General features: G+C 66.9%; 52 protein-coding genes, 1 tRNA gene and 1 pseudogene (2 of these 54 running past the window's edge). 22 read left to right on the top strand and 32 right to left on the bottom strand.

Going from position 1 to position 56372, the window contains the following annotated elements; all coding sequences use genetic code 11:
• The 5 genes from ACTIF2_RS07020 to ACTIF2_RS07000 all read right to left on the bottom strand — a co-directional run.
• Positions 1-1575, bottom strand: partial view of a TonB-dependent siderophore receptor gene (locus ACTIF2_RS07020; protein WP_439496326.1) — the 5' portion only. 903 nt of this gene lie to the left of the window's left edge; the window shows 1575 of its 2478 coding nt (coding positions 1-1575); its start codon is at positions 1573-1575; its stop codon lies beyond the left edge, outside the window.
• A 118-nt stretch (positions 1576-1693) separates the two neighbouring features.
• Positions 1694-2662, bottom strand: a complete 969-nt coding sequence (locus ACTIF2_RS07015) for a FecR family protein (protein ID WP_439496325.1) — start codon at positions 2660-2662, stop codon at positions 1694-1696.
• 228 nt (positions 2663-2890) lie between these two features.
• On the bottom strand, positions 2891-3394 hold the full coding sequence (locus ACTIF2_RS07010) for an RNA polymerase sigma factor (RefSeq protein ID WP_439496324.1): 504 nt from the start codon (positions 3392-3394) through the stop codon (positions 2891-2893).
• 223 nt (positions 3395-3617) lie between these two features.
• Positions 3618-4580 carry a Bug family tripartite tricarboxylate transporter substrate binding protein gene (locus tag ACTIF2_RS07005; protein WP_439496323.1) on the bottom strand — a complete coding sequence of 321 codons (963 nt, stop codon included), beginning with the start codon at positions 4578-4580 and terminating at the stop codon, positions 3618-3620.
• A gap of 220 nt (positions 4581-4800) precedes the next feature.
• The gene (locus ACTIF2_RS07000) at positions 4801-5283 is read right to left on the bottom strand and encodes a MarR family winged helix-turn-helix transcriptional regulator (RefSeq protein WP_439496322.1); all 483 of its coding nucleotides are present in this window, start codon (positions 5281-5283) and stop codon (positions 4801-4803) included.
• 484 nt (positions 5284-5767) lie between these two features.
• On the opposite strand from ACTIF2_RS07000, the gene ACTIF2_RS06995 reads away from it, so the two are divergent.
• Positions 5768-6556 carry a class II aldolase/adducin family protein gene (locus ACTIF2_RS06995; protein ID WP_439496321.1) on the top strand — a complete coding sequence of 263 codons (789 nt, stop codon included), beginning with the start codon at positions 5768-5770 and terminating at the stop codon, positions 6554-6556.
• A gap of 85 nt (positions 6557-6641) precedes the next feature.
• On the top strand, positions 6642-8591 hold the full coding sequence (locus ACTIF2_RS06990; RefSeq protein WP_439496320.1) for an FAD-binding monooxygenase: 1950 nt from the start codon (positions 6642-6644) through the stop codon (positions 8589-8591).
• A gap of 107 nt (positions 8592-8698) precedes the next feature.
• On the opposite strand, the gene ACTIF2_RS06985 is transcribed toward ACTIF2_RS06990, so the two are convergent.
• Positions 8699-8783: transfer RNA gene (locus tag ACTIF2_RS06985), tRNA-Leu, on the bottom strand.
• Positions 8784-9051: 268 nt separating this feature from the next.
• On the opposite strand from ACTIF2_RS06985, the gene ACTIF2_RS06980 reads away from it, so the two are divergent.
• Both ACTIF2_RS06980 and ACTIF2_RS06975 read left to right on the top strand, forming a co-directional pair.
• Positions 9052-9633, top strand: a complete 582-nt coding sequence (locus ACTIF2_RS06980) for a YqaA family protein (RefSeq protein ID WP_439496319.1) — start codon at positions 9052-9054, stop codon at positions 9631-9633.
• Between the two features lie 14 nt (positions 9634-9647).
• Positions 9648-10175, top strand: a complete 528-nt coding sequence (locus ACTIF2_RS06975; protein ID WP_439496318.1) for a disulfide bond formation protein B — start codon at positions 9648-9650, stop codon at positions 10173-10175.
• Between the two features lie 83 nt (positions 10176-10258).
• Here ACTIF2_RS06975 and ACTIF2_RS06970 read toward each other — a convergent pair whose 3' ends face one another.
• The 3 genes from ACTIF2_RS06970 to ACTIF2_RS06960 all read right to left on the bottom strand — a co-directional run bounded on the left by ACTIF2_RS06970 (position 10259) and on the right by ACTIF2_RS06960 (position 12772).
• Complete coding sequence (locus ACTIF2_RS06970) at positions 10259-11695, bottom strand: NAD(P)/FAD-dependent oxidoreductase (protein ID WP_439496317.1); 1437 nt, start codon at positions 11693-11695, stop codon at positions 10259-10261.
• Positions 11696-11744: 49 nt separating this feature from the next.
• Positions 11745-12089, bottom strand: a complete 345-nt coding sequence (locus tag ACTIF2_RS06965; protein WP_439496316.1) for a RidA family protein — start codon at positions 12087-12089, stop codon at positions 11745-11747.
• Positions 12090-12157: 68 nt separating this feature from the next.
• A complete protein-coding gene (locus ACTIF2_RS06960) occupies positions 12158-12772 on the bottom strand; it encodes a helix-turn-helix domain-containing protein (RefSeq protein WP_439496315.1) in 615 nt (204 codons plus the stop codon).
• Between the two features lie 405 nt (positions 12773-13177).
• Between ACTIF2_RS06960 and ACTIF2_RS06955 the strand changes: the two genes are divergently transcribed.
• From ACTIF2_RS06955 to ACTIF2_RS06940, 4 genes are all read left to right on the top strand, one after another.
• On the top strand, positions 13178-14680 hold the full coding sequence (locus ACTIF2_RS06955; RefSeq protein ID WP_439496314.1) for an ABC transporter substrate-binding protein: 1503 nt from the start codon (positions 13178-13180) through the stop codon (positions 14678-14680).
• Positions 14681-14726: 46 nt separating this feature from the next.
• Positions 14727-15644, top strand: coding sequence for an ABC transporter permease (locus ACTIF2_RS06950; RefSeq protein ID WP_439496313.1), 918 nt, complete (start codon positions 14727-14729; stop codon positions 15642-15644).
• A complete protein-coding gene (locus tag ACTIF2_RS06945; protein WP_439496312.1) occupies positions 15641-16534 on the top strand; it encodes an ABC transporter permease in 894 nt (297 codons plus the stop codon). Before ACTIF2_RS06950 ends, ACTIF2_RS06945 begins: the two co-directional genes overlap by 4 nt.
• A gap of 95 nt (positions 16535-16629) precedes the next feature.
• The gene (locus ACTIF2_RS06940; protein WP_439496311.1) at positions 16630-17571 is read left to right on the top strand and encodes an alpha/beta hydrolase; all 942 of its coding nucleotides are present in this window, start codon (positions 16630-16632) and stop codon (positions 17569-17571) included.
• A 116-nt stretch (positions 17572-17687) separates the two neighbouring features.
• On the opposite strand, the gene ACTIF2_RS06935 is transcribed toward ACTIF2_RS06940, so the two are convergent.
• The 21 genes and pseudogenes from ACTIF2_RS06935 to ACTIF2_RS06835 all read right to left on the bottom strand — a co-directional run bounded on the left by ACTIF2_RS06935 (position 17688) and on the right by ACTIF2_RS06835 (position 39742).
• The gene (locus tag ACTIF2_RS06935; RefSeq protein ID WP_439496310.1) at positions 17688-18245 is read right to left on the bottom strand and encodes an HNH endonuclease; all 558 of its coding nucleotides are present in this window, start codon (positions 18243-18245) and stop codon (positions 17688-17690) included.
• A gap of 239 nt (positions 18246-18484) precedes the next feature.
• Entirely contained in the window at positions 18485-19381 is an 897-nt protein-coding gene (locus tag ACTIF2_RS06930) for a 3-hydroxybutyryl-CoA dehydrogenase (protein WP_439496309.1), read from the bottom strand.
• A gap of 98 nt (positions 19382-19479) precedes the next feature.
• On the bottom strand, positions 19480-20427 hold the full coding sequence (locus ACTIF2_RS06925; RefSeq protein WP_439496308.1) for an electron transfer flavoprotein subunit alpha/FixB family protein: 948 nt from the start codon (positions 20425-20427) through the stop codon (positions 19480-19482).
• 4 nt (positions 20428-20431) lie between these two features.
• Positions 20432-21181 (bottom strand): electron transfer flavoprotein subunit beta/FixA family protein, encoded by a 750-nt coding sequence (locus tag ACTIF2_RS06920; RefSeq protein WP_439496307.1) that lies wholly within the window; start codon positions 21179-21181, stop codon positions 20432-20434.
• A 144-nt stretch (positions 21182-21325) separates the two neighbouring features.
• The gene (locus ACTIF2_RS06915) at positions 21326-22021 is read right to left on the bottom strand and encodes a rhomboid family intramembrane serine protease (RefSeq protein ID WP_439496306.1); all 696 of its coding nucleotides are present in this window, start codon (positions 22019-22021) and stop codon (positions 21326-21328) included.
• Positions 22022-22032: 11 nt separating this feature from the next.
• Complete coding sequence (locus ACTIF2_RS06910; protein WP_439496305.1) at positions 22033-22614, bottom strand: cob(I)yrinic acid a,c-diamide adenosyltransferase; 582 nt, start codon at positions 22612-22614, stop codon at positions 22033-22035.
• Between the two features lie 80 nt (positions 22615-22694).
• Positions 22695-23285: an acyloxyacyl hydrolase gene (locus tag ACTIF2_RS06905; RefSeq protein ID WP_439496304.1), complete on the bottom strand. Its 591-nt coding sequence runs from the start codon at positions 23283-23285 to the stop codon at positions 22695-22697.
• 141 nt (positions 23286-23426) lie between these two features.
• Entirely contained in the window at positions 23427-23615 is a 189-nt protein-coding gene (locus ACTIF2_RS06900) for a twin transmembrane helix small protein (RefSeq protein WP_439496303.1), read from the bottom strand.
• 57 nt (positions 23616-23672) lie between these two features.
• Entirely contained in the window at positions 23673-24545 is an 873-nt protein-coding gene (locus ACTIF2_RS06895) for an ABC transporter permease (protein ID WP_439496302.1), read from the bottom strand.
• Between the two features lie 171 nt (positions 24546-24716).
• Positions 24717-25763 carry an extracellular solute-binding protein gene (locus ACTIF2_RS06890; RefSeq protein ID WP_439496301.1) on the bottom strand — a complete coding sequence of 349 codons (1047 nt, stop codon included), beginning with the start codon at positions 25761-25763 and terminating at the stop codon, positions 24717-24719.
• 36 nt (positions 25764-25799) lie between these two features.
• Positions 25800-26858 carry an ABC transporter ATP-binding protein gene (locus tag ACTIF2_RS06885; protein WP_439496300.1) on the bottom strand — a complete coding sequence of 353 codons (1059 nt, stop codon included), beginning with the start codon at positions 26856-26858 and terminating at the stop codon, positions 25800-25802.
• Between the two features lie 2 nt (positions 26859-26860).
• A complete protein-coding gene (locus ACTIF2_RS06880) occupies positions 26861-27679 on the bottom strand; it encodes an ABC transporter permease (protein ID WP_439496299.1) in 819 nt (272 codons plus the stop codon).
• Between the two features lie 197 nt (positions 27680-27876).
• Positions 27877-28947: pseudogene (locus ACTIF2_RS06875) on the bottom strand (metal-dependent hydrolase family protein).
• 308 nt (positions 28948-29255) lie between these two features.
• Positions 29256-30536 carry a glycosyltransferase family protein gene (locus ACTIF2_RS06870; protein WP_439496298.1) on the bottom strand — a complete coding sequence of 427 codons (1281 nt, stop codon included), beginning with the start codon at positions 30534-30536 and terminating at the stop codon, positions 29256-29258.
• Between the two features lie 146 nt (positions 30537-30682).
• Positions 30683-31456, bottom strand: a complete 774-nt coding sequence (locus ACTIF2_RS06865; RefSeq protein ID WP_439496297.1) for a polysaccharide deacetylase family protein — start codon at positions 31454-31456, stop codon at positions 30683-30685.
• Entirely contained in the window at positions 31453-32592 is a 1140-nt protein-coding gene (locus ACTIF2_RS06860) for a glycosyltransferase (RefSeq protein ID WP_439496296.1), read from the bottom strand. Before ACTIF2_RS06860 ends, ACTIF2_RS06865 begins: the two co-directional genes overlap by 4 nt.
• A gap of 37 nt (positions 32593-32629) precedes the next feature.
• Positions 32630-33805 (bottom strand): ABC transporter permease, encoded by a 1176-nt coding sequence (locus tag ACTIF2_RS06855; RefSeq protein WP_439496295.1) that lies wholly within the window; start codon positions 33803-33805, stop codon positions 32630-32632.
• Positions 33802-34800: an ABC transporter permease gene (locus ACTIF2_RS06850; RefSeq protein ID WP_439496501.1), complete on the bottom strand. Its 999-nt coding sequence runs from the start codon at positions 34798-34800 to the stop codon at positions 33802-33804. The genes ACTIF2_RS06855 and ACTIF2_RS06850 overlap by 4 nt, the downstream gene beginning before the upstream one ends.
• A 6-nt stretch (positions 34801-34806) precedes the next feature.
• Positions 34807-36762, bottom strand: coding sequence for an ABC transporter substrate-binding protein (locus ACTIF2_RS06845; RefSeq protein ID WP_439496294.1), 1956 nt, complete (start codon positions 36760-36762; stop codon positions 34807-34809).
• Complete coding sequence (locus ACTIF2_RS06840; RefSeq protein WP_439496293.1) at positions 36759-38657, bottom strand: ABC transporter ATP-binding protein; 1899 nt, start codon at positions 38655-38657, stop codon at positions 36759-36761. Before ACTIF2_RS06840 ends, ACTIF2_RS06845 begins: the two co-directional genes overlap by 4 nt.
• Positions 38658-38758: 101 nt before the next feature.
• The gene (locus ACTIF2_RS06835; protein WP_439496292.1) at positions 38759-39742 is read right to left on the bottom strand and encodes a polysaccharide lyase; all 984 of its coding nucleotides are present in this window, start codon (positions 39740-39742) and stop codon (positions 38759-38761) included.
• A 159-nt stretch (positions 39743-39901) separates the two neighbouring features.
• Here ACTIF2_RS06835 and ACTIF2_RS06830 point away from each other — a divergent pair, with 159 nt between their 5' ends.
• The 3 genes from ACTIF2_RS06830 to ACTIF2_RS06820 are packed head-to-tail and all read left to right on the top strand — an operon-like array spanning position 39902 to position 44962.
• Positions 39902-42640: an ABC transporter transmembrane domain-containing protein gene (locus ACTIF2_RS06830; protein WP_439496291.1), complete on the top strand. Its 2739-nt coding sequence runs from the start codon at positions 39902-39904 to the stop codon at positions 42638-42640.
• A complete protein-coding gene (locus ACTIF2_RS06825) occupies positions 42637-43086 on the top strand; it encodes a cyclic nucleotide-binding domain-containing protein (RefSeq protein WP_439496290.1) in 450 nt (149 codons plus the stop codon). Before ACTIF2_RS06830 ends, ACTIF2_RS06825 begins: the two co-directional genes overlap by 4 nt.
• Before the next feature lie 13 nt (positions 43087-43099).
• Positions 43100-44962, top strand: a complete 1863-nt coding sequence (locus ACTIF2_RS06820; RefSeq protein WP_439496289.1) for an adenylate/guanylate cyclase domain-containing protein — start codon at positions 43100-43102, stop codon at positions 44960-44962.
• Positions 44963-44965: 3 nt separating this feature from the next.
• Here ACTIF2_RS06820 and ACTIF2_RS06815 read toward each other — a convergent pair whose 3' ends face one another.
• On the bottom strand, positions 44966-45568 hold the full coding sequence (locus ACTIF2_RS06815) for a hypothetical protein (RefSeq protein ID WP_439496288.1): 603 nt from the start codon (positions 45566-45568) through the stop codon (positions 44966-44968).
• Positions 45569-45595: 27 nt separating this feature from the next.
• Between ACTIF2_RS06815 and ACTIF2_RS06810 the strand changes: the two genes are divergently transcribed.
• From ACTIF2_RS06810 to ACTIF2_RS06770, 9 genes are all read left to right on the top strand, one after another.
• The gene (locus tag ACTIF2_RS06810) at positions 45596-46258 is read left to right on the top strand and encodes a class I SAM-dependent methyltransferase (protein WP_439496287.1); all 663 of its coding nucleotides are present in this window, start codon (positions 45596-45598) and stop codon (positions 46256-46258) included.
• Positions 46255-47514 (top strand): glycosyltransferase family 4 protein, encoded by a 1260-nt coding sequence (locus ACTIF2_RS06805; protein WP_439496286.1) that lies wholly within the window; start codon positions 46255-46257, stop codon positions 47512-47514. The genes ACTIF2_RS06810 and ACTIF2_RS06805 overlap by 4 nt, the downstream gene beginning before the upstream one ends.
• Positions 47511-48659: a glycosyltransferase family protein gene (locus ACTIF2_RS06800; protein ID WP_439496285.1), complete on the top strand. Its 1149-nt coding sequence runs from the start codon at positions 47511-47513 to the stop codon at positions 48657-48659. The genes ACTIF2_RS06805 and ACTIF2_RS06800 overlap by 4 nt, the downstream gene beginning before the upstream one ends.
• 183 nt (positions 48660-48842) lie before the next feature.
• Positions 48843-49826: a cobaltochelatase subunit CobS gene (gene cobS, locus ACTIF2_RS06795; protein ID WP_439496284.1), complete on the top strand. Its 984-nt coding sequence runs from the start codon at positions 48843-48845 to the stop codon at positions 49824-49826.
• 66 nt (positions 49827-49892) lie between these two features.
• Positions 49893-50243 carry a GFA family protein gene (locus tag ACTIF2_RS06790; RefSeq protein WP_439496283.1) on the top strand — a complete coding sequence of 117 codons (351 nt, stop codon included), beginning with the start codon at positions 49893-49895 and terminating at the stop codon, positions 50241-50243.
• A gap of 12 nt (positions 50244-50255) precedes the next feature.
• Entirely contained in the window at positions 50256-50720 is a 465-nt protein-coding gene (locus ACTIF2_RS06785; RefSeq protein WP_439496282.1) for a GNAT family N-acetyltransferase, read from the top strand.
• Complete coding sequence (locus ACTIF2_RS06780) at positions 50717-51112, top strand: hypothetical protein (protein ID WP_439496281.1); 396 nt, start codon at positions 50717-50719, stop codon at positions 51110-51112. The genes ACTIF2_RS06785 and ACTIF2_RS06780 overlap by 4 nt, the downstream gene beginning before the upstream one ends.
• Positions 51109-53007: a cobaltochelatase subunit CobT gene (gene cobT / locus ACTIF2_RS06775; protein WP_439496280.1), complete on the top strand. Its 1899-nt coding sequence runs from the start codon at positions 51109-51111 to the stop codon at positions 53005-53007. The genes ACTIF2_RS06780 and cobT overlap by 4 nt, the downstream gene beginning before the upstream one ends.
• A complete protein-coding gene (locus ACTIF2_RS06770; RefSeq protein WP_439496279.1) occupies positions 53004-54011 on the top strand; it encodes an esterase-like activity of phytase family protein in 1008 nt (335 codons plus the stop codon). Before cobT ends, ACTIF2_RS06770 begins: the two co-directional genes overlap by 4 nt.
• 173 nt (positions 54012-54184) lie before the next feature.
• Here the strand turns inward: ACTIF2_RS06770 and rpmB are convergent, their stop codons facing one another.
• A complete protein-coding gene (gene rpmB / locus ACTIF2_RS06765) occupies positions 54185-54472 on the bottom strand; it encodes a 50S ribosomal protein L28 (RefSeq protein ID WP_439496278.1) in 288 nt (95 codons plus the stop codon).
• Between the two features lie 266 nt (positions 54473-54738).
• On the opposite strand from rpmB, the gene ACTIF2_RS06760 reads away from it, so the two are divergent.
• Together ACTIF2_RS06760 and ACTIF2_RS06755 are read left to right on the top strand one after the other, a co-directional pair.
• Positions 54739-55566, top strand: coding sequence for a DUF3108 domain-containing protein (locus ACTIF2_RS06760; RefSeq protein ID WP_439496277.1), 828 nt, complete (start codon positions 54739-54741; stop codon positions 55564-55566).
• A gap of 354 nt (positions 55567-55920) precedes the next feature.
• Positions 55921-56372, top strand: the beginning of a protein-coding gene (locus ACTIF2_RS06755; RefSeq protein ID WP_439496500.1) for a helicase-related protein. It continues 2938 nt past the right edge of the window; only the first 452 of its 3390 coding nucleotides appear in the window; the start codon lies at positions 55921-55923; its stop codon lies off the right edge, out of view.

Here is a 56372-nt window from a genome sequence, read left to right as displayed (position 1 = left end):
GACATTGGGCTGCGCCGGCAGGACAATCGGACGGCCATAGACCGGATTGAAAATGTCGAGCACAGCCGCGCTTCCGCTCCGTCGGCGCTCGTCCCGCTCATAGGCAGAATAGTCGAAGCCGGTCAGCACCGTATGGCGGAAGCCCCAGGTATCGAACTTGGCTTCGATCCGGTTGTCGGTGAGGAAGGATTCCGATTCCTGTTCGCGCAAGGCGGCGTTGCGCCGGTAGAGACGGTTGTTGAGCAGGGCGCCGCTTTGGGTGGCGCCGGTGGTCTTGTAGTCCGACTCGGTGCTGATATAGCGCGTCGTCGACTGGACGCGCAGGCTCTCGTTGAAGGCGTGATCGAAGATATAGCCGATCGAGGTGTTCCTGATGTGCTCCTCGTTCCAGCCGGGCTCGCCGAGGAAGAAGTGCCGCGGCAGGCGCCCGCCGACCGGGTTGAGGCGCAGCGTTCCCGAGATCGGCAGGCTCTGCTCGGAGCCGCCACGCTTGAAATCGAGATGGTTGGCGAGAACGGTCAGCGAGGTGTTGTCGCTCGGCTTCCAGGTGAAGGCCGGCGCGATATAGGTGCGGTCGTCGGGCGAGAAATCGACCGGGGTGTCCGCCTTTCGCAGCAGGCCGGTCAGCCGGTAGGCGAACTGGCCGCTGTCGCCGATCGGGCCGGTGAGGTCGAAGGCGGCGCTGCGCCACTGGTCGGTGCCGCCCTGGAGCTGGATCTCGTTCATCCGGGTGAATTGCGGCCGCTTGGTCAGCAGGTTGACGATGCCGCCCGGCGCGCCCTGGCCGTAGAGCGCCGAGACCGGGCCCTTGATGACGTCGATGCGCTCGAGCCCGTAGGTCTCGACATTCTGGTCGTAGGAGTTGAAGCCGGCGCGCAGCCCGTCCTGATAGAGGCCGAGGAAATTGATGGTGCGGTAGCCGCGGATATAGATGTTGGGCGCCCCCTGGCCGCCGGGATAGTCGATGACCTTGATGCCGGGCGTATAGGCAATGGCGGTGTTCAGGTCCTGCACGCCGCGGGCGTCGAGCTCGTCGCGCGTGATCACGCTGATCGCGGCCGGTACCTCGGCGAGCGGCGTGTTGGACTTGGTGCCGGCGGTCGAGCGCGTCGCGACGAAGCCGGTGGTGCCATAGGTCGGTCCCTGCACCTCGATCGTGTCGAGCGTGATCGCGTTGTCGAGCGCGCTGAAGGAGGCCGGGCCCGAGCCCGTGACGGTCACGGTATTGGCGCTGGCGAAATGCGGCGTCAGTCCGGTTCCGGCGAGCAGGCGGGACAGCGCCTCCGCGGCGGTGAAGCGTCCGTTGACGCCCGGCGAGGTGGCAGCCTTCGTCACGGAGCCGCGATTGAGCACCTGGAGCGAGGAGACACGCGAGAAGGCGGCCAGTGCGCCATCGAGCGACTGGCTCGGGATGGCGAAGTCATAGCGCGCGGCGTTCGTGGCGGGGGCTTGGGAGCGCGCCGAATGCCCGGCGAGCGGAACCATCATCGTCGAGACCAGCAGCACGCGGCCAAGCCTGTGCATCGTCCCGCCGCGCTCGGTCCTGCTCCGCGCGCCAGCAACCCGTCCAATCATGATCCACCCCTCGTCGTCCCACTGCGCCCGGGCGCGGGCAACCGGCGCTGGGGCGTCATCGATCAGGACGATGGGGCGAGGAGAAACCCTGGGCCGCGGCCGAAATAATTTCGGACTGTCAGCGCAGCATCACCAGATAGGGCGACAGGCGCGTGGCGCTGACGCCCAGCACCGTCTCCAGCGCCTCGATCGCGCTGGCCGAACGGTCGATGTCGAAGCTGCCGGAGACGCGCAGGTCGCGGATCCACGGGTTGACGATCACGATCCGGCCGGCGCGATGGCGGTTCAGGATGGCCACGACATCGGCGAGGCGTTGCTGACGGAAGACGACCTGGCCGCGCCGCCAGGCGAGATCGCCGTCGAGATCGGCTTTCGTGACCGGGGCGATGCCGGCCGAATCGAAGGCGACGCGCTGGCCGGCCGTGAGGCGGGCGGTCTCGCCATGCCGGCTCGCGACATCGACGATGCCGCTCTCGACGGTGACGAAGACCTCGGCGCCGGCGCTCGCGACGCCGAAGCCGGTGCCGATATCGCGCACCTCTCCCGCCTCGGTCTGGATCACCAGCGGGCGCGGATCGCGAGCGACCTCGAAGAAGGCCTCGCCGCGCAACAGCGTGATCCGGCGCTGCGTCTCGGAGATCTCGACCTTGAGCGCCGTATCGCTGCTCAGTTCGACCGTCGTGCCGTCGGCGAGCCGGCGCGAGGCGCGCTCGCCCGCAACGGTCAGCAGGTCGGCGTTCCAGCGTGCCAGCTGCACCGGTCCCTGGACATAGGCGAACAGAGCCAGCGCCGCGGCCAGGCCAGCGGCCAGCCAGCGCATCGTCCGCCGTCCGCCACCAGCGGGGGAGGATCGCAAATCCTGTCTGGCCTGCGCCGCGCGATGTGAGGCCTTGGCAGGGTCCTGCAGGGCGCCGAGCAGGGTCTCGATCTCGCCGATGACGCGGGCATGGCGTGGATCGGCCGCGAGCCAGCGGGCGAAGGCTGCCCTTTCCGCCGCCGTCGCGTCCTCGGCCTGCATGCGGAAGAACCAGCGGTTCGCCTCGGCGAACAGTTCGTCGTCCCGGTTGAGGTCGCGGCTCTCGTCCATGCCAGTCCATATGCGGACGGCGCGCGCCGCCGCAACCCAGTCGCAGCTTCTAGAGCAGGATGCGAAAAAGTGGGAACCGGTTTTTCGCATCAATCCTGCTCTCACTTATTGATGAGAGACGGGTTCAGATTTCAGATGGAACCGCAAAGCGATTCCATCTGAAATCATCCGCCTCTAGTGAGAAGGACGACGTGCCGGTCGATTTCCCCGGTGGGGTTTCGTCAGGCCTCAGAGCGCGCCGCAGCGCTGCGCATGATCGCGGCAGCGGGAGAGGGCCTCGCGCAAATGGTATTCGACGGTGCGCGGCGAGATCGCGAGCCTCTCGGCGATCTCGCGATAGGACAGGGTCTCGACATGGTAGAGCAGGAAGACCGCGCGGGTCTTCTCGGGCAGGCTGTCGATGGCATCGCGCAGGACATGGTCGCGCTGGCGGGCGAGAAGCGCCTCCTCCGGCGTCGCGGCCGTGCAGATCGCATCCTGTCCGGATGGCTCGACCTCGACCTTGCGGCCCCGGATGAGCCGGCGCAGATGGTCGCGCGCGAGATTCGCGGCGACGGTGAAGAGGAAGCCCCGCGGATCGGCGATGCTCCGGCCTTCCTTCATCCCCGCTACGCGCAGGAACGCTTCCTGCGAGATGTCGGCGGCGTCAGTCGCATTGCCGAGCCGGCGGCGCAGGAACTGGCCCACCTCGCGCTCATGCCGCTCGAACAAGACTTTAAGGTCGATACTCATTCGCGATCCGTCGGTGCCCACACGCATTTCGCTGCGTCAGCGGGAGCCGGTCCGCGACCGTGGTACTACAGCCGGATACCAATATCTACGTAAATTCAATAGTTTAGAAGAAATCAAAGAAGCGCCAACACACCCCTTCCCTTACCGGCGTCGGGTGTGCGGCATCGCCGGGCCGCGCCCGAAATGGCGCGGCCATGATGGGAGGGCAGGTCTGACCGCCCGGTCAGCCCGGCTTGATGCCGGCCTCTTCGACCACGCGGGTGACGCGCTGGTGCTCAGCCTCGATGAAGGCCTTGAAGCTTGCGGCATCCTCGGTGACGGGCTCGGCGCCGAGCGCGGTCAGCTTGTCGACGATCTCGCGATCCCTGGACGCCGCCTGCACCGTCGCGTTGACGCGCTGGACCGTCGCGGCCGGCAAGCCCTTCGGCCCCCAAAGACCGTACCAAAGCGTGAAGTTGAGATCCGGCAGGCCGAGCTCGCCGGCCGTCGGCAGGTTCGGCAGGAGCGGGCTGCGCTGCGCGCCCATGATGGCGAAGGCACGCACCTTGCCGTCCGTGACAAAGGGAAGGGCGGAGCCGAGCGGCGCCACCATCAGGGAGACCTGGCCGGCGACCACGTCGGTGATGGCCGGAGCGGTGCCGCGGTAATTGACCAGGCCCGCCGTCGTGCCGGTGCGGCGCTTGAAGCTCTCGGTGGCGAGATGGCCCATGCTGCCCAGCGCCGAATTGGCGAAGGTGTATTTGTCGGGCTCCGCCTTCATGTTCGCGATCAGCGCCGGCATGGTCTCGGGCGTCCTGGCCGTCGCGCCGATCAGCACGATCGGTGAGCTTGCGAAGCGCGAGATCGGCGTGAAATCGGCCAGCGGATCGTAGGACACGCTGCGCATGACATGCCGGGCCATGATGTGGATATCGGCATTGGTCAGATAGGTCGCGCCGTCGGGCGCCGCCCTGGCGACCTCAGCGGCACCCAGCGTGTTGCTGGCCCCGGCCTTGTTCTCGATCACCCAGGATTCGTCGAGCGCCGGGGCAATGCGCTGGGCGTAGAGACGGCCGATGACGTCGATCGCGCCGCCCGGCGCCGCGGGGACGATGAGCTTGACGATCTTGCGCTGCGCGAAGGCGCGCGACGGCGCCAGCGCGCCGGCAGTGAGGCCCAGAATGGCGCTGCGTCTCGTGATGGTCACCAGGTTCTCCTCCAGATTGGGCCGCTTGAGCGGCTCTCGATTGTCTTTTTTTCGCGGCCGCTGATGCAGCCGTCACATAGCCGGCGCAAACAAGAACGCATACTTATTATCAGTATGCATTGCATTTCGAGGCTGTCAAATCATGACGGGCGGGAGCCGGCTTCATTCCTCGGCAAACGACAGGGCATTCATCAGGCCGGCGGCTGCCGCCGCGCGAGGGTCACGCCGCGTCTGACGAGCGCGCGACCGCAAGCTTCAGCGGAGCGCGAGAGGCCTCGTTGTTGAGTTCGACGAGCTGCGAGAGCATGCGCATGAAAATCTCGCGGTCCTCCGGCGCGAGCGGACCGAGTATGCGCTCCTGGGCGCGGCGCGCCAAAGGCTCGACCTCTTTCAGAGCCGTCGCTCCCTTTGGCGACAGGCGCAGGATCTTGACCCGCTTATCCTGCTTGTCGCCAGATCGGACGATCAGGCCTTTGGTCTCCATGCGCTCCAGCACATTGCCCAGCGTCGAGCGGTCGAACGCGACGAGGGCAGAAAGACGCGTGGCATCGATGCCGGGATTGTCCCGGACCGCGACCAGCGCCGCATATTGCACGGGGGTCATGTCCAGGGGCGCGCATTCCTCGAGGAAGATCGACACGGCGATCTGCTGGGCCCGCCGAATAAGGTGCCCCGGCTTCTGATAAACATCTTCCATCGACATGGTCGGATCGCCTTCTTGCGGCCCCGCTGGTCCAACGCATTGTGGCTGGAAAGGAATTGGGCGGCATACGCTTGGAGAATTACTGCTGGTATACTTTTATCATCCGGCCTCACGGCTCGCGCGCCAGATGGATTGTATGCTTTCATTCTGTAGACTGTCAAACCTGCGCCGGGCTGCGCGCATTATAGCTTCGGACTCGATGGCGGCCTGATCTGCCCCCGCCGCGGCTCAACGGCCCGGTTGACAGCGCGGAATTACTTCGTATCCTTTTAATCAGTATACGGACGATCTGGAGCGAGGTCGACCAAAAGGGAGGACGGCATGGCGGTTTTCCGCGCCGGAGGTTTGCCAGCCGCGTCATCTCCGGCCTGGCAAGGTAGCCAGCCCATCCGCTCCCGCGGGTGACGATTTTCAGTTGCCCTGCGGCGGTCGTGGCCGCTGCGTGGCGGCGTCGGAACCAGGCGCTCTTGAGAGGGACCAGAACATGTGCACGTCAGGTCAGGGCAACCACTCGCACCCGATCGCCGTCGATCTGGCCGATACGGCCGAGCCTTCCGCGGCGCCCTCCAGGGAGCTGATCGAGGAACTCGTCGCGGCCAACCACATCCTGTTCGACCAGGGCGTCGTCGATGCATTCGGTCATATCAGCGTGCGCCACGAGACGCGGCCGGACCGTTTCCTGCTCGCCCGCAACATGGCGCCCAGCCGGGTCGCGGCGGAGGATATCGTCGAGTTCACGCTCGAGGGCGAGGCCGTGAACGCGGGCGGCCGCAAGGTCTATCTCGAGCGTTTCATCCACGCCGAGATTTTCCGCAAACGTCCCGACGTGATGGCCGTGGTTCACAGCCACTCCCATTCCATCGTGCCTCTCAGCATCGTCAAGGGCATGAAGCTCAGGGCGGTCTTTCACATGGCCGGGTTCGTGGGCCAAGGCGCGCCGGTCTTCGAGATCCGCGAGGCCGGAGGCGACGCGACCGATCTCCTGATCAGCAACAATCATCTCGGCCGGGCCCTGGCGGAGCATTTCGACGGGCATGACATCGTGCTGATGCGCGGCCATGGCTCGACCGTCGTCGGCGCCTCGATCAAGCAGGCGGTCTACCGGGCGGTCTATGCCGAGCTCAACGCCCGCTACCAGCTGCAGGCGATGCAGCTCGGCGAGGTGACCTATCTCACCGAAGGCGAAAGCCGGGCTTGCGTCGCCCATATCGAGGCGCAGGTGCAGCGGCCCTGGGACATGTGGCTGGAACAGGCGCGGGCGCGCCGGGCCTGAGCCGGGCGCGACAGGATCGGCGCCGTTCCGGCTGTCAGCCCCGCCCGAGCGTATCGAGCTTCCCTCCTCGTCGACGGGGACTTTCATGCAATTCCATCTCAACGGCTTCCGCACCGGCGATCCGGGCGTTTCCGAGCAACCCGCCCACGGCGATGGCGCTCCCGGCTTCGGGGCCTTGCCCGAGGAGGTCGATGTCCTGATCGTCGGCTGTGGCCCGGCCGGCCTGACCTTGGCCGCACAGCTGGCAGGCTTCCCGGAGATCAGGACGCGGATCATCGACCAGAAGGCCGGGCCGCTGCAGTTGGGCCAGGCCGACGGCATCGCCTGCCGCACGCTCGAGATGTTCCACGCCTTCGGCTTTGCCGAGCGGGTGCTGAAGGAGAGCTACTGGGTCAACGAGACCTCGTTCTGGAAGCCTGACGAGGCCCGGCCGGAGAATATCATCCGCCACGGCAGGATTCAGGATGTCGAGGACGGCCTGTCGGAATTCCCGCATGTGATCCTGAATCAGGCGCGGGTGCATGACTTCTTCCTGGACGTCATGCGCAATTCGCCGAGCCGACTGGAGCCGACCTATTCCCGCCGCCTGCTCGACCTGCAGATCGAGCCCGACTGCGCCGATGGCGGGGCTTCATCCCATCCGGTCGCGGTGCGGCTGGAATGTCTCGATCCTTCGCATGAGGGGCAGGTCGAGACGGTGAAGGCGCGCTATGTGATCGGCTGCGACGGTGCGCGCAGCAATGTGCGCAAAGCCATCGGCCGTGACCTGCGGGGCGATTCGGCCAACCAGGCCTGGGGCGTCATGGACGTCCTGGCCGTGACGGATTTTCCCGATATCCGCCTGAAGGCGCTGGTCCAGTCCGCCGGCGAAGGCAGTATCCTGATCATCCCGCGCGAAGGCGGCTACCTGATCCGGATCTATGTCGAGCTCGACAAGCTCAACGACAATGAGCGGGTCGCGAGCCGCGAGCTCGGCGTGGAGCATCTGATCGCTGCAGCGCAGCGGATCCTGCACCCTTACAAGCTCGAGGTGCGGGACGTCGCCTGGTGGTCGGTCTATGAGATCGGCCAGCGTCTTTGCGACACGTTCGACGACGTGCCTGAGGGCAGCGAGGGCCAGCGGCATCCCCGCGTCTTCATCGCCGGCGATGCCTGCCACACGCATAGTCCAAAGGCGGGGCAGGGCATGAACGTCTCGATGCAGGACAGCTTCAACCTGGGCTGGAAGCTGGCAGCGGTTCTGCAGGGGCGCTGCGCCCCGGAGCTCCTGCACAGTTACTCGTCCGAGCGCCAGGCGATCGCCAGGGAGCTGATCGATTTCGATCGCGAGTGGGCCAAGATGCTCAGCGCGCCGTTGAAATCCTCCGCAGACGGGGAGGGCGTCGATCCGAAGGAGGTCCAGGCCTATTTTGTCAGGCATGGACGCTACACCGCCGGAACGGCGACCCGTTACACGCCGTCGCGCCTCACCGGCGAGCCGACCCATCAGCATCTCGCCAAGGGCCTGCCAATCGGCACGCGCTTCCATTCCGCGCCGGTGATCCGGCTGGCGGACGCAAAGCCGGTCCATCTTGGCCATGTCGTGCAGGCCGACGGACGCTGGCGCCTCCTCGCCTTTGCCGACAGGGCAAATCCCGCCGAACCGTCCTCGCGCCTGCGCGCTTTGTGCGACTTTCTGGCGGACTCACGCCTATCGCCTGTGAGGCGACACACGCGCCCAGGGGACGATGTCGATTCGGTGATCGATGTCCGGGCGGTGCTTCAGCAAGGCCATCGCGGGCTCGCCCTGGAGGCCATGCCCAGCTTGCTGTTGCCACGCAAGGGTCGCTTGGGCCTCGTGGACTACGAAAAGATGTTCTGTCCCGACTTGAATGGCGGCGATGTTTTCGACATGCGCGGCATCGATCGGGAGCGGGGCTGCATCGTGATCGTACGGCCCGATCAATATGTCGCGCACGTGCTTCCGCTCGATGACCACACGGCGCTCGCGGCCTTCTTCGAGGGCTTCATGGAGGGGCAAGCCGTTTCCGTCTGAACCGGTGCCACTGCGGGGGCCGAAACAGAGGCGGCGATCCACGCCGTAGCGATGGCCTCAACGGCCGCGCAACACGCGGAGATCGAGGCCTGGAGTTTTCAGAAAGTTGGTGCCCCTGGCCGGAATCGAACCAGCACTCCTTGCGGAACTCGATTTTGAGTCGAGCGCGTCTACCAATTCCGCCACAGGGGCCCCGACATGACGCGCCGATCGCGGACCGGCACGCATGCCCTTCGCGGGCGGGCGGACTATAGCGATGGCGCGCGCCGGGTCAACGGATCGTGAGGAGACGCCTTGCGTCGCCCGCAGCCATGGACGGTTCCTGCGAAGGGGGCTAGACAGCGCTGCCGGAGCATGACCGATCGGGCCTCGCAACCTCGCGCGGGAACGTCATGGCCGCTGACGAGGACAGGACAACCGCCGCATCTTAGCCCAGCGGGCGGCGCCACCGGTGCACAGCATGTTTCGACGCCTCTACGACTGGACCATGGCGCTTTCGGCCAGCCCGCGCGCGCCCTATGCGCTCGGCGCGGTCTCCTTCGCCGAAAGCTCGTTCTTCCCGATTCCGCCCGACGTCATGCTGGTGCCGATGGCGCTGGCGCGGCCGAACCGGGCCTGGTTCTATGCCGCGATCTGCACGCTGACCTCGGTCGTCGGCGGCCTGCTCGGCTATGCGATCGGCGCGCTGCTCTATGATTCGGTCGGCCGCTGGATCATCCAGTTCTACGGCCATGGCGACGGGGTCGAGGCCTTTCGCGCGGCCTATGCCCAGTACGGGCACTGGATCATCCTGCTCAAGGGCGTGACCCCGATCCCCTACAAGCTGGTGACCATCACCTCCGGCTTCGCCGGCTATGACCTGTTCTGGTTCGTGTTGCTCTCGCTGATCACGCGCGGCGCGCGCTTCTATCTGGTCGCCGGACTGCTGCGCCAGTTCGGCGGCCCGATCCGCCGGATCCTCGACGAGCATTTCGCCGCGGCGATGATCGTCGTCCTCGTCGGCATCGTCGGCGGGTTCTTCGCGTTCAAGTACCTGTTCTGAGACGGAGCGCCGCGATGCCCGCCAGCGAATCTCTCATCGCAAGGCTGCTGCAGCCATCCCGGCTGATCGTCGTGCTCGGCCTCGCCTCAGTGGCGCTCATCGCCGGCGCCTGGTGGTCGCAGCTCGTCTGGCATCTCGTGCCCTGCAAGCTCTGCCTGGAGCAGCGCCAGCCGCATTACGCCGCGATCGGGCTGGCGGTGGTGGCCGGTTTCGTGGCGCGGACGCGCAGCCTGCAAATCGCGGCGCTGGTCGGCTTCGCGCTGCTCTTCGCCTGGAGCACGGGGCTCGGCGCCTATCATTCCGGCGTGGAATGGGGCTGGTTCCTCGGCCCCAATGATTGCGGCGGCGGCGCGCCGCCTGTGGCGGGCGATGTCGGAAGCCTCCTGAACCAGCTCCAGACCACCCGCATCGTCTCCTGCACGGAGGCTGCCTGGCGCTTCCTCGGACTGTCGCTCGCCGGCTGGAATGCGCTGATCTCGCTGGGGCTGCTGCTGCTCGCGCTGCTGGGGTTGAAACTCGTGTTGAGGCGGTCCGAAGCTTAGCGGGGGCGCCTTAAACCAAGCCATTCATCGATAGCCTGATGTAGCGCGGCGTGATTTTTGCCCTGCCGCAGTATCGGTGTGGGTCAGCGCGTTCCGATCCTCAGGCCGAACAGTTTCGGGATAGCCGCGGCGGCGCGCATAGCTGCGGAGGGTGCCTCGCCACGCTCCTCCGCTTCTTCACAGCCGATGATGCCCCAGCGTACGAAGCGGCCGCCGACGACGCGGAAAGGTTCCGGTGGCAGGGCGGAAAGCTCGCGGCGGCAGAACGGCAGGTTCGCCCATTCGTCCTGCTCGCCGAGCACCAGGGACGCGAGCGACTGGCCGCCGATATAGGTCGGGTTGACCCCGTGCCCGGAATAGCCGCAGCCATAATGCACGCGCGTGCCGGGCAGGGTCCGGAAGAAGGGCAAGCGGTCGGAGGAGACATCGATGCCGCCGCCCCAGACCTTGGCGACCCCGACATCGCCGAGGCCGGGCAGGAGCCGCCGCAAGCCGCGCTCCGCCCGGGCGGCCGATGCTGCATCTTGCGTCAGACTGGGATCGACCGCGTTGCCGTTATAGCTGATCGGGCCCGAGCCCGAGCCCATCAGCACGCGGCCATCGATCGTCGTGCGGAAATAATGCACGAACATCCGCATGTCGGCGAGGCCCTCCTCGCCGGTCCAGCCGATCTCGCGCAGCTTCTCCGGCGCCGGCTCGGTCATCAGCGCATAGCTCGAGAAGACGCTGACATAGGGGCTGATCTCGCGGCGGCTGGCGAGGCCGGTATTGGTCGCGAGCACGACCTCGCGTGCGAGGATCTGGCCATCGGGCGTGCGAAGCCGGTTGGGCGAGCCGGTGTCGAGCCCGATCAGGGGCGTGTTCTCATAGATCGCGACCCCCGCCTCGATCGCCGCCCTGCGCAGCGCCCGCGCCAGCCTGGCCGGGTGCACATTGGCGCCCTCCGGCATGTAGACGCCGCCGCGAAACACGGGCGATCTGCAATAAACTGCGACCTCGGCTGACGACAGCTCGCGGGCGGTGTCGGGGACGCCGAGGCGTCGCGCCGTCGCGACGCAGGCCTCGACCTTGGCATCCTGCGCCGGCGAGGCCGAGACCCGGACATTGCCGCTCTCACGCCACCAGACATCCCGGCCGGGTGCGGTGGCGAAACGGCGGATGGCGTCCTGCGCCCTGGTGCCGGCGCGGGCGACGGCGAGCGCAGCATCGGCGCCGAGGGAGGCTTCCATGCCGCCGAGCGAGGCCCAGTAGCCATGGACCTTGCCACCGTTCTTGCCGCTCGCGCCCGAACCGCAGAGCGAGGCCTCGATCAGCGCGACGCTCAGCCGGGGCGCGCGCTCCCGGAGCGCCAGTGCAGTCCATAATCCGGTGAACCCACCGCCGACGATGGCGATATCGGCTGTGATCTCGCCTGCGAGCGACGGCGAGGGCGGCGCGTCACCCTCCGCTGCGAGCGCGTCGGCGAACCACCAGGACGGATCGCCGGGGAGAACGCTGGGAACAGCCGGATCTGCTGGCATGTCGCGACCGATCTTCGAGGTCAGGGGAAGGAGGAGGCGGGGCGGTGGCTCAGACGAGCGCCTGGACCTGCATCTCGACCAGGATGTCGTCCGCCGCGAGACGCGACTCGACCGTGGCGCGCGCCGGCGGCTGCTCGGGATCGACCCAGGCTTCCCAGACCGCGTTCATTTCGTTGAACGTGCCGACATCCTTCAGCCAGATATTGGCGGTCACCAGCCGGGTCCGGTCGGTCCCAGCCATTGCCAGGTAGGAATCGATCTGGGCCAGGATATCGGCCGTCTGCTCGCGCACGTCTCCGCTGCGGTCCTTGGCGGTCAATCCGGAGAGGAAGGCGAATCCATTCGCGACCAGGACCTTGCTCAGGCGGCCGGTGACTTCGTGACGGGTGATCATGGTGCCTCTGCTCGTCGTCAGGATGGAAAGGGAGCGGCGTCCGGCGGAGGCCGGCCGGCGCCTATGGCCTACAAGTGCGCTTCTCTGATGCGGATGATCCAGATCAGCTTGGTCTCCTCGCCGCTGCGGTTGACCAGCTGGTGCGGGATGCTGCTCTCGAACTGGAAGCTGTCGCCCTCGCCGATCTCCGTCACCGCGTTGCCGACGGTCAGCTCCACCCGACCCGAAAGCACGTAGCCGGCCTTGTCGCCCGGTCCGGTCAGCACATCGTCGCTGGTCGCGCCCGGCGGCAGGTTGAGGATCATGAAGCGGAGCTGGTTGTTGTCCTTCGGCGAGAGCAGCTCCTTGGTCAGGAGGCCGGGGCCGACGACGAAGCGCGGGCGGTTGTGCCGACGGCGGACGAAGGCCGGTTCGCCCTCCGTCGCCCCGGGCTCCCGTTCGAGGAAAGCCCAGAGAGTGACCCCGAGCGCGCCCCTCAGCTTCTGCAGCGTGCTGATCGAGGGGTTGGAATTGCCGCGCTCGATCTGGCTGATGATCCCGGCGGACAGCCCGGCCTTGGCCGCCAGCTCCAGGATCGTCAGATTCCTGTCATTGCGAAGCGCCCGCAGCCGCTGCCCGATCTGGGCGGCGTCGTCGTCTTGGGCGGGCGCCGGATCGGCCGTCACGTCGAGTGTCTTCTGCATGCAGAGCAAATCCATTTAAGTGAAAACGGACCATAATGAAATCCGTTCAAAAGCGCAATCGGCTGCCTGCCGGAGCGCGTTGGGATTCTCTTTTAGGCGCAAAATCAAATATTTATAGCAAGATCAGCGCCGCTGCGCCTCGTGGGCGTGGCTCGACGCCTTGACATGCAATTCAGTATAGTGAAACGATGTTCACGAAAGCCCTAGAGAGCGCGGGTCGGGAGGCTCGGTTGCAGCAATCTCGAGGATGTCTTCAGGAAGAGCGGCGCCGGCCGCTGCCGGGGCGGCCGGGCCGTTCCGGCTCGCCGCGCCTTTCCTGCGCCCCGCGAAGCGGCTGTGGGCCCATCCGGCCGCAGGCGCGGCCGGAGAAACGTCGATCACTTGCAACGATACAAGGGGACCGCGATGACCATTTCACGCGTTGCTGCGCTGCTGCTCGGCCTGACCGCCGCCGCTCCCGCCTTTGCGGGAAAGTCGAACGACACGCTCACCGTCTCGTGGGACCGCGAGCAGACCACCCTCGATGTCTATTATTTCACGGACCATTCCGGCCTCACGCTGATCAACAACGTCTGGGACGGCCTGGTCGATCGCGATCCCGAAACTGGGAAATATGTCGGCAACCTCGCCACGGGCTGGACATGGGAGAACCCGACCAGCCTCGTCTTCGAGCTGCGCAAGGGCGTCAAGTTCCACAATGACGAAGATTTCGACGCCGACGACGTCGTCTACACGATCGACTACGTCAAGGATCCGAACAACAAGATCCTGCTGGTGCAGATGGTCTCCTGGATCGACTCCGTCGAGAAGGTCGATCAATACACCGTCCGCATCAAGCTGAAGCGTCCGTTCCCGGCGGCGCTGGAATATCTCTCGCTCGGCGTGCCGATCTATCCGGATCAGTATTACAGGCAGGTGGGCACCGCCGGGATGGGCAAGAACCCCGTCGGCACCGGCCCCTACAAGATCACCTCCTTCACGCCCGGCCGCGAATACGTGATGGAGCGCAACGTGGCCTATTTCTCCGGTGGGCCGAAATCCAAGGCGCGCATCAAGCGGGTCGCGGTCCGGACCCAGAAGGACCTCAACCTGATGATGGGCGAGCTGATGACGAAGCGCGCCGATTTCCTCTGGCGGCTGACGCCGGACCAGGCCGATCAGCTCGAGACGGTCCCCACCGTCCGGATCTCGCGCTCGCCGACGCTCCGGGTCGCCTTCCTGACCTTCAACGCCCTCGATCAGCAGTCGCCGCTCTCGCGTCCCGAGGTCCGGCGCGCCGTCGCCCACGCGATCAACCGGGACGCGATCGCGAAGAACCTCATCCGCGGTGAGGCCGCCACGCTCAAGACGATCTGCGCGACCAAGCAGCTCGCCTGTCCCGAGCCGGGGGTCGACTACGCCTATGATCCGGCCAAGGCCAAGGAGCTTCTGGCGAAAGCCGGGCTGCCGGACGGGTTCGAGACCTCGATCGGCTCGACGTCCGACCGGTTCATCACCGAGGCGGTCATCGGCGACCTCCAGCGCGTCGGCATCCGCGCCAACATGAACTTCAACGTCTGGGCCGCCTTCCGCGACAAATGGGTCAAGCGCGAGATGCCGCTCTTCCACGCCTCGACCGGCTTCTGGGGCATCAGCGACGCCTCGATCGCCTTCGGGACCTATTTCGGCGAGGCGCCGCAGGATCTCTCGCGCGACCCGGCGGTGACGGAGGCGATCCGCAAGGCCGACGGCACACAGTCGCTCGAGGAGCGGACGAAATTCTACAAGGAAGCCCAGGATCGCATCCTGGATCAGGTCTACTGGCTCCCGCTCGTCGAGATCGTGAACAACTACGCGTTCTCGAAGGAGCTCGATTTCACGCCGTCGCCGGACGAGATCAACCGGTTCTACCGCGCGTCCTGGAAGTGAACGCCACAAACCCGTCGGCCGACCACAGTCCTGAGTGAGGTTCACATTGGCAAGTTTCGCGCTGAAACGGATTCTCGTCGCCGTCCTGGTCGCCTTCACGGTCTCGGTCGTGTCGTTCGGGGTGCTGCGCCTCTCGACCGATCTCGCCCAGGCCCTCGCCGGCGAGGGCGCGAGTTCCGAACAGGTCGAGCAGATTCGGATCACCTACGGGTTGGATCGGCCGCTCGTGCTGCAATACGCCGACTGGCTCGGGAACATCCTCCGCGGCGATCTCGGTGAGTCGTATTACTTCAAGCAGCCGGTCTCCGCGCTGATCCTGGAGCGCGTCCCCGTCACCTTCACCGTCGCGACCCTGTCGATCGGGCTCGCGCTGCTGCTCGCGGTTCCGCTCGGCATCTGCGCCGCCCTGAAGCGGAACAGCTGGCTGGACAGGCTCTGCCTGACGACGGCGGTGATCGGCCAGGCCGTGCCGAGCTTCTGGCTCGCCCTGATGCTGATCTACATCTTCGGGCTGCACTGGCAGGTGCTGCCCTTGTCCGGCAGCGAGGAGTGGCAGGGCTATATCCTGCCGGTCGTGGTGCTCGCCTATTACGCCATGCCGGCGATCATGCGCCTGACACGGGCCGGGATGATCGAGGTCCTGCAGGCGGACTACATCCGGACGGCGCGCGCCAAGGGCTTGAGCGTCAGGGCCATCGTCACCACCCATGCGCTGCGCAACGCGCTGATGCCGGTCGTGGCGCTCACCGCGGTGCAGTTCGGGTTCCTGCTCGGAGGCTCGACCGTGGTCGAGACGGTCTTCGCGCTCCATGGCGTCGGCTATCTGAGCTGGGAATCGATCCAGCGCGCCGATTTCCCCGTCGTCCAGTCGATCGTGCTGATGTTCTCGATGATCTTCGTCGTCCTCACCCTGGCGTCCGACCTGCTGAACGCCGCCATCGATCCTCGGGTGCGCCTGCAATGACGGATCTGTCTCTCGCGGGGCAGTCCCCGGCATCGGCTCTGCGCTCGCGCGCCAGGCGCTGGCTGCGCAACAGCGGCGCGAGCATCGGCGGCGCGATCGTCCTCCTCGCCATCCTTTGCGCCGTTGCCGCACCGCTCCTGGCTCCGTACGATCCCTATCTCCAGGACCTGCCGATGCGGCTGAAGCCGCCGGTCTGGGCCGGTGAGGGCAGCTGGGCGCATATGCTCGGCACCGACCAGCTCGGCCGCGACTATCTGAGCCGGCTCATCTATGGCAGCCGGATCTCGCTGCTGATCGGCTTCGGCACCGTCCTGATCTCGGGCTCGATCGGCATCCTGCTGGGCATGCTCGCCGGCTATTATGGCGGCCGCCTCGACATGGTGATCTCCTTCTTCATCACCGTGCGTCTCGCCATGCCGATCGTGCTCGTCGCGCTCGCCGTGGTCGGGCTCATCGGAAGCTCGCTCACCGTCGTTGTCGCCGTGCTCGGCCTGCTGCTGTGGGATCGCTTCGCGGTGGTGGCGCGAGCGACCGTCATGCAGCTGCGCGACAGCGAGTACATCGTCGCGGCGCGCTCATATGGCGGCTCGGACGTCAGGATCCTGCTCTGGCACGTGCTGCCCAACATCCTGGGGCCGATCCTGGTCGTCTTCACGCTCGAGATCGCCCACGCGATCCTGCTCGAGGCGGCGCTCTCCTTCCTCGGCCTCGGCGTCCAGCCGCCGCTTCCGTCCTGGGGGCTGATGATCGCCGAAGGCCGGAACTACGTCTTCTTCACGCCCTGGGTGATCACCATCCCCGGCGTCGCGCTCGTGCTCCTGGTGCTGGGCATCAACCTGCTTGGCGACGGGCTGCGCGACCTGAGCTCTCCACGAGACGCTTCCGACTGATCGTCGTCCACACTCTGCCGGAAGAGGGTTTCGTAGGCCTGAGCAGTTTTCCGAGTGGCCGATACCGCGCCACGAACACTGGAGAAGAGGGTAAGATGCTTGAACACGCAATGACCGAGTACAAGAAGCGGGTGAGCGACGTTCGTGGCGGGTCGAAGCCCCGGCCGCGCGACCCGAACGAGCGCCGCGCGCAATTCGAGGCCTATGCCGACATCTTCAAAGAGCCCTATCCGGCCAGCCTGACCGTGACGAACTGGTTCATCGCTGCGCCCGGGCGGGAGATCCCGATCCGGATCTACAGCCAGAAGACCGACGAGGAGCAGCCGACGGTCGTCTATTTCCACGGTGGCGGCTACATGTCGGGCAGCCTCTACACCCACGACACCGTCGTCGCGAACCTGGCGGCCGGCACCGGCGCCCAGATCGTCGCCGTGCATTACCGCCGGGCGCCGGAAAACCCCTATCCGGCCGCGGTCGATGACGGCTTCTTCACCTTGCAATGGCTCGAGAAATACGCCGACCGCTACAAGATCGACCTCGATAGGCTCGCGATCGCGGGCGACAGCGCCGGCGGCGGCTTGACCGCGGCCATCTCGATGATGAGCCGCGACCGGCAGGGCCCGAAGCTGGCGATGCAGGTGCTGCTGTATCCGGGCCCGATGAACACGGATCTGGAGACCGACAGCTATGTGCGGATCAATCATGATCCGCAATTCAACAAGAACGACCTCGAATTCTATCTGAAGGCCTATCTGTCAGATAAGCTCGACACCAAGGATCCCTATGCCGTCCCGCTCCAGGCGACGAACTATGCGAATCTCCCGCCGGCCTTCATCCATGTCGCGGAACTCGATCCGCTCTATGACGAGGGACTGCTCTATGGGGAGCGGATGAACGCGGACGGAGCGAAAGCCGAGATGCGTGTTGCGAAGAATCTGGAACACAGCTTCCTGCGTGCCGTCACCGTGTCACCCGAAGCCAGAGAAGAAGCCGCCTATCTCTATGCCGCGATCAAGCGCGGCTTGCGGATCGGCTGAGCGAGCGGGGGCGGGCATGGTTTGCGACGCTGCTCGCCCCATTGCTCAATGCGGCCGGCTCCTTGCGCTATCGCGCCGCTATTACCGACCCGAGATAACAGCTTCGGCCAAACAGCCTACGGCTCCAGCTCGGAATCCCAATAGAGATAGTCGAGCCAGCTCTCGTGCAGATAGTTCGGCGGGAAGAGCTTGCCGTTGCGGTGCAGGTCGTTGACCGTCGGCGCGAAGGGTTTTTGCATCGGCAGCATGCCGACAGCGGCCGGCATCTTGTCGCCCTTGCGCAGGTTGCAGGGCGAGCAGGCCGCGACCACGTTGTCCCAGGTCGTCAGGCCGCCCTTGGAGCGGGGGACGACGTGGTCGAAGGTCAGGTCCTCGCGCGTGGCGCAATACTGGCAGGAGAACCGGTCCCGCAGGAAAACGTTGAACCGGGTGAAGGCCGGCGTCCGCGACGGCTTGATATAGGTCTTCAGCGAGACGACCGAGGGCAGCTTCATGTTGAAGCTCGGGCTGCGGACGATCGTGTCGTATTCCGAGACGATGTTGACCCGGTCCATGAAGACCGCCTTGATCGCGTCCTGCCAGCTCCACAACGAGAGAGGGTAGTAGCTCAGCGGGCGGAAATCCGCGTTGAGCACCAAGGCCGGACAACCGTCCGGCGACGCCATCGGATGCATCACATGCGCCGTCAAACCCGTCGCACCTCCGCTGTTCGAAGCAGGACGAATCCCGCTCACAGCTCAATGTACGCGCGAGACGACAGGATTGTGAAGATGGTGCGGCGCGACGATGTCGTGAGCGCCGCGCTACGATTCTGATTTTGGTGGACGATTGACGCTAACGGCCGGGGCAGTCCGGCCCATCGCTCCAATCCTCGCCGCGGGAGGAGAGGAGGGCTGCGGAAGGGCCTGCTCTCTCAGCGCGTCGGAACCGGCTTCTCGCCGCGATAATCGTAGAAGCCGCGCTTGGTCTTGCGGCCGAGCCAGCCGGCCTCGACATATTTCACCAGAAGCGGGCAGGGCCGGTATTTCGAATCGGCCAGGCCGTCATGAAGCACCTGCATCACCGACAGACAGGTGTCGAGGCCGATGAAATCGGCGAGCTGGAGCGGCCCCATCGGGTGGTTGGCGCCGAGCTTCATGGCGGTGTCGATCGCCTCGACCGAACCGACGCCCTCATAGAGCGTGTAGACCGCCTCGTTGATCATCGGCAGCAGGATGCGGTTGACGATGAAGGCCGGGAAATCCTCCGAGACCGTCACGGTCTTGTGGAGCTTACCGATGAAGCTGCGCGCCGCCTCGAAGGTGTGGTCGTCGGTGGCAATGCCGCGAATCAGCTCGACGAGCTGCATCAGCGGCACCGGATTCATGAAATGGATGCCGATGAAGCGTTCCGGCCGGTCGGTCGCGGCGGCGAGCCGCGTGATCGAGATCGACGAGGTGTTGGAGGCGAGCATCGTCTCCGGCTTGATATGCGCGCAGACGGCGGTGAAGATCTTGCGCTTGGTCTCCTCGCTCTCGGTCGCAGCCTCGATGATGAGGTCGCATTCGCCGAGCCCCTCGAGGGTCGGGGTCGAGGCGATCTTGGCCATGGCGTCGCGGCGCAGCGAATCGTCCATGGCGCCCTTGGCGACCTGGCGCGCCATGTTGCCGTCGATCGTCGCGAGCGCAGACTTGATCCGGTCCTCAGCTACGTCGTGCAGCTTGACGTCGAAGCCCGCGACGGCCGCGACATGGGCGATGCCGTTGCCCATCTGCCCCGCGCCGATGATGCCGATCGTCTTGATCGCCTGGTCCGCCATGTCCTGATCCATCTCTCGTCTCATCGCTCCCGTCGCGAAAGCGATGCGGGCCGCCTGAAGGCGGCGGCCCGGATGCTGTCCCGTACCGCTGGTTTCCAGCGGCGTATCGTTTACCGGCCGGCCTTCTCGAGCTCTTTCTCGAGTTCGGGCAGGATGGTGAAGAGATCGCCGACCAGGCCGTAATCGGCGACCTGGAAGATCGGCGCCTCCTCGTCCTTGTTGATGGCGACGATCACCTTGGAGTCCTTCATGCCGGCGAGATGCTGGATCGCGCCCGAGATGCCGACCGCGATGTAGAGCTCCGGCGCCACGACCTTGCCGGTCTGGCCGACCTGCCAGTCGTTGGGGGCGTAGCCGGCGTCGACCGCGGCGCGCGAGGCGCCCATGGCGGCGCCGAGCCTGTCGGCGACGGGCTCGATCACCTTGGTGAAATTCTCCGAGGAGGCGAGCGCGCGGCCGCCCGAGATGATGATCTTGGCCGAGGCCAGCTCCGGACGGTCGGATTTCGCGACCTCTTCGCCCTTGAAGCTCGAGGAGCCGGTATTCTCGCCGCCGCTGACGGCTTCGACCGGTGCAGCGGCGCTGCCGTCGGCGGTCGCCTGGAAGGAGGCGCCGCGAATGGTGAGGACCTTCTTGGCCTCGGCCGATTGCACGGTCTGGATGGCGTTGCCGGCATAGATCGGCCGCTCGAACGTGTCGGGCGAGACGATCTTCGTGACTTCCGAGACCTGCATCACGTCGAGCAGGGCGGCGACGCGCGGCATCACGTTCTTGCCGGTCGTGGTGCCGGGCGCAACGAGCGCGTCATAGGGGCCGGCGAGCGCGACGATCAGGGCCGCGAGCGGCTCGGCCAGGCGATGCTCGTAGGCGGCATCGTCGGCGAGCAGCACCTTCTCGACGCCGTCGAGCTTGGCGGCGGCATCGGCGACCGCCTTGGCGCCCAGGCCGGCGACCAGGACATGCACCGGAGCGCCGAGTTCCCTGGCGGCGGTCAGGGCCTTGCGGGTCGCCTCGTTGAGGCTCTTGTTGTCGTGCTTGGCGAGGAGCAGGGTCGTCATGGTCTTAGAGAACTCCTGCTTCGTTCTTGAGCTTGGACACCAGTTCGGCGACGGACGAGACCTTGACGCCGGCGGAGCGTCCGGGCGGCTCGGTCGTCTTCAGGACTTTCAGGCGCGGCGCGATATCGACGCCCAGCGTCTCGGCCGTGGTCTCGTCCAGCGGCTTCTTCTTGGCCTTCATGATGTTGGGCAGCGAGGCATAGCGCGGCTCGTTGAGGCGCAGGTCGGTGGTGACGATCGCCGGCAGCTTCAGCGAGACCGTCTGCAGGCCGCCATCGACCTCACGGGTGACGTCGATCGCGCCGTCGCCGACCACGACCTTGGAGGCAAAGGTGCCTTGCGGCCAGTCGAGCAGGGCGGCCAGCATCTGGCCGGTCTGGTTCGAATCATCGTCGATCGCCTGCTTGCCGAGGATGACGAGCTCGGGGCTCTCCTGCTCGACGATCTTCTTGAGGAGCTTGGCGACGGCGAGCGGCTCGACGGTGCCTTCGGCCTTGACCAGGATGCCGCGGTCGGCGCCCATGGCGAGACCGGTGCGGATCGTCTCGGCCGCCTGCTGCGGGCCGACCGAGACGACGATGACCTCGGTTGCCTTGCCGGCCTCCTTCAGGCGCAGCGCCTCCTCGACGGCGATCTCGTCGAACGGGTTCATCGACATCTTCACATTGGCAAGCTCGACGCCCGAGCCGTCACCCTTCACGCGGATCTTCACATTGAAATCGACAACCCGCTTGACGGGCACAAGGATCTTCATCGTCACTTCACCGTTCGGGAGAGGTCCGATCGAGGCCGCGCCGCGTCACGCGGCAGGAGGACGGCATCGCGGCTCTCGGCTGGAATGCGGACGGACCGTAGCGATGGCCGTTTGCGCTTGTCAACGCCGCCAAAGTCGCGGCGCTCACCCTGTCACGGGACGCCCGAACAGTCTGACGCCGCGGTGGATGAAGATCGGCGTCAGCGCGGCGCCGGCGCCGAGTCCGCCGAGATGCGCCCACCAGCCGACATTGCCCTGCGGGTCGGCGAAGGCCGAGATGAACTGGAACAGGATCCAGGCGCCGAGCGCATACATGGCCGGGATATGGAGCGGAATCCATTTGAAGGCGAGGCCCCAGATCCGCACCTGCGGATAGAGCATCAGATAGGAGGCGATGACGCCCGAGATCGCGCCCGAGGCGCCGATCAGGGGTTGCTCCGATTCGGGGTTCATCAGCGCATGGGCGAGGGAGCCGGCAAGCCCGCACAGGAAGAAGAACAGCAGGAAGCGGAGATGGCCCATCGCGTCCTCGACATTGTCGCCGAAGACCCAGAGGAAGAGCATGTTGCCGATCAGATGCGCGAAGCTCGCATGCAGCAGGATGTTGCTGAACAGCGTCAGCCAAGCCGGGACCTGCAGCAGGTCGGCCGGCAGCTGCGCCGTCCCGAACAGCACCGAGGGGATCATGCCGAAGCCGGCCATGATGCCGACCTCGCCCGAAGGCGGGCGCCAGGCCAGTAGCCCGAGATAGACGCCGAAACAGGCGCAGATCAGGGCATAGGTCACATAGGGCGCGCGCATGAAACGCAAGGGAACGCCATCATGCAGCGGCACGAACATGCTGGCTGCTCCTAACGGTTCTGGCCCGGAACCCAGAGCACATCGCCCCCGGCCCTGGCGTTGAGATGGCGGGACGCGACGAAAAGGAAATCCGAGAGCCGGTTGATGTATCTGAGCGCAGGCTCCGAGACGCGCTCGCCGTCGCTCTGCGCGAGCTCGACCATCAGGCGCTCGGCGCGGCGGCTGACGGTGCGGGCGAGGTGCAGATGGGTGGCCGCCGCCGTGCCGCCGGGCAGGACGAAGGAGCGCAGCGGCGCGAGCTCCGCGTTCAGCTGGTCGATCTCGGTCTCGAGCCGGTCGACCTGGGACTGGACGATGCGTAGCGGCTCATAGGCCGGCGGCTCGCCGGTATCGGGCGTCGAGAGATCGGCTCCGAGATCGAACAGGTCGTTGGCGATGCGCTCCAGCATGGCGTCGACGACGGCATCCTCGCTCGCCGCGTGCAGCCGGGCCAGCCCGACGCAGGCATTGGTCTCGTCGACGGTGCCATAGGCGGCGACGCGCAGATCGTATTTCGGCCGGCGCGGCCCGGTGGCCAGCCCGGTCATGCCGGTGTCGCCGGTGCGGGTATAGATGCGGTTGAGCTTGACCATGAGGGCGTTATAGCGCGTCGCAGCGGCAACGGAAGGCCGCCACGCGCAGGTCCGGACGGCCCGCCGGACGTTCCCTTGCGTCAGAAGCTGTAGCCGAGCCGCGCGCCGAAATTGGCCGGTCCGCGCGGCTTGTCGCCATCCGAGCAGCCGACGGCGCTGAAATGCTCGAGCGTCGCCGTGATGCTCCAGCGGTCGTTGAGCCGGTAGCCGAGCGCGGCGGCCTCGCGGGTGCCGGTGTTGCAGCCGACGGTGAGGCGGTTCTCGGGGACGACCAGGCCGGTCTTGCCGTCGTTCAGCGCCGCGCCGAGGCTGGCCTCGACGAAGACGTTCCTGGCGATGTCGACGGTCCAGGTCGCGCCCGCATAGGCATAGCGCGTGCCGTTGAAATTGGCGCTGGAGCCAATATGGAAGCGCGGCACGAAGGCCGAGGCGATGCGGTCGTTGAGGGTGAGCACGCGCGGCGTCAGCAACTCGCCGCTGAAATTGAGCAGGCCGCTCTCCCTGCCGCCCGGATTTGCGGCGGCGGCGCCGACACGCGCTTCCCAGGAGGCGGTCGGGGCTGCGGTGGCTGGCGCGTAGCTGGAGACGCCGGAGGGCAAGGCTTGGGACTGCGCCAAAACGGGCGAGGCAGCCAGGAGACCGGCGAAGGTCAGCAACGCGACGCGTACCATGAGTGACGTGTTCTTCTTGTCGGCGGAACGGACGTTAGTGAAGCGCATAGACTCGTGTCGAGATTGCGGCAAACGCGACATCCGCGCGCGGCAAATTCTGCCGAGCGTGTGTTTTATCAACAGCTTACGCTTGAGGAGTCGTCAGCCGCCGCGCCACCAGAGGACGCCGATGATGACCAGGATCGCGACGAATTGCAGGACGACGCGCAGCCGCATCAGGTTCTGCGAGGTGTTGGCGCTGCCGCCGCGCAGCATGTTGATCAGGCCGAGCACCAGCACCAGGGCGACGGCGCCGACCGCGACGGGGACGAGAGAGCCGGAAAGTGTCATTCGCGAGATGTAGAGCGCCGCCGGTCGCTTGGCCAGCGAAAGCGCGGCGCTGCGACATCAGCGGTAGCGCCGCTGCACGATCAGATGCGCCGCGACGGTGAGCAGGATCGTCGCCGTCATCAGGATGAAGGAGATCGCGCCGCCGAAGGGCCAGTTGTTCTGCTGGGCGAACTGGCCGTAGACCAGCGGCCCCATCATCTGGAATTTCGGGCCGCCGAGCAGGACCGGCGTGGCATAAGCGTTCATCGCCAGGATGAAGGTCAGGATCGTGCCGGCGAGGATGCCCGGCAGGGCCAGTGGCCAGAGAACGCGGCGAAACATCGCGGCCGGCCCGGCGCCGAGGCTGAAGGCAGCCTCCTCGACATTGCGGTCGATGCCCTCGATCACGCTCTGCAGGGTCAGCACCATGAAGGGCAGGTTGACCGCGATGATGCCGATCAGCACGGCGTTCTCGGTGAACATGATCTCGATCGGCTGGTCGATCAGGCCGAGCCCCATCAGCGAGGCGTTGAAGGCGCCCTTGTTGCCGAAGGCGGTCATCCAGCCGGCGGCGCGCACCGCGTTGCCGACGAAGAGCGGCAGCACGACCAGCATGATCAAGAGGTTCTTGAAGCGGCTCTGGGTGCGGGCCAGCACATAGGCGAGCGGAAAGCCCATGATCAGGCAGATCGCCGTGCAGATCACCGCGACGCGCACGGTGCGCAGCAGCACGTTGAGATAATAGGAATCGGTGAAGAACTTGACGTAGTTCTCGATCGTCAGCCCGTCGACCATGAACTGGCCCGGAATGAACTGGTTCAGCGAATAGCGGAACAGGATCGCGATCGGGCCGATCAGCCCGATCGCGACGAAGATCGTCGCGGGCACGACGAGCGCGCCCGCAAGATGGGTGCGCCCGCCGGCGACGGCTTCCGGGGCGGTGGTGCTCATGGGAGCCCCCTGCGACTCAAGCCAGCGTCGGTGAAATGGTTCGGGCATTCGCCAGCGCGAGCTGGCTGGGGCGGCTTTCGAGAACCGGAGCGCAGCGGACGGATGTCCGTGAGCACCGGAAGCGCAGAAAGCCGCACCAGACGGCCGCGGTGGTAGAATGCACGGGCCATTTCAGCCCTTGAAGACCTTGTCCCACCATTCCTTCATCGCCGAATCGTTCTTGGCGAGGAAGGCGTAGTCGAGATCCTTCAGGCGCTTCTCCTCGTCGGAGGTGAAGCCGATGCGCTTCTGCAGATCGGGCGCGACGCTGAGGCCGGTGACCGTGCCGTTATAGCCCATGTCGACGGCGAAGGCCTCCTGCGGCGCCTTCTCCAGCATGGCGTTCATATAGGCGTAGGCGTTCTCCTTGTTCGGCGCGTTCTTCTGGATGACGAAGCCGGAGACATAGGCCGGGATGCCCTCGACCGGCGAGACGGCCTCGCAAGGGATGCCGGCATTCTGCCACTGCACCACGCGCGCCTTCCAGATCGCGCTGATGCCGACCTCCTCGTTCTTCATCGCCTGGGCGAAGGCCTCGTTGGTCGGATAAACCCGGGCGCCGGTCTTCTTGACGGCGAGCAGGACGTCCTTGGCCTTGTCGAGGTCGTTCATGCTGGCGCCGTTGGTGGCGGCCATCGAGGCGGCGATCATGATCGACTGGTACTGGATGTCGATGAAGCCGATCTTGTTGCCCCATTTCGGGTCGAGCCAGTCCTTGAAACCGGTCGGCGCGGGGCTGATCAGCTTGGGATTGTAGATGACGACGTTGCCCGAATAGATGTGCCCGACGCCATAGGGATATTTCATCGTCGGCAGCAGGTTCTTGGCGTTCGGGATCTTGGAGTAGTCGAGCTGCTCGACGACGCCGGCCTCGTTCATCTCGAACATGTTGGCGGCGGACAGGCCCTGGATGTCGACCGTGCCGCGCGGCAAGCGCCGCTCGGCCACCATCTTGGCGCGCCGCGGCGCATCGCCGGCCTGGTCCTGGACGACCTCGAGGCCCTTGCCCTTCAGGATCGGGTCCTCGATGTTCTTGGTCAGCAGGCGGGCATAATCGCCGCCCCAGGTGCCGACCACGACCTTGCCGCCGGACTGGGCGAAGGCCGGCCCGCCCAAGGCGGCCGCACCCGTCGCAGCGCCCAATCCCTTCAGCACGTCGCGCCGATCGATCGTCTTCATTGCAGTGACTCCCCTGTTGGACGCCTGTTCGAGCCGTCAGGACTCGCGCGGATAGACGAGCCCGGCGTCTTCGGCCCAGCCTATCGTGATGGTGTCGCCCGGCTTCGGCTCGATGCCGCCCTGCCGGTTCGGAAGCTGCAGCAGCATGCGGTCATGCTCCGACAGCCGGACATCGATATCGAGCAGCGCGCCGAGATAGGAGACGTGCTCGACGCGGGCCTCGAACCGGTTGGCGCTGGCCGCGGCCTCGCCTGCGACCGCGATGCGCTCGGGCCGCAGGGCGAGCGTCGCGGGGCCGGCGCCGGCAGCGGCGACGGCTGCGATCGCGAGGCCGCCACGGCTGCGGAAGCGGCCGGGTTGCGTGATCTCGCCATCGAGGAAAGCGCTGCGGCCGATGAAGCCGGCAACGAAGCGGTCGGCCGGCCTCTCATAGAGCTCGCGCTGGCTGCCGATCTGGCGGACCTTGCCCTTCTCCATCACCACCAGCCGGTCGGCCATGGTGAGGGCCTCCTCCTGGTCGTGAGTGACCATGATCGTGGTCAGGCCGAGCTTGCGCTGCAGGTCGCGGATCTCGACGCGGACCTCCTGCCGGAGCTTGGCGTCGAGATTGGAGAGCGGCTCGTCGAGCAGGAGCACGTCGGGCTGCATGGCGAGCGCCCGCGCCAGCGCGACGCGCTGCTGCTGGCCGCCGGAGAGCTGGCGCGGGTAGCGCTCGTCGAAGCCGGTGAGCTGCACCAGCCGCAGGGCCTCGGCGACGCGCGTGCCGCGGTCGGCGGCCGCAACCTTGCGCATCTCCAGGCTGAAGGCGACGTTCTCCGCCACGGTCATATGCGGGAAGAGCGCATAGCTCTGGAACACCAGCCCGCAATTGCGCTTCCAGGGCGGCAGCGTCGTGACGTCGCGCTCGCCGATGGTAATGCGCCCCGCGCTCGGCGGCACGAAGCCGGCGACCATGCGCAGCGTCGTGGTCTTGCCGCAGCCCGAGGGGCCGAGCAGCACCAGGAACTCGCCCTCGGCGATGTCGATGGTGACGTCGTCCACCGCGGCGAAATCGCCGTAGATCTTCTGGAGATGGTCGATCGAAAGCCGCGCCATAGTCAGACCACCCGGCTCAGCTTGACGTAACGGTCGGTGATGATCATGGCCACGCCGATCAGGACGATCTGGATCACGGAGGCCGCAGCGACCGTCGGATCGATCTTCCATTCGAGATATTGCAGGATCGCGATCGGCAAGGTCGTGCGGCCCGGTCCGACCAGGAACAGGCTCATCTCGAGATTGCCGAAGGAGGTGACGAAGCCGAAGAGGGCAGCGGCGACGAGGCCGGGCCGGATGCTCGGCAGCGTGACGCGCCGGAAGGTCTGCCACGGCCCGGCGCCGAGATTCTGCGCGGCCTCCTCGATGGTCCGGTCGAAGCCGACGAGGCTCGCGGTCACCAGCCGGACCACCCAGGGCACGACGACGAGCGTGTGGGCCGCGACGAGCCCCGAGACCGAGCCCAGGAGCGGCCAGCCGGTGGCGAGCTCGGTCTCGATCTGGAAGACGTAGAGCGAGGTGCCGAGCACGATGCCGGGCATGACCAGCGGCAGCAGCAGCAAGGTGTTGAGCGCGGGGCCGAGCGGGATGCGGTGGCGCACCAGCGCCAGGCTCGCGGGCACGCCGAGGAGAAGCCCGATCAGCGTCGCCAGCACGCCGACCTGGAGGCTGAGCAGGAAACCGTCGACGAAGGGCTTGTTGTTCGCCGCCGCGGCGAACCATTTCAGCGAGTAGCCCTCCGGCGGGAAGGACGGGATCTCCTGCCGGAAGAAGGCGAGCCAAATAACGAAGATCAGCGGCAGCAGGATGAAGCCGAGCGACAGGCCGGCGGCGCCGTTCAGCGCGAGACGGCCGAGGCTGGGGCGCGTGGCGGCGCTCAAACGGCCGCTCCAGAGGCGCGAGCCCGGTCCGGCAGGCAGGGCCGGCCGGTGGTCGATCTCGCTGGTCTCTGCGCTCGTAGGGCCGTCACGCCAGTCCCCTCGTTTCTTCGTTGCGCGGCAAGCTGCGGTCCAACTTACAAACAGTCAAGACTGTTTCTGTCTGCTTTCGGGCCGGTGCGTTCCCCGCCGCGCCGGCCTCAATGCAGCGTGTTCTTGTGGAAGGCGCCGCCCTTCATGATCGCCGCCAGCGAGGCGCCCTGGTTCTGGAACAGCCCCAGGTCCTTGAGCGGATCACCATCGACCAGGATGATGTCGGCGAAGGCGCCTGCACGCAGCGTGCCAAGCTTGCCCTCCATGCGCAGCAATTGCGCGCCGACCGTCGTCGCCGAGCGGATGATCTCGATCGGCGAGAGGACCTCGCGGCGCAGCAGGAATTCGCGCGACTGCTCGACCTGGAGCTGGCCGAGCAGGTCGCTGCCATAGGCGACCGGCACGCCGGCGCGCTTGCAGATCTCGAGCGAGCGCAGGCCGCCATCGATGACGAGGTCGTTCTTGGCCAGCATGTCGCCGGTCATGCCGAATTCGGCGGCGCGCTCCTTCATCGCCTAATAGGCGACGAGATTGGCGGTCAGGAACATGTTGTTCTCGGCCATCAGCTTGGCGGAAGCATCGTCGATCAGGTTGCCGTGCTCGATGGCGCGCACGCCGCATTGCGCGGCCCGGGTGATGGCTTCCGGCGTATAGGCATGGGCGCAGACATAGCGGCCGAAGGCCTTCGCCTCCTCGACCGCGGCCTGGACCTCGTCGACGCTGAACTGCATCGAATCGAGCGGGTCATAGGGCGAGGCGACGCCGCCGGACATCATGATCTTGATGTGGTCGGCCCCTAACCGCATCTGCTCGCGCACGGATTTCTTCACGGAGGAAACGCCGTCCGAGACGTTCATCGTATAGGCCATGGCGTTGCAGCAATGGCAGCGCGCGCCGAAATCGGTGCGCCGGCGCGGATCGCTATGACCGCCGGTCGGGCCGATGGCGGCGCCGGCGATGAACAGGCGCGGGGCGGAGATGTCGCCCTTCTCGACCGCTTCCTTGATGCCCCAGTCGGCGCCGCCGGTATCGCGCACCGAGGTGAAGCCGCGGTCGATCATGCCCTTCATCAGCCTGACCGCACGCGCCGTCATCAGGGTCAGCGGCATGCTTTCCAGGGCGCGGATATAGACCTCGGAGAGGAAGACATGGACATGGCTGTCGATCAGGCCGGGCATCAGGGTGCGCCCGCCGCAATCGATCGCATCGGCCTTGGCGGCCTTGATCGGCTTGTCGGAAACCTCGCGGATCGTCTCTCCCTCGACCAGCAGTTCGTAGCCGCGGCGCAGCTCGCCATGGTCGGGTTCGAGCATGGCGAAGTTCTTGAAGAGCAGCTGTGCCATCGAGAAGGATCTCCCATGAGAAGGCGCCGAAGCCGCGCCTCCTGTCTCCGATGGCTGATATATTGCGAGCTTTCGTCTTGCTTGTCAGCCCTCTTTCTCAGCCTCTTTTGGGGCCGGTTCCTGCATGTTCTGCAGGCGGGCGCTCAGCTCACGGCGGCGGCGTTCTGCGCCAGGGCCCGTCCGCGGATCGGCATGGAGAGGTCGTCGGCCAGCGCACGGCTGATGGCGGGCAGGCCGTCGAGCAGGCTGGGTACGAAGGCCTGTGACGGCGGCATGCGCTTGGGCAGGGCATGGAGCGCGGCCGCCATCAGTTTCGGATCGCGCGGGCCCTGGCCGGTCTCGACGGGATCGTGCAGCACATCGACCAGCCGCAGGCCGTCGGCGCGCTCGGCGCGGATGCTCTGCTCCAGGCGCGGCCGGACGCGCGGGACGATCAGCGCCGGTTTGTCGAAGGACAGGATCTCGCAGAAGGTGTTGTAGCCGCCCATCGCGACGACGCAGTGGGCGCGGTTCATCAAGAGCTCGAGCCGCGGCTCGAAGCCGAGGCTTTCGAGCTTGGGCACGCGGGCGATGCGCTCGGCGAAGTCCTTGCGTTTCTCGCGCGACATGAAGGGGCCGAAGACGATCAGCGCCGGCAATTCGATGGTGGGATCGGTCTCATAGGCCGAGATCACCCAGTCGATCAGGCCCATGCCGTCGCCGCCGCCGCCGGGCGTGACCAGGATGAACGGTCCCTTGGTGATGCGCGGATGGCGGTTCGGCGGCATGGGCGAGGGCACCGCCCGCTTGAGATAGCCGGTATAGCGAACCTTGTCGGCGAAGAGATGCTGGTCCGGCAGGCCGAGCAGCGGCTGGTAGACGCTCTCCAGACCGTAGACGAAGATGTCGTCATAGACGGCCAATGCGTCGAGCGCGCCGCTATGGCGCCATTCCTCGAGCAGCTTGCCGGGCTCGTCGAGCACGTCGCGCAGTCCGAGCACGATCCGCGCGCCGCGCCGGCGCAGGAGCTCGAGCGACGGCAGCAATTCGCCGCGCAGGCCGACGGGCTCCTTGTCGACGATGACGACATCCGGATCGAAGGAAAGCACGACCTGCTTGATCAGGTCGGTCCGGAGCCGGATCGTGTCACTGAGGTCGAGGTTCAGGTGATGAGGCGAATAGCGGCCGTCGCTCTGCTTCTCGACGCCGGGAATACGCACATAATCGACGCCGTCACCGAACTGGAAGCTCGAGATCACCGACGAGCCCGAGACGATGATCACTGATATATGAGGGTAGCTTGCCACCAGCGAGTTGGCGATCGCGCGACAGCGCCGGATATGGCCGAGGCCGAAGGTGTCATGGCTGTAGATCAGCACGCGCGGCGCATGGGGACTGCGCGGCGCGCGCTCGGCACCGTTGAGATCGATGACATTGAACGGCATGGACGCGGCGCCCTCCGCAAAAAGGCCAGACGACCTCAAGCGAGGGCGAACGCACCTGGAACTGGCCGGGATATAGCGCCACACGCGCGTCCATCCAAGTCCGGCCTCGCCAGATGACGGACGCTCACCCGGCGTCGCAGCCTCATTTAGGCAGCGATCGTGCCTGAAAACAACTGGCGCGGATCGGCGAGGCGGATCGCCGGATGAGAGGCCAGGCGGGCGAGAAGTGCATCGAGGAGGGCCCAGGCCGCCTCGTCGTGATCGCGGTGATGCAGAAGCAGGCCGATCCTGTCGTCCGGCTCGCCCTTCTCGCGCCTGGCCACGAGAAGGGCCGTGAGCTCGTTCACGATCGCGGGAGCCGACCGGCCGATCCGCCCGCCATGCCAGTCGATGATGTCGATCTCGCTGTTGACGAGCGCTGGTCCGCCCCGCTCGCCCAGCGTGAAGCCGCGGAAGCAGGACAGGCCGGTGAAGCCGAGATCCGGCAGGGCGGCAGTGACCTCGCGGTCGATCCGGTTCCAGGGCGGCACGAAGACCGGCAGGAGAGCGGGCCCGAACAGGTCGTCGAGCCGCCGCCTTGCCGTGGCGATCTCGTCGAGCATCGCGGCCAGCGGGCGGTGGCGGCCGAACTCGGCCTTCTTCTCGCCCTCCGGCGCATGGTTGCGGTGCCGGCTGCCATGCTGGCAGGGCAGCAGAAGCGGGGCGCGCGTGAGGCGGGGCACCAGAGCCGGCTCGGCCAGATGCGGGATCACGGCGAGCAGCACCGGCGCGTCGAACCGGTCGGCGAGGGCGGCGAGCCTGTCGAGCTGCGGGCCGGGCGCGATGGCGTCGTCGTCGCGCAGCCAGAGCCGCAGGTGGCGGCCCTCAATGCGCCAGCGATCCAGCTCGGCCAGCAGCGGGTCCCAGGTCGCATCGTTCATGAGGCGCTCGCGCCCTGCTGCCCGGCCTTGCGCCTGGCGCGCGCAGCCAGCGCAAGAGCAAGGCCCGTGTCGATGATCTCGCTCGCTTGCTCGAGCATGCGCTCGCCGGTGACGAAGGTCCTTGCGGCTGCCCCCATGCGCTCGCGCAGGGCCGGCTCGACCAGCAGCCGCGCAAGCGCATCGCCCAGCGCGCCGATATCGGCCTCCGGCGCCAGCAGCGCGGTCTCGCCGCAGCGGACGGTGGACGAGACGCCGCCGCTGTCGAAGGCGATGACGGGGAGGCCGGCTGCCTGGGCCTCGAGATAGACGAGGCCATAGGCCTCGCCGATGCCGGGCCAGACGAAGATGTCACTGGTGGCGAGCCCGGCCGCGACGGCCTCCCGATCGAGCGCGCCGCGCCAGGAGACGCGTCCCTCCGGCAGGTTCGCGAACATGGCCTCGACCTCCGGGCGCGCCGGCCCGTCGCCAATGACGCTCAGGCTCCAGGGCAGGGCGGCAAGCCGCTCCAGCGCAGTGGCGAGCGCGCGGTAGCTGTCGCGCTTCACGCCCGGCCGCATCATCGCGACGGTCACCAGCCGCGGCGCCCCGGCCGCAGGACGGCGCGCCGGTGCCGGGAGCCCGGGGGCGATGAAGGGCGGCAGTTCGAGAAAGCGGGTGCGGTCCGTGCACCAGGCCTCGACCCCCTCCCGGTCGCGCGCGGTGAAGCAGAAATGCAGGTCGGCGGCGCAGAAGCCGCTGCGGGCCAGCGCGACATGCCGGGCCCATTCGCCTTCGGCGCGCCGGCCGGAATCGCTCGCCTCGGCGACGACATAGGGAATGCCGAAATGCCGGGTGATCTCCGGCCCGAGCAGGTCGGGCGCCTTGTAGTAGCTGTGATAGGTGAACCAGAGCTCCGGCGCGTCGCCCTTCGCCCGCCAGCCGGAGAGCAGGGCGTCCCGGCGCGAGTCCGCTTCGGCCTGGCGCCTTGCGAGCGCCCCCGTGTCGGGCATGCGCATATAGGCGCGCGCGTCGGTGATCGGAACGACCTCATGTCCGAGCCGCGCCAGCGCGGCGGCGAGCTGGCGCGCCATGCGCCGGTCGCCGGAAATCCTGCCGTCGTCGAAGGCGTTGAGCGGCGTATGAAAGGCGATCCGCACTGGTTGTCAGGTCCGCGAGCAGGATGCGGCGGCGCGCTCAGCGGTAGGGATCGGCCGCGTCGCGCAAGCCGTCGCCGAGGAAGTTGAAGGCCAGGATGATCAGGATCACCGGAACGACCGGATAGAGCAACCACGGATAGAGCGCCACCACATTGACGTTCTGCGCCTCGTTCAGCATCACGCCCCAGCTCGTGATCGGCGGACGCAGGCCGAGCCCGAGGAAGCTCAGCGCCGTCTCGCCGAGGATGGTCTTCGGAATGGTGATCGTGGCCGAGGCGATCAGGTGGCTCATGAAACCGGGCACCAGATGCAGGCCGATGATGCGGGCGGGCTTCGCCCCCATCAGCTGCGCGGCGACGACGTAATCCTCCTCGCGCAGCGAGAGCAGCTTCGAGCGCACGGCGCGCGCCAGCCCGGTCCAGTCCATCAGCCCCAGGATCAGGGTGATGCCGAAATAGACCACCAGCGGGCTCCAGGAGGGCGGCATGATCGAGGCCAGCGCCAGCCAGAGCGGGATATGCGGCAGGGACTGGACGATCTCGATCACACGCTGGACGACGAGATCGACCTTGCCGCCGTAATAGCCGGCGATGCCGCCGATGATGATGCCGAGCACGAAGGAGACGCCGACGCCGAGCAGGCCGATGCTGAGCGAGATGCGCCCGCCATAGAGGATGCGCGAGAACATGTCGCGTCCGAGCCGGTCCGAGCCGAGCAGGAAGAGCGTGCCGTTCTCGGGCGGGCAGACGAGATGCAGGTTGCCGGGGATCAGGCCCCAGAAATCATAGGCATCGCCGCGGCAGAAGAAGCGGATCTGCTGCGGCTGGCTGCGGTCGACATCATATTCGCGCTTCAGGTTCTCCATGTTGAGGCGCTGGGTATAGGGATAGACGAAGGGGCCGAGGAAGCGCCCCTCATGGAAAAGGTGCACCTCCTGGCGCGGCGCGCGGATGAAGTCCGTGTTGCGGGTGCTGTAATGGTAGGGCGCGAGGAACTCGCAGAACGCCACGGCGGCGTACATCACCAGGATCACGACGCCGGAGATCACCGCGAGCTTATGCTTGCGGAATTTCCACCACATCAGCCGCCATTGCGAGGCGAGATAGACGCGCTCCTGCTCCGGCGTCATCTCCTCGACCGCATAGGGCTGGAACGGCGCCGTCGAGGCGGTATGCGGCAGGGGAGCGCCGTCTGCGGGAAGGGGCGGCTTCACTTGGTCGCCGCTCCCTGGAGACGGATGCGGGGATCGAGGATGGCGAGCGCGATATCCGAGATCAGCACGCCGATCACGGTCAGGAAGGACAGGAACATCAGGAAGGAGCCGGCGAGATACATGTCCTGCGCCTGCAGGGCGCGGATCAGCAGCGGACCGGTCGTTTGCAGCGAGAGCACGATCGCGACGATCTCGGCGCCGGAGACGATCGAGGGCAGGATGTCGCCGATATCCGAGATGAAGAAGTTGAGCGACATGCGCAAAGGGTATTTGCGCAGCGCCTTGCCGGGCGGCAGGCCCTTGGCGCGGGCGGTGACGAAATACTGCTTCTGCAGCTCGTCGAGCAGGTTGGCGCGCACGGCGCGGATCATGCCCGCCGTACCGCCGGCGCCGATGATGATCACCGGGATCCAGAGATGCTCGAGCACGGACCAGAACTTGGCCCAGCTCATCGGCTGGTTGAGATATTGCGGATCGACGAGCCCGCCGATCGAGGTGCCGAACCAGACATTGGCGAAATACATGAAGACCAGCGCCATCAGGAAATGCGGCACGGCGAGCCCGATCAGCCCGAGGAAGGTCAGGCCGTAATCGCCCCAGCTATACTGGTGCGTGGCCGAATAGATGCCGATCGGGAAGGCGACGACCCAGGTGAAGATGATGGTGACGAAGGAGACCACGATGGTCAGCATCAGGCGGTCGCCGACGATGTCGCGGACCGGGAGCTGATACTCGAAGGAATAGCCCATATCGCCCTGGAGCAGGCCGGTGACCCAGTGGAAATAGCGTTCCACCGGCGGCTTGTCGAAGCCGTATTCCTTCTTGAGGAACTCGATCCGGCTGAGATCGGCCTTCTCGCCCTGGGCTTGCATCTCGGCGGCGAGCGTCTCGAAATAATCGCCTTCGGGCAGGTTGATGACGGTGAAGATCAGCGCGCTGGTGACGAGCAGCGTCGGCACCATCAGCAGAATGCGCTTGAGGATGTATTTCAGCAGCATCGTTCAGCTCTTGACCTGCGCGTCGTCGAACCAGAACGTGTCGGGCATGTAGCGGCCGAAGAAAGCACCGGGCTCGAAACTGTACAGGCCCTTCTCGGGGACGTTGCGCAGGTTGCGCGAGACCACGACGGGCTGGAGCGTGCCGTTGACGACGCCGATGGTGAAGAGCTGCTCCGCGTTGATCCGCAGCATCTTCTGCCAGATCGCCCGGCGCTCCTCATGCGTCGCGCTGCGGCGCCAGGACTTGTAGAGCGCGACGAGTTCCTCGGCCGCCGGCAGGTCCGGCTTCTCGCCCTCGCGCCCGCCGCTCTCGAGATATTGGCCCCAGCGCGGCCAGTTGAACTGCATCGATGAGGTCGGCGCCAGCGCTTCCGGCTCCATTTCGGCGGCGACCAGGGCGTTGTCCATGCCGGCCCAGGCCGACATCACCGTCTGGCCGGCGAGGATGCGGCGGCGGAAGACGTCGCGCTGGGCCGAGCGCGGGTAGATCTTGATCCCGACCTTGTAGAGATCCTGCTTGATCAGGTCGAGGATATCGGTCTCCTCGGTGCTCTCGCCGGCGGTCTCGACGGTGAATTCGAGGCGCCGCCCGTCCGGCAGCGTCCTGATGCCGTCGCCGTCGCGCTTGCTCAGGCCGATCTCGTCGAGCAGGCGGTTGGCCAGGGCCGGATCGGCCTGCGTCCACATGGTCGCGTTCGCCTCGTCGTAAAGCGGGCTCTCGGGCAGCGCCGTGTTGCCGCCCTCCTTGGCCAGGCCGAAGAAGATGACCTTGTTGATGTCCTTGCGGTTGATCGCCACCGAGAGCGCCCGGCGATAGCGGACGTCGCGGTTGAGGTCGCGCCAGACCGGGTCGATCACGTTCAGGTTCGGCATCAGCGCGAACCAGGAGCCTTCGGCGCGCTTCCAGAGCCTGACGTCGAAATTCATCCGCTTCGAGGCGTCCTTCAGGAAGGTGTAGTTGTCGAAGCGGATATAGCGTGCCTGCAGGTCGCTCTCGCCGGCGGCGGTCTTGGCCGGCACCAGCGAATGCGTGCCGACGGTGATCGTGGCCTCGTCGATATAGGGCAGCTGCCTTCCGTCCTGGTCGACGCGGTGGAAATACGGATTGCGCTGGAAGGTGAATTGCTCGGCCGGCAGCGGCGTCAGGTTGCGCCAGGGGTCGAGCGTCGGCAGATCGGGGTTCTCGGGCCGGTACATGCGCGACATCCGCTCGTGCAGCGAGCCCCAGTCCCTGACCCGGCTGGCCTTGACGCGCGAATGGAGCGTGACCTTGTCGGCATAACCCTCGTGGAACTGCTTCAGATAGCCGGACGGCATGTAGATATAGGTCGGCTGCGCGTCGGCGAGGGAGGGCAGGAAGATCGGGTTCGGGTTGTTCCAGCTGAAGCGCAGCTCGGTCTCGCTCAGCACCTCGAAAATCGGTTTCTCCCCGGCGGCCAGGAGGGCCTGCGGCGGTCCGCCCGGCGAGAGCCGCGGATTGTTGGCGACATCCTCCCACCAGTAGCGGAAATCCTCGGTGGTGAAGGGGCTGCCATCCGACCAGCGATGGCCCTGGCGCAGCTTCAGCGTGAAGACGCGCCCGTCGCGGACATCGACGGATTCGAGCACATCGGGGACGAGGTCGAGATTCTCGTCATAGACGACGAGCCGCGTGTAGCCGTAGATCGTCATCATCCGGATGTCGCGCTGGTCGCCCATCAGCATGCGCAGCGTGCCGCCATGGCGGCCCGGCGTCCGGTCTGGTCCTGTGATCGCGATCACGCGCGGCGATTCCGGCAGGCGCAGCTGGATGACCGGCATGGTCCCGCTCGCCACCTTCTCCGCCCAGTAAGGGCTGTCGATGAAGGTCATCGGGCGGGGCTCGCGCGCCACGGCCAGGCGCGGCAAGCCGCCCGCGGCGAGCGCGCCGGCCCCGAGCATGAGCGCCGCGCGGCGGGAGGGGTGGCGGCGCAGCGTCATGGCACCAGTTCCTTGCGGTCGGCGCCGGAGCGCGCCAGCACGAAATGGCCGTCGCCGAGCGCGAGAGGCGCGAGCCCGGCGCCATCGGCCTCCGGCCGGAAGGCCGGGGCCCAATGGCTGGTGTCGGAGGCGCCGCCGGGCGCAGCCAGCTTGAAGTCCAGCTTGCGGTCGAGGTCGGCGAAGGGCACCGAGCGCAGCAGCGCCTTGGTGTAGGGGTGGGTCGGGGCGGTGAAGAGGGCGTGACGCGGCGCGATCTCGACGATGCGGCCATTGGCCATGACCGCAATCCTGTCGGCCATGTAGTTCACCACTGCGAGATTATGCGAGATGAACAGGAAGGTCAGGCCGCGCTCGGCCTGAAGGTCCTTGAGCAGGTTGAGGATCTGCGCCTGGACCGAGACGTCGAGCGCCGAGACCGGCTCGTCGCAAATGATCAGCTTCGGATCGAGCGCAAGCGCGCGGGCGATGCCGATGCGCTGGCGCTGGCCGCCGGAAAAGGAATGCGGGTAGCGGGAAAGGAAGCGCGGATCGAGACCGACATCCTCCATCAGGGCGCGCACGCGGGCGACCTGCTCCTCGCCCTCGCCGCGCCCGTGGATGACGAGCGGCTCGCGCAGGATGCTCATCACGGTCATGCGCGGCGAAAGCGACGAGACCGGATCCTGGAAGATCATCTGGACCTTCTGCCGGAAGCGCCGCAGCGGTTCGCCCTCGAGTGCCAGGACGTCCGTGCGTTCCTGGCCGTCGTCGAAGGTGATCGTGCCGGCATCCGGCGTGACGGCCCGCATGATGATCTTGCTGACGGTGGTCTTGCCGCAGCCGCTTTCGCCGACGAGGCCGAGACATTCGCCGCGCGCGATCTCGAAGCCGACATCGTCGACCGCGACGACGCTGGCGAGCGTGCCCTTGCCGAAGAAGCTGCGCGAGCCGGTGGTGTAGACCTTGCGCAGGTTCCGCACGCTGAGCAGCGGCGCGGCATTTCCGCGCGCGGCCACGGCCGCGGGCGCCTGGGCGACGGGCGAGGCGGGGGACGGCGGCCGCGCCCTCGCTTCCCGCAGCGCCACCAGCCGCTCGCCCTCCTGCATGTCGAAATGCGGCGAGGCCTTGAGCAGCGCCTTGAGATAGGGGTGGCGCGGGCGCCGGAAGATATCCTCGACCGGGCCGCTCTCCATGATCTCGCCGTGATAGATCACCACCACCTCGTCGGCCATGTTGGCGACGACGCCGAGATCATGGGTGATCAGCAGGATCGCCATGCCCATCTCGGCCTGAAGGTCGCGCATCAGGTCGAGCACCTGGGCCTGGATGGTGACGTCGAGCGCGGTCGTCGGTTCGTCGGCGATGAGCAATGCCGGCTGGCAGATCAGGGCCATGGCGAGCATGGCGCGCTGGCGCAGGCCGCCGGAGAGCTCGAAGGGATAATAGCCATAGGCGCGGGCCGGATCCTTGAAGCCGACGCGTTTCAGCATCGTCTCGATCTGCGCGCGCGCCGTCTGCTTGTCCGTCGGCCGGTGCAGCTGAAGCGCTTCCTCGATCTGGTTGCCGATCGTGTGGACCGGCGAGAGAGAGGACATCGGCTCCTGGAAGATCATGCCGATGCGCCCGCCGCGCAATTCGCGGATCTGCTTGCCCTCGGCGGGCAAGGCGGCGATGTCGATCGCCTCGTCCGGCGCGAGCGGATCGCGGAACATGATCTCGCCGCCGGTGACGGCGCCGGCGCGCGGGAGCAGCCCCATGATCGCCTGCGAGATCACCGACTTGCCCGAACCGGATTCGCCGACGAGCGCGACGGTCTTTCCCGCCGGCACGCGAAAGCTCGCGCCCTTCACGACGTCGCGGGCGAGCCCGTGAACCGTGAAGCCGATCCGCAAATCACTGATCCGCAAGATATCCATGAGCAACTAACGCCTAAAACCCTCATACGCTCCCGGTTCCCCGGGCCGCGTGGCACTAGACGTCGAAAGCCGCGTCCTGCCAATCATCCTCTCGCCTGCGCTCATGGCTGCGGACACTGGCCATCGTGAATGACATCTTCGCAACGCGGCCCGCGCCGGAAATCGTCGTAGCTCACGCTCCAGGGCCCCGCATTGGCGGCCCGGTAGGGGCCGAACTTGAAATACTGCGTGCTGCCGAGGCCGACGCCATGATGGCCGATATGGCCCTTGACCGTCGCGATCTGGCGCCCGTCGGCGATGATCTCGACATGGCCGTTGCCGCCAGGGCCCGGCTGGGACCGGAAAACGAAGTCGATCCAGCCCTTCCGGGCCAGGGGGAGGTCGGCATGCCGGGTGACCGCGATGCCGGGTGCGCAGGCGTTGAAATAGGAGGGATAATCCGCCGCCGTGCTGCCCGTCTCGATGGCGACCAGCGCACGCGTCTGGCGAGCCTTGGGTCGGTTCAGCACCTGCGCCTCTCCCGGCAGGCAGCCGTTCGGGCGCTCCGGCCCGCCGATCGGGAAGGCCTCGACGAGATCGGTCTCGACGGTGACGCCGAGACGCCCGCGATAGAGCCTGAGCGCCAGGAACGGCGAGTAGTCGCCTTCGGCGCCCGGGATGATCGCCCGCTTCCATTGCGCCATGACGTAGCGGGTGTCGTTCTGCGGCACCGGATCGTCGAGGCGCATGGCAAAGCCGTACCAGACAGTCCGGTCATAGTTCGCCAGCACGCCCGGCCGCTCCCAGACCTCGGCCCGCTCGCTGCAATTGCGTGCGCCCTTGCCGCATAGCGGCTGGACCGACAGCGTCACCGCACCGCGGCCGGTGAGGACGTTCTTCTCCTGGAAGGTGACGCGCCCGGCGCGCTGTTCGGCATTGTCCTTGTAGTAGAGGCCGCCCTCGGGCGCGAAGCGGCCGGCGTCGAAACCGTCCTTCAGGATGAGGTCGGAGGGATCCTCTGCCGCAGCGGCTGACGCTGGCAAGATCGCCATCGCTAGCAGGGCGATCCTCCAGCCCGGCCCGCGCCGCCCGGTATTGCTCGGCATCTTGTTCCTCCACCCGCGGCAATCGAAACACGCGGCTGGAAGCGGTGCAAGCGCAGGCCTGTCGCAGCGCGACATTGCGGAAGCATCCGGGCTGACCACATATGCGTAGCTGAAGCAGACTGAGCGGCGGAGGCCTTGCTCCGCCAGACAGGACGTCCCTTGGAGACGAACCTCTTCCGATACATCTGGCAGAAGAGCCGCAGCGAACAGATCGTCGTCCTGCTGATCATCCTGGCCTCGATCCCCTTCTACTGGGCCTCGTTCGACGTTCCCAAGCGCATCGTCAACGATGCCATCCAGGGTGGCGCCTTCAAGGACGGCAAGACGGCCGCGACCCTGCTGGACTTCAGCCTCCACCTGCCGGGCTTCCTCGGCGGCGGCAACATTTTGGCGTTCGAGGGCTTCCAGGTCGGCCAGCTCGGGCTTTTGCTGGGCCTGAGCCTGTATTTCCTGCTGCTGGTGCTGATCAACGGCGCCTTCAAATATGTCATCAACCTGCGCAAGGGCATCCTCGGCGAACGGATGCTGAGGCGCATGCGCTACGACCTGTTCGGCCAGCTGATGCGCTTCCGGCCGGAGGAGATCCGGTCGGTCAAGCCGGCGGAAGTGGCGAGCATGATCAAGGACGAGGTCGAGCCGATCGGCGGCTTCGTCGGCGACGCCTTCATCCAGCCCGTCTTCCTGCTGAGCCAGGCGCTGACGGCGCTCGTCTTCATCATGGCGCAGAGCGTCTGGCTGGGCTCGATCGCTCTCTCGATCGTGATCGCGCAGGCGATCATCATCCCGATCCTGCGCCGCGAGCAGCTCCGCCTCGGCCGGCAACGGCAGATCGCCTCGCGCCAGCTCGCGGGCCGCATCGGCGAGATCGTCGACGCCGGCCCGACAATCCAGGGCCACGGCGCGACGGTCTATGTCCAGTCCGACATCGCCGGGCGGCTCGGCCACCTGTTCGACATCCGCTACGCGCTCTACAAGCGCAAATTCGCGGTCAAGTTCCTGAACAACCTGCTGGCCCAGATCACGCCGTTCTTCTTCTATGCGGTCGGCGGCTATTTCGCGCTGCAGGGCCGCCTCGATATCGGCCAGCTCGTCGCCGTCATCGCCGCTTATCGCGACCTGCCGCCGCCGATCAAGGAACTGATCGACTGGGATCAGCAGCGCAACGACGTCACCATCAAGTACGAGCAGGTCATCAACCAGTTCAATCCGGACGAGACGCTGGTGCTCGACGAGGATGACGGGGTGGCGCGGCTGCCCGACACGGGCGAGGTCAGGCTGGACAGCATCCAGATGCTCGACAATCGCGGCCAGCCCCTGCTCTCGCCCCTGTCGCTGCAATTGCCCCGGCCGGGCGTCGTGGCGGTGATCGGGCCACCGGGCGGCGCCCGCGACGTGTTCGGCCGGATCCTGGGGCGGCAGATCATGTCCTATTCCGGAAAGGTGCTGATCGACCGGGCCAATCTCGCCCGGTTCTCGGTCGAGCGGGCGAGCCATCTGATCGGCTATGCCGGCCAGGACGTGGAGATCATCAACGGCACCTTGCGCGACAACATCCTGCTGCCGCTGCGGCGCCGGCGGCCGAGCATGAAGCCGGACGGCAAGGTGTCCTCGGAGGAGCACCGGCGCTTCATCGAGGCTGTGCGCTCCGGCAACACGCCATTGTCATTCGCTGCCGACTGGACGGATTACGAAGGCGCCGGGGTGGCCGATGCCGACGCGCTCGAGGAGCATATCAAGGAGGTCCTGCACGTCCTGGGCTGCGACGAGGACGTCTATGAGCTCGGGCTCGACGGAAAGGTGGTCCTGCCGCTGGACCAGCCCGTCATCGAAAGGATCACCGAAGCCCGGCGGGTCGTGACGGCCGAACTCGCCAGGAGCAAGCTCGCCGGCCTGGTCGAGACCTTCGATCCCGAGCGCTACAACAACAACGCGACCATCGCGGAGAATCTGATCTTCGGGGCGCGCAAGGGCTCACGCTTCGCCAACGAGACCCTGCTGACCGAACCTTATGCCCGGGCCCTGATGCAGGCCGAGGCGCTGATCGAGCCGCTGGTCGAGGTCGGAGGACGCATCGTCTCGACGGTCGTCGAGATCTTCGAGGGCCTGCCGGTGGGCCATGCCCTGTTCGAGCGCTACACCTTCGGCACGACGTTCGACCTGGAAAGGCTCAACAACCTGGCGGCGATCCTGAGCAAGCATGACATGCGCACGCCGCTCGACCCGGAGACGGAGCGCGACCTGCTGGCGCTGGCGCTCGGCTATATCGAGCCGAAGCATCGGCTCAATCTGCTCGACGATGCGCTGCGGCGGCGCCTCCTGCGGGCGCGCGCCAGCTTCAAGCAGCATCTGCCGGCCGATGCGGCAGCGGATGTCGATTTCTACGATCCGCAGCGCGCGGTCGACGGCGCCAGCATCCGGGACAATCTCCTGTTCGGCCGTATCGGCTTCGGCATCGCGGATGCGAACCGCAAGGTCGCCGAGATCATGCGCACGGCGCTGTCGCGCGGCGGCCTCGACGCGGCGCTGTACCGTGTCGGGCTCAATACCGATTGCGGCATCCGCGGCCGCTTCCTGCCGACGCGACTCAAGCTGGCGATCCCGCTGGCGCAGGCGCTCATCAAGGGGCCGCAGATCGCGGTGCTCGATCCCAGCGCGCTGCTCGCGACAACGAGCAGGGCTGCCGACATCATCGGCCGGTTGCGCGAGCATTGCGCAGGGATGACACTGTTCCTTCTTCTCGGCGATGCTAGTCTCGCCAAGGACATCACGCCGAGGGTCGTGTTCAGCGGCCCCTCCGGCATGATCGAGGACGACGAGGCGGAGGTCGATGACAGGCCGGAGGGCGAGGCCGCCGCTCCGCCTCCTGCGGTCTCCGAAGGGGTGGAGGCGCGACCATGACTCTCGAAAGCGATATCGTTTGCTTGCGGAGCATTCCGTTGCTCAACAGCCTGCCGGCGCCCAGGCTCAAGCTCCTGGCGCTGATGGGCGAGAAGCTGCATTTCGACGCCGGGACCGTCATCATCGAGGAAGGCGAGAAGCCCGAAGGCGTCTATTTCATCCTGCAGGGCGAGGTCGAGCTCTCGCACCAGCGCGACGACGGACGCACCAAGCGTTTCCTGTTCGAGACCGGCAGCATTTTCGGCGACGTGCCGATGCTCTGCGACCAGAGCTATATCGGCGAGGTCGCCGCAAAGACCGATGTGGCCGCGCTGCGTCTGCCGAAGGACGTGTTCTTCGAGCTGCTCGGGACCGTTCCCGATTTCTGCGTCGCGCTCTCGCGCGACCTCGCCTCGCGCCTCTACAGGCTGGCCGATTTCGTGCTCCACAACGAAAAGGTCCATTGATGACGCGGCGTTCATGAGCAGCCCACCGGCGATCGGCGACAAGCGCAGAACACCCGGCTTCGATACCGGCATGAACCAGGTCTCGTCGTGGAGCCGCGACATCCGCCTGGTTTCCGGCATGATCCTGCTCGTCTTCGCGACGACGCATTTCCTCAACCACGCGGTCGGCATCGCCGGCGTCGTGGCGATGGAGCGCGTGCAGGAATGGCGCTACGCGCTCTGGCATTCCTGGCCCGGCACGGTGGCGCTCTATGGCGCGCTGATCGTCCATCCGCTCTTCGCGCTGCTGCGGGTCGCCGGGCGCCGGACCTTCCGGATGCCGACGCGCGAGCTGTTGCAGATCGCGCTCGGGCTCGCCATCCCGCTCCTGCTCGTCGACCATGTCGTCGGGACCCGCGTGATGGGCAGCTATTTCCAGCTCGACGAGAGCTACCATGCCGTGCTGCGCCGGCTTTGGCCGAACCTGGCGATGACCCAGTCGCTGCTGCTGCTGCTGGTCTGGACGCATGGCATCATCGGGCTGCACTTCATCCTGCGCAGCCGCGATGGCTATGCGCGCTGGCGCGACGTCTTCCTGCTCGCCGTCATCCTCGTCCCGCTGCTGGCGCTGATCGGCTTTGCCGTGGCGAGCCGCGAGGCCGCGCAAATGGCGCTGCCGCCCGAAACCTATTCGGACGCGCAGGTCGCGATGTTCGACCGGGACGTGTTCTGGGGCAAGGCGGCCTTCTTCGGCCTGGTCGGCGGGTTCGCGCTCTTTGCCGGATTCCGCGAATTCCGGGTCCGCACGACGCGGGCGATCACGGTCCGCTTCGTCGGTCACGGCGTCCGCAAGACCGTGCCGGGACCGACCGTGCTGGAGATGTTCAGGCGCTTCGGCATTCCGCATGCGGCGCTCTGCGGCGGGCGGGCGCGCTGCGCCACCTGCCGCGTGCTGGTGATCGACGGCGCCGACCATCTGCCTGCGCCGGGGCCGAACGAGGCGAAGCTGCTGCGCCGCATCTCGGCGCCGCCGCGCGTCCGGCTCGCCTGCCAGATCAGGCCGCGCGACGACCTGCAGGTCCAGCTCCTGCTCGCCTCGAAACTGGGCGCCGCCTCGCGCAACATCGAGCTCGACAGCTCGATCGGCCGGCGCGGCCTGACCGTGATGGTGGCAGATCTTCGCGCCTTCTCCGCCTTGTCGGAGCGGCAATTGCCGCATGAGCTGATGGGGCTGCTCAACCGCTTCTTCGACGAGATGGCGCAGGCCATCATCGCCCATGGCGGGCGTATCGATGCGCTCTACGGCGACGGCTTCATGGCGGTGTTCGGCCTCGAGGTCACTCCGGCGAAGGCCGGCCTCTCGGCGATCGCGGCGGCCGGAGACATCGTCCGAGCGGTCGAGGCGCTGAACCGCGAATTCAGCGCGGCGCTGCCCCTGCCGCTGCGGATCGGCATCGGCATCCATACCGGCCAGGCGATTTTCGGCGCGGTCGAGAATGACAGCCTCGGGCGTCACGAGATCACGGTCGGCGAGACGGTGACGATCGCGAGCCAGCTCGAGGCGGCAACCCGGCGCGTCCTCGCCGATATCGTGGTCTCGGAGGCGACCGTCGCCGTCACCGGCCGCAGCTTCGCCGATGCGACGCCGCTGAAGCTGATGATCAAGGGGCGCGACACGCCGATGGCGGCCTATGGCTTTGCCAGGACGCCGCGTGGGGACGTCACCGAGGAGGACGAGGAGCGGGAGGCACCCGCCGAGGCCCTGCCGGTCGCGACCGATGGTGCCGCCGTGTCACCCGAGCCTGAGCCCACGCCAGTGCCGTCCGGCACTGGCCGCCGGCGGTCGAAGGCAGCCAAGACGACCGCCAAGGCAACGTCCGAAAAGCAGGACGGCTGAGGCTCATGCTCCGCCGTAGACGAGGAAACGTCGGCGCGCGTATCCGGCCTCGCGCAGCCCCGGATCGTCGATCGCCATCGCCAGATCGATCAGCGGCGGGGTCGTCCTCGTCGCCGTGATCGCCGCGATCTGGTCGCAGGCGCGTTCGAGGTCGAGCGCATAGTCGATCACCAGCGTTTCCGCCTCCGCCGCCAAGACCAGCAACTCGGGGGCCGTGGCCTGTGTGCCGCCAAAGGGCTTGAGCGACAGGCCGAGCAGCAACAGGGCAAATGGCGAGACGGGCTGCAGCGCGACGGCCTGCAGCTTCGCCGCGAGATGGCGGACCTCGCATGGCGCGCCATTCAGCGTCGCGGCGGAGAAGGCAGGGATCTTCGGGTCGATCACCGTGACCGAGCGCGGCTGATGCGTCAGAAAACCGGTGATTGGCAGGCCGGCGCCGCCAATCTCGACGATATGCGGGCAATGCCGCACGGCATGGGCCGCCAGCACCTGCCGCAGGCAGGCAGCCGGGCCGGCGAGATGCGGCAGGAGCACGCCGGACGGCGCTTCTGCGCCGTCATCCGCATGGCTGGCCTTTGCCCGCGCGCTTGCATATGGTCCGGCCACTTCCATCCCGCCCCTTCGCGATACGGCATGAGCACCGACACGCCTCCGGACGCCTTCTACGATATTCTGCGCGGCGTCGCAGCCTTGACCGGGAACCGGGTCGTGGCCGATCTGGCGCGGCTGGTCGGCCAGGACATGCCGCCCGAATTGTGGATCGCCTTCAATCACAAGCAGATCGCGTCCAAGCGCTGGCTGATCGACGCGCTCGCCGAGACGTTGCCGCGACCCGGCGGCCCGGTCTGGGTGCTCGGCGCCTGGTATGGCGTGCTCGGCGCGCTGCTGCTGGACGATCCTCGGCTCGATATCGGCGTGGTGGTCAGCCTCGATCGCGATCCGGGCTGCGCGGCGGTCGCCGAGCGGCTGAACCGGCGCCATCTCGCGGAGGGCCGGTTCAGGGCGGTGACCGCCGACATGGTGGAGCTCGATTTCGCGGCCGAGCCGGTCCTGCCGGGGCTCGTGATCAACACGAGCTGCGAGCATCTCAGTGACGTTCCCGGCTGGGTCGCGTCGCTGCCGGCCGGCTTGCCGGTCGTGCTCCAGTCGAACGACTATTTTCGCGAGCCCGATCACCGCAGCTGCGTCGCGACGCTGGATGCATTCAAGGCGCAGGTCGGCCTGTCGGAGATCGGCTTCGCCGGCGCGCTGCCGACGAAGAACTACACCCGCTTCATGCTGATCGGCAGGCGATGAGCGAGCCGCCTCGGCCACGCATCGCCATCGCGATGAAGGGCTATCCCCGCCTGTCGGAGACCTTCATCGCGCAGGAACTGCTCGGTCTGCAGCAGGGTGGACTCAGCTTTTCGATCTGGTCGCTGCGCCGCCCGACGGATGCCGCGCGCCATCTCATGCACCAGCAGATCGCGGCGCCGGTCAGCTATCTGCCGGAATATCTGCACGAGGAGCCGGGACGCGTGCTGCGCGGGCTAGGGTCGGCGCTGCTGCGGCCAAGGATGATCCGGCTCGCCGCCGTCGTCCTGCGCGATCTCGCGCGGGACAGGACCCGCAATCGCCTGCGCCGGTTCGGACAGGCCTGCGTCATGGCCCGCGAATTGCCGGCGGAGATCACGCATCTGCATGTGCATTACCTGCATACGCCGGCCTCGGTGATCCGCTACGCCGCATTGCTGCGCGGCCTGACCTGGTCGTTCTCGGCCCATGCCAAGGACATCTGGACCACGCCGGACTGGGAGAAGCGCGAGAAGATCGCCGACGCGGCCTGGGGCGTGACCTGCACGCAGGACGGCCATCGCGAGCTGGCGCGGCTCACTGAGCGGCCCGACAAGGTCGCGCTGGTGCATCATGGGCTCGACCTGGCGCGCTTTCCGGCGCCGCCGGCCGTGCGACGGGGTCGCGATGGCAGGGATCCGGCCGATCCGGTGCGTTTCGTCACCATCGGGCGCGCCGTCGAGAAGAAGGGTTTTGACGATCTGCTCGCGGCGCTGGCGGCGTTGCCGCCGGAGCTGCATTGGCGGCTCAGCCATATCGGTGGTGGCGAGAAGCTGGCCTCGCTCAGGGCGTTGGCCGAGAAGCTCGGCTTGTCCGGACGCATCACCTGGACCGGGCCCAAGGCGCAGCAGGATGTGGTCGCGGCTTTGCGCGAGGCCGACCTTTTCGTGCTGCCCTCGAAACAGGCGGTCGACGGCGATCGCGACGGCCTGCCCAATGTCGTGATGGAGGCGGCGAGCCAGGCCTTGCCGATCGTCGCCACCGATTTCGCCGGCATCCCGGAATTCGTCCGCGACGGCGTCGAGGGCGTGCTGGTCGCGCCGGGCGACATCACGGCGCTGAGCCGCCAGCTGGCCGAGCTCGCGGCTGACCCGGCGCGGCGCGCCCTGCTCGGGCAGGCGGCGTTCAAGCGCCTGGCCGAAGCCTTCTCGGCCGCGGCGGGGCTCGACCGGATTCGGACGGCGCTGCTGGAATCCGCCGCGGCGGCGCGCAGGTCATGACGAAACGCGTCCTGATCGCGGTGACGCATCTGCTCGGCAGCGGCCATCTGGTCAGGGCGATGCATCTCGCGCAGGCGCTGAGCGAGGCCGGTTACGAGACGGTGCTGGTCAGCGGCGGCGTCGCGCTGCGCGCCGCTCGCGAAGGCGGCTTCAGCTTCGTGCAGCTTCCGCCGGTCAAGGTGGAAGGCGTCGATTTCCGCAATCTGCTCGACGAGCACGGGGCGCCGATCGATGACGGCCGCCGCCTGGAGCGGCGCACGCTGCTCGCCGGTCTCGCAGCGCGCTTGCGGCCCGATCTCGTGATCACCGAACATTTCCCGTTCGGACGGCGGCAGCTCGCCGGCGAGTTTTTGGGCCTGATCGAAGCGGCGAAAGCCGCCAATCCGAAGGCGCTGGTCCTGGCCTCGATCCGCGACGTGCTGGTGACGCCACGCGCCGATCGCGTCGCCGAGGTCCATCGGCGCGTCGCCGAGCATTTCGACGCCGTGCTGGTCCATGGCGATGCCGGCCTCCTGCCGCTGGAGGCATCCTGGCCGGTCTCTCCGGAGCTGGCGCGACGCCTGCACTATACCGGCTACCTGACCGGGCCGGAGGCGCCGGTCGTCCTGCTGCCATCCGGCGAGATCGTGGTTTCGGGCGGTGGGTCTGGAGCATCGCTCCCGCTCTTCGACCTCGCCATCGCGGCCGCGGGCCTACTTGGCCCCAAGGCGCGCTGGCGCATTCTCGCCGGCCAGGGCATCGCGGAACCGGAATTCGCGCGATTGCAGGCGAGCGCGCCCGGGCATGTCACGGTCGAGCGCGCGCGTGCCGATTTTCTGGCGCTGCTGGCCGGTTGCGCAGTGTCGATCAGCCAGGCCGGCTACAACACGGTGCTCGACCTGGTCCGCGCCGGCCGTCCGGCGATCGTGGTGCCGTTCGATGCCGGCAACGAGACCGAGCAGGCGATCCGGGCGGAGGCGATGGCGCGCGCCGGCCTCGCTCGCTGCCTGCGCCTGTCAGGCAGCGAGGCGCTGACGCCCGAAATACTCGCCGCAGCAGTGGAGCGCATGCTCGCGGAACCTGCCCCGCGGCCGCTTGCGATCGATCGCGATGGGGCCCGGAATGCCGTTTCGATCATCGCCAGGCTGCTGCTCGAGCGGGATTGACCTGTTTCGGGCCGAAAGCCGTCAAGGTCCCGGCATGCCTTTTGCGAATTGCCGCTGCGGCGGTTTGCGAATTGCCGCTCCGACGCTTTCGCTCTAATTAGGATGGCATACGCCTCCCCTTTCGGTCGGCAGTGGGACAACCGGTGGTTCGCCCGGCAAGGTTCTGCGCCCGGAGACAAGACAATGACGACGACGACTGCCCAGGGCCTTCCCGACATGAAGCTGTCGGTGCGTCAGACCTTCGGGATCGATTCCGATCTCGAGGTGCCGGCCTATTCGCAGGCCGAGGCGCATGTGCCCGATCTCGACGTGGATTACCGTTTCGACCGCGACACCACGATCGCGATCCTCGCCGGCTTTGCGCATAACCGCCGCGTCATGATCTCGGGCTATCACGGCACCGGCAAATCGACCCATATCGAGCAGGTCGCGGCCCGGCTGAACTGGCCCTGCGTGCGCGTCAACCTCGACAGCCATGTCTCACGGCTCGATCTCGTCGGCAAGGACGCGATCGTGCTGAAGGAAGGCAAGCAGATCACCGAGTTCCAGGACGGCATCCTGCCCTGGGCGCTGCAGAACAACATCGCGCTGGTCTTCGACGAGTATGACGCCGGCCGCCCTGACGTGATGTTCGTGATCCAGCGCGTGCTCGAGCAGTCCGGCAAGCTGACGCTGCTCGACCAGAAGCGCGTCATTCGCCCGCATCCCTCGTTCCGCCTGTTCGCCACCGCCAACACGGTCGGCCTCGGCGATACGTCGGGCCTCTATCACGGCACGCAGCAGATCAATCAGGGCCAGATGGACCGCTGGTCGATCGTGACCACGCTGAACTACCTGCCGCATGACAATGAGGTCGCGATCGTGCTCGCCAAGTCGAAGCATTATCAGGCCTCGCCCGAGGGCAAGGACATCGTCAACAAGATGGTCCGCGTCGCCGACCTCACCCGCAACGCCTTCATGAACGGCGATCTCTCGACGGTGATGAGCCCGCGCACGGTGATCACCTGGGCCGAGAACGCCGCGATCTTCGGCGATATCGGCTTCGCCTTCCGGGTGACCTTCCTGAACAAATGCGACGAGATGGAGCGCACGCTGGTCGCCGAGTTCTTCCAGCGTTCCTTCGGCAAGGAACTGCCGGAGAGCGCGGTCAATGTCGTGCTGAGCTAGAGCTTGTTCCGCAAAAGTGGGAACCACTTTTGCGATCGGAACACGCTGAACTGAAGGAGGCCTGCCATGGCCCGATACGAGGGAAGCTGCCATTGCGGGCGGGTCGCCTATGAGGTCGAGGCCGACCTCGGCAAGACGATCACCTGCAACTGCTCCTATTGCCAGCGTCGCGGCTCGGTGCTGGCCTTCACCCCGGCGACGAACTTCACGCTGACGAAGGGCGAGGACGCGCTGACCGAGTACCGGTTCCATACCCAGAAGATCCAGCATCTCTTCTGCGAGAGCTGCGGCATCGAATCCTTCGCGCGCGCCACGGGACCGGACGGCACGGCGATGGTCGCGATCAACGCGCGCTGCCTCGCCGGCGTCGAACCGGGCGAGCTGAGCCCGACGCTCTATGACGGGCGGGCGCGCTGACGGAGACTTACGGTGGGGATCGCCGCTGACAATCTGACGACCGGTGCCCCGGAGCGATGTTCCGTCAGCATCCAGCGGGAGGCGGACGTCGCCGCGACCCGGGAAGCCGTGGTGAGGGGCCTGAGCGCGCATAACGAGGCGCGGGTCGGGCCGCGCAGGACCGAGCCGCTGGCGCTCAGCCTGCGCGACGAGGCCGGCACGATGGTCGGCGGCCTCATTGGCGAGCTGAAATGGGAATGGCTCTATGTCGACCTGCTCTGGATCGACGAGGCCCATCGCGGCGCCGGCCATGGCGAGGCTCTTCTGGGCATGGCCGAGCAGGCGGCGCGGGACTATGGGGCGCGCGGCGTCTATCTCGGGACGATGAGCATCCAGGCGCCGGGCTTCTATCCCCGCATGGGCTATCGCGAATGCGGCCGGATGGAGGATTATCCCGTCGCCGGCCAGACCTTTCACCATTTCACGAAGGCGCTATGAGCATATCTGCCAGTATCGACCTCGAACCCGGGCAGGTGTGGACCTATCACAACGCACCGGACGTCGATTCTCGAGTGACCATTGGTCGGATCGATGTCGGCGAGCACGATGCGATTATCTCGATTGCGATCAGCCGTGCCCTACCCCACCCGGTAACGCCACGAGCAGAGATGACTGACATCGGCCACTTGCCGATCAGGCAGGCCGCGCTATTGCGCTCCCTTCACCAGCATCTTGGCAACGGCCCCGTCCCCGATCGCTTTAATGAGGGTTACCTGCACTGGCGGGAATTGTATGACAGCGGTCGGGCAGGCGCATTCGATACCGATCTTGCGAAGGCCATCGAATTTGTCTTGAGCGTTACCAAAACCGGAGCGCGGCGACCGCTATGAGCATCTCGAATCGCAAGCCCGGCACCCCCAAGGAAGCGCCGGCCGAGCCGCTGAAGCGCGCCATTTCCGGGGCGATGAAGGCGATCGCCCGCAAGCCCGAGATGGAAATCGTCTTCGCCGCCGACAAACCCTCGCTCGTCGGCGAGCGCGCCCGCCTGCCGGAACCACCGCGCAAGCTCACGGTGCAGGACGTCGCGATCCTGCGCGGCCATTCCGATTCGATGGCGCTCCGGCTCGCCTGCCATGACGCGTCGATCCACCGCCGCTCCGCGCCCGACGGCGATGCCGCTCGCGCCGTGTTCGACGCGGTCGAGCAGGCCCGCGTCGAATGCGTCGGCTCGCGCCGGATGACCGGCATGGCCGGCAACATCACGGCCATGCTCGAGGACCGCTATCACCGTGGCGGGCGCTATGAGGAGATCACCGACCGCGCCGACGCGCCGCTGGAGGATGCGCTGGCGCTGCTGGTGCGCGAGCGCCTGACCGGCCTGAAACCGCCCCAGGCGGCGAGCAAGCTGGTCGATCTCTGGCGTGACCTGATCGAGACCAAGGCGGGCGGCGACCTCGACCGGCTGTCGGGCGCAGTCGAGGACCAGCGCGCCTTCGCCCGTACCGTGCGCGACATGCTGGTCTCGCTCGACATGGCCGAGCAGAGCTCGCAGGGCCAGGACGACGAGGAGGACGAGGACGATCAGGACCAGTCCTCGGAAGACCAGCAGGAGCAAGACGGCGAGGCCGAGCAGGAAAGCGGCGGCGAGCGCTCCGAGACCGAGGTCAGCGAGGACGCGACCGAGGAGCTGCAGGAGGGCGCGTCCGAGGCGACCGACGCGCCGGCTGGCGACTGGGACGACGAGGACGAATCGTCGGAATCGGAGGAGGCCGGCGAGGCGCCGCGGCCGCGCGAGGGCCGCCAGAACGACCGGCCGCAAACCGACTACAAGCCCTATACCGTCAAGTTCGACGAGACCGTCACCGCCGAGGAGCTCTGCGACCCGGAGGAGCTGACCCGGCTGCGCGCCTATCTCGACAAGCAGCTCGCCCATCTCCAGGGCGTCGTCGCGCGGCTCGCCAACCGCCTGCAGCGCCGCCTGATGGCGCAGCAGAACCGCTCCTGGCAGTTCGACCTGGAGGAGGGCGCGCTCGATCCCTCGCGCCTGCCGCGGATCATCATCGACCCGTTCCAGCCGCTCTCCTTCCGGCAGGAATCGGACACGAATTTCCGCGATACGGTGGTGACGCTGCTGATCGACAATTCCGGCTCGATGCGCGGCCGGCCGATCACGGTCGCGGCGACCTGCGCCGACATCCTGGCGCGGACGCTGGAGCGCTGCGGCGTCAAGGTCGAGCTGCTCGGTTTCACCACGCGCGCCTGGAAGGGCGGGCTTTCGCGCGAAGCTTGGCTGCAATCGGGCAAGCCGGCCAATCCCGGCCGCCTCAACGACCTGCGCCACATCATCTACAAGGCCGCCGACGCGCCCTGGCGCCGGGCGCGGAAGAATCTCGGGCTGATGATGCGCGAGGGGCTGCTCAAGGAGAATATCGACGGCGAGGCGCTGGACTGGGCCCATAAGCGCCTGCTCGCCCGGCCCGAGCAGCGCAAGATCCTGATGGTGATCTCGGACGGCGCGCCGGTCGACGATTCGACCCTGTCGGTCAATGCCGGCAATTATCTCGAGCGGCATCTGCGCCATATCATTGCCGAGATCGAGGCCCGTTCGCCGGTCGAGCTGATCGCGATCGGCATCGGCCATGACGTGACGCGCTATTACCGCCGCGCCGTCACCATCGTCGATGCGGAAGAGCTCGGCGGCGTGATGACCGAGAAGCTCGCCGAGCTCTTCGAGGAGGATGGGCCCGCCGCGACCAAGAGCCCGGTTTCGCGCCGCCTGCAATGAGGCTGACCCGGCGCGGCGTCCTCGCGGGGCTCGGCGCCGCATCCATCGGCCTGCCCGAGGCGCGCGCCCAAAGCGTCGAGCCCGGCCGCATCCCGGTCGCGATCAGCGTCCGGCCGTTCGACGCCTTTGAGCCGCGCAGCCCGGGCAAGAGCCGCTTTGGCGAACTCGGCTTCCGGGGCGGTGCGACGCTGCGTGGCGACCACCCGCGATTCGGCGGCTTTTCGGGGCTCTGGCGTTCGGCCAGCGGCGCCGATGTCGTCGCCGTCACCGATAACGGCTTCTGGCTCACCGCGAAGGCGGTCTCGGAGAAGGGCCGGATCGCGCGCTTCGAGCAGGCCGAGCTCGCCCCGATCCTCGGAGCCTCGGGCCGGCCGCTGCACCGCTCGCGCTATTACGACACCGAATGCCTGACGATCGTCGGCGGCGTCGCCTATATCGGCGTCGAGCGGACCCATGACATCCTGCGCTTCGACTGGGCCCGGCATGGCGTCGAGGCGCGGGCGCTGATCGTGCCGGTGCCGCGCGAGGTCAAGCGGCTGAAGAGCAATCGCGGGCTGGAGGCGATCGGCATCGTCCCCGCCGGGCAGCCATTGGCCGGTGCGCTGGTCGCGATCTCCGAGCGCTCCGGCAAGGAGGACGAGCCGACGCTCGGCGTCATCATTGGCGGGCGGCGGCCGGGACTGTTCCAGGTGCGCCGCCATGACGGTTTCGACATCACCGACCTCGCCTTCCTGCCGGGGGGTGATCTGCTGTTGCTGGAGCGCTGGTACAAGCCCCTGCGCGGCGTCGGCATGCGGATCCGGCGGGTCGCTGCGGGCGATCTCAGGCCGGGGGCGATCTTGGACGGCCGCTACCTGATCGAGGCCGATCTCGGCCAGGAGATCGACAACATGGAAGGGCTCTGCGTCCACCAGGAGCAGGGCAAGACGATCCTCACCCTGATCTCTGACGACAATTTCTCGTTCCTGCAGCGGACCGTGCTGCTCGAATTCGAGCTGGCCTAGGGCCGTCCGCGGGCGTCATGGTCGACCTTGTGTCGACCATCCACGTCTTTGCCTGCGATGAAGGTTCAAGACGTGGGGTGCTCGGGACAAGCCCGAGCATGACGGGTACGGCGTGCGCAAACGAAAAAAGCGGCCTTGCGGCCGCTTCGTTCAGTCCGAGAGGATTCTCGCGCTCAGGCGGTCGCGAGCTTCTTCTCGATGTCGCGCTTCAGCGAGAGCGCGCCGGTCGAGAGGTCACCCGCCGGGGCCTTGGCCAGGAAGGCGTCGAGACCGCCGCGATGATCGACCGTGCGCAGCGCGTTGGCGGAAATCCGCAGGCGCACCGAGCGGCCGAGCGCATCCGAGCGCAGCGTGACATTGACGAGGTTCGGCCGGAAGACGGTCTTCGTCTTGCGGTTCGAGTGGCTGACGAGGTGGCCGGTCTGGGTGGCTTTCCCGGTCAGTTCGCAACGGCGGGCCATGATATCGTTCCCTTGGATCCGGCAGGCTCAAACAAAAATGCCGACACGCGACGTGCCGGCCGACGAGCACCGGAAGTCAAATTGAAGTCGCGGGTCTATAGCCAAGGCCGGCTCCTGCGTCAAGAAGCAGAGCGGCGGCCGGCGGCGTTTTGCGGGCCCCGCCACCGTGGCCGCGCGGCCACTCGCCAAACGCGGCGAAAGAGGTCACGATTCGGACCGATTCGCAGTGCATGCCCTCGTGCAGCATGCCAGTCCGGAGGAGTTGGATGAAGCCCGCCATCGCGTCGTCCCTGGCCGGACTTGGTCTTTCCATGTTGGCCCTGGCCTCCAGCGCCCTGCCGGCCGCCGCCGCGTCGCTCGATGCGAAATACGAGGTCTCGCTGCTCGGCCTGTCGCTCGGTACCGCCCATCTCAGCGGCGGCATCAATGGCGGCAGCTACAAGATCGACGTCGTCGCCAAGCTGACGGGTCTCGTCGGCAGCTTCACCGGCGGGCGCGGCTCGGGCGCCGCGACCGGCAATGTCAGCGGCGGGCGGCTTTCGCCTGCGACCTTCGCGGTGACATCGGCCAGCTCCAGCGAGAGCCGGACCGTGCGCATGGCGCTCGACGGCAACGCGGTTCAGGCGGTCGCGGTCGAGCCGCCGGTCGACTCCAAGCCGGATCGCGTACCGCTGACCGACAGCCACAAGCGCAATGTGGTCGACCCGCTGAGCGCCTTCCTGATGCCGGTCGAGGGCAAGGGCGGCCCCAACGCGGCCTGCAACCGCACCTTGCCGATCTTCGACGGCGCGGCGCGCTACGACATCAAGCTGAGCTATTCGGGCTCGCGCCAGGTCAAGCTCGACGGCTATAGCGGCCCCGTCGCGATCTGCCAGGCGCGCTATGTGCCGATCGCGGGGCATCGGTCGTTGCGGCCGAGCACCAAGTTCATGACCGAGAATCGCGACATCAACACCTGGCTCGCGCCGGTCGCCGGCACCAACATGATGGTGCCGGTCCGCATCTCGGTGCGGACGATGGTCGGGACCGCGGTGATCGAGGCATCGAGCTTCAAGGTCGATCCCGGCGTGACGGCGAGCGCCATCAAGAACTGAGCGACGAAGCACGATCGCGCAGCGCCGTCGCACGCGTTTCTGCGCTGCCTCTTCGTTTCGCGCCGGGGAAGGCTTAGATGACAGGATGGCGAACCAGCCCTCGCCATTCATGTCCCGCGAACAAGGGCGAACCTGCCAGTGTCACGATTCCAGATATGGTGCTGCGCGCGGCATTCGCCGCAAGGTCTAGCCGGGAACGAATCCCGATTCTGGCGGAGTCAGCGATTCGGGCCTGCTTCGTTCCGGACTCGTTCCTCAGCTTGATTTCCTGGCCTCGGGCGGCGTCACGGCGAGACCCAGCGATGGGTACCTCTCCGCAGCGGCCGCCAGGATGACACGATCGGTCGCGTCTTGATCTCATTCCGCTCTCTTCCGCCCTCGATTCGCGCGCAGGGCGTCACCGCCGTCCTCGGCCCCACCAATACCGGCAAGACGCATCTGGCGATCGAGCGGATGGTGGCGCATCCGACGGGCATGATCGGCCTGCCGCTGCGCCTTCTGGCGCGGGAGGTCTATCAACGGGTCGTCGACAAGGTCGGCCCGGACGCCGTGGCGCTGGTCACCGGCGAGGAGAAGATCAAGCCGGAGCGGCCGCGCTTCTGGGTCTGCACGGTCGAGGCGATGCCGCGCGATCTCGCGGTCGATTTCGTCGCCATCGACGAGATCCAGCTCGCCGCCGATCTCGACCGCGGCCATGTCTTCACCGACCGGCTGCTCAACCGGCGCGGCCGGGCCGAGACCATGCTGATCGGCGCCGGCACGATGAAGCCACTGGTCGAACAGCTCATTCCGGGCGTCAACGTCGT

Origin of the sequence: Allobosea sp. (genome assembly GCF_051860145.1) — a bacterium.
Lineage (GTDB): Bacteria > Pseudomonadota > Alphaproteobacteria > Rhizobiales > Beijerinckiaceae > Allobosea.
Note: the sequence above shows the minus strand (reverse complement) of the source record. Positions and strands in the feature narration are given on the sequence as shown.

What these genes read in the sequence shown, in the direction of transcription:
- ACTIF2_RS07000 (WP_439496322.1), bottom strand. Translation starts at nt 5,283, where the DNA reads ATGTCGATGGAAGATGTTTATCAGAAGCCGGGGCACCTTATTCGGCGG.
- ACTIF2_RS06885 (WP_439496300.1), bottom strand. Translation starts at nt 26,858, where the DNA reads ATGGCGCGGCTTTCGATCGACCATCTCCAGAAGATCTACGGCGATTTC.
- ACTIF2_RS06770 (WP_439496279.1), top strand. Translation starts at nt 53,004, where the DNA reads ATGAGGCTGACCCGGCGCGGCGTCCTCGCGGGGCTCGGCGCCGCATCC.
- ACTIF2_RS06955 (WP_439496314.1), top strand. Translation starts at nt 13,178, where the DNA reads ATGACCATTTCACGCGTTGCTGCGCTGCTGCTCGGCCTGACCGCCGCC.
- ACTIF2_RS06805 (WP_439496286.1), top strand. Translation starts at nt 46,255, where the DNA reads ATGAGCGAGCCGCCTCGGCCACGCATCGCCATCGCGATGAAGGGCTAT.
- ACTIF2_RS06980 (WP_439496319.1), top strand. Translation starts at nt 9,052, where the DNA reads ATGTTTCGACGCCTCTACGACTGGACCATGGCGCTTTCGGCCAGCCCG.
- ACTIF2_RS06825 (WP_439496290.1), top strand. Translation starts at nt 42,637, where the DNA reads ATGACTCTCGAAAGCGATATCGTTTGCTTGCGGAGCATTCCGTTGCTC.
- rpmB (WP_439496278.1), bottom strand. Translation starts at nt 54,472, where the DNA reads ATGGCCCGCCGTTGCGAACTGACCGGGAAAGCCACCCAGACCGGCCAC.
- ACTIF2_RS06935 (WP_439496310.1), bottom strand. Translation starts at nt 18,245, where the DNA reads ATGCATCCGATGGCGTCGCCGGACGGTTGTCCGGCCTTGGTGCTCAAC.
- ACTIF2_RS07010 (WP_439496324.1), bottom strand. Translation starts at nt 3,394, where the DNA reads ATGAGTATCGACCTTAAAGTCTTGTTCGAGCGGCATGAGCGCGAGGTG.
- ACTIF2_RS06910 (WP_439496305.1), bottom strand. Translation starts at nt 22,614, where the DNA reads ATGGTCAAGCTCAACCGCATCTATACCCGCACCGGCGACACCGGCATG.
- ACTIF2_RS06870 (WP_439496298.1), bottom strand. Translation starts at nt 30,536, where the DNA reads ATGCCGTTCAATGTCATCGATCTCAACGGTGCCGAGCGCGCGCCGCGC.
- ACTIF2_RS06915 (WP_439496306.1), bottom strand. Translation starts at nt 22,021, where the DNA reads ATGTTCGTGCCGCTGCATGATGGCGTTCCCTTGCGTTTCATGCGCGCG.
- ACTIF2_RS06780 (WP_439496281.1), top strand. Translation starts at nt 50,717, where the DNA reads ATGAGCATATCTGCCAGTATCGACCTCGAACCCGGGCAGGTGTGGACC.
- ACTIF2_RS06890 (WP_439496301.1), bottom strand. Translation starts at nt 25,763, where the DNA reads ATGAAGACGATCGATCGGCGCGACGTGCTGAAGGGATTGGGCGCTGCG.
- ACTIF2_RS06995 (WP_439496321.1), top strand. Translation starts at nt 5,768, where the DNA reads ATGTGCACGTCAGGTCAGGGCAACCACTCGCACCCGATCGCCGTCGAT.
- ACTIF2_RS06835 (WP_439496292.1), bottom strand. Translation starts at nt 39,742, where the DNA reads ATGCCGAGCAATACCGGGCGGCGCGGGCCGGGCTGGAGGATCGCCCTG.
- ACTIF2_RS06820 (WP_439496289.1), top strand. Translation starts at nt 43,100, where the DNA reads ATGAGCAGCCCACCGGCGATCGGCGACAAGCGCAGAACACCCGGCTTC.
- ACTIF2_RS06970 (WP_439496317.1), bottom strand. Translation starts at nt 11,695, where the DNA reads ATGCCAGCAGATCCGGCTGTTCCCAGCGTTCTCCCCGGCGATCCGTCC.
- ACTIF2_RS06760 (WP_439496277.1), top strand. Translation starts at nt 54,739, where the DNA reads ATGAAGCCCGCCATCGCGTCGTCCCTGGCCGGACTTGGTCTTTCCATG.
- ACTIF2_RS06925 (WP_439496308.1), bottom strand. Translation starts at nt 20,427, where the DNA reads ATGACGACCCTGCTCCTCGCCAAGCACGACAACAAGAGCCTCAACGAG.
- ACTIF2_RS06965 (WP_439496316.1), bottom strand. Translation starts at nt 12,089, where the DNA reads ATGATCACCCGTCACGAAGTCACCGGCCGCCTGAGCAAGGTCCTGGTC.
- ACTIF2_RS06900 (WP_439496303.1), bottom strand. Translation starts at nt 23,615, where the DNA reads ATGACACTTTCCGGCTCTCTCGTCCCCGTCGCGGTCGGCGCCGTCGCC.
- cobS (WP_439496284.1), top strand. Translation starts at nt 48,843, where the DNA reads ATGACGACGACGACTGCCCAGGGCCTTCCCGACATGAAGCTGTCGGTG.
- ACTIF2_RS06990 (WP_439496320.1), top strand. Translation starts at nt 6,642, where the DNA reads ATGCAATTCCATCTCAACGGCTTCCGCACCGGCGATCCGGGCGTTTCC.
- ACTIF2_RS06960 (WP_439496315.1), bottom strand. Translation starts at nt 12,772, where the DNA reads ATGCAGAAGACACTCGACGTGACGGCCGATCCGGCGCCCGCCCAAGAC.
- ACTIF2_RS06940 (WP_439496311.1), top strand. Translation starts at nt 16,630, where the DNA reads ATGCTTGAACACGCAATGACCGAGTACAAGAAGCGGGTGAGCGACGTT.
- ACTIF2_RS06865 (WP_439496297.1), bottom strand. Translation starts at nt 31,456, where the DNA reads ATGAACGATGCGACCTGGGACCCGCTGCTGGCCGAGCTGGATCGCTGG.
- cobT (WP_439496280.1), top strand. Translation starts at nt 51,109, where the DNA reads ATGAGCATCTCGAATCGCAAGCCCGGCACCCCCAAGGAAGCGCCGGCC.
- ACTIF2_RS06905 (WP_439496304.1), bottom strand. Translation starts at nt 23,285, where the DNA reads ATGGTACGCGTCGCGTTGCTGACCTTCGCCGGTCTCCTGGCTGCCTCG.
- ACTIF2_RS06975 (WP_439496318.1), top strand. Translation starts at nt 9,648, where the DNA reads ATGCCCGCCAGCGAATCTCTCATCGCAAGGCTGCTGCAGCCATCCCGG.
- ACTIF2_RS07015 (WP_439496325.1), bottom strand. Translation starts at nt 2,662, where the DNA reads ATGGACGAGAGCCGCGACCTCAACCGGGACGACGAACTGTTCGCCGAG.
- ACTIF2_RS06840 (WP_439496293.1), bottom strand. Translation starts at nt 38,657, where the DNA reads ATGGATATCTTGCGGATCAGTGATTTGCGGATCGGCTTCACGGTTCAC.
- ACTIF2_RS06895 (WP_439496302.1), bottom strand. Translation starts at nt 24,545, where the DNA reads ATGAGCACCACCGCCCCGGAAGCCGTCGCCGGCGGGCGCACCCATCTT.
- ACTIF2_RS06845 (WP_439496294.1), bottom strand. Translation starts at nt 36,762, where the DNA reads ATGACGCTGCGCCGCCACCCCTCCCGCCGCGCGGCGCTCATGCTCGGG.
- ACTIF2_RS06790 (WP_439496283.1), top strand. Translation starts at nt 49,893, where the DNA reads ATGGCCCGATACGAGGGAAGCTGCCATTGCGGGCGGGTCGCCTATGAG.
- ACTIF2_RS06800 (WP_439496285.1), top strand. Translation starts at nt 47,511, where the DNA reads ATGACGAAACGCGTCCTGATCGCGGTGACGCATCTGCTCGGCAGCGGC.
- ACTIF2_RS06945 (WP_439496312.1), top strand. Translation starts at nt 15,641, where the DNA reads ATGACGGATCTGTCTCTCGCGGGGCAGTCCCCGGCATCGGCTCTGCGC.
- ACTIF2_RS06920 (WP_439496307.1), bottom strand. Translation starts at nt 21,181, where the DNA reads ATGAAGATCCTTGTGCCCGTCAAGCGGGTTGTCGATTTCAATGTGAAG.
- ACTIF2_RS06810 (WP_439496287.1), top strand. Translation starts at nt 45,596, where the DNA reads ATGAGCACCGACACGCCTCCGGACGCCTTCTACGATATTCTGCGCGGC.
- ACTIF2_RS06930 (WP_439496309.1), bottom strand. Translation starts at nt 19,381, where the DNA reads ATGGATCAGGACATGGCGGACCAGGCGATCAAGACGATCGGCATCATC.